Annotated in this window: 54 protein-coding genes and 1 pseudogene (2 of these 55 cut by a window edge); 42 read left to right on the plus strand and 13 right to left on the minus strand. The window is 63.8% G+C overall.

What is annotated here, in order from left to right:
• From FQ746_RS11965 to FQ746_RS12030, 14 genes and pseudogenes are all read left to right on the plus strand, one after another.
• Positions 1-174: the final stretch of an LLM class flavin-dependent oxidoreductase gene (locus tag FQ746_RS11965; protein WP_144109557.1), read on the plus strand. The gene continues 1,020 nt to the left of window position 1, outside the view; the window shows 174 of its 1,194 coding nt (coding positions 1,021-1,194); its start codon lies off the left edge, out of view; the stop codon is at positions 172-174.
• A complete protein-coding gene (locus tag FQ746_RS11970; RefSeq protein ID WP_144109558.1) occupies positions 171-1,469 on the plus strand; it encodes an LLM class flavin-dependent oxidoreductase in 1,299 nt (432 codons plus the stop codon). Before FQ746_RS11965 ends, FQ746_RS11970 begins: the two co-directional genes overlap by 4 nt.
• 20 nt (positions 1,470-1,489) lie before the next feature.
• Positions 1,490-2,206, plus strand: coding sequence for an enoyl-CoA hydratase/isomerase family protein (locus tag FQ746_RS11975; RefSeq protein WP_260853992.1), 717 nt, complete (start codon positions 1,490-1,492; stop codon positions 2,204-2,206).
• A 41-nt stretch (positions 2,207-2,247) separates the two neighbouring features.
• Positions 2,248-3,453 (plus strand): ABC transporter substrate-binding protein, encoded by a 1,206-nt coding sequence (locus FQ746_RS11980; protein WP_144109559.1) that lies wholly within the window; start codon positions 2,248-2,250, stop codon positions 3,451-3,453.
• Positions 3,454-3,460: 7 nt separating this feature from the next.
• Entirely contained in the window at positions 3,461-4,336 is an 876-nt protein-coding gene (locus FQ746_RS11985) for a branched-chain amino acid ABC transporter permease (protein ID WP_144109560.1), read from the plus strand.
• A 3-nt stretch (positions 4,337-4,339) separates the two neighbouring features.
• Positions 4,340-5,368 carry a branched-chain amino acid ABC transporter permease gene (locus tag FQ746_RS11990; protein WP_144109561.1) on the plus strand — a complete coding sequence of 343 codons (1,029 nt, stop codon included), beginning with the start codon at positions 4,340-4,342 and terminating at the stop codon, positions 5,366-5,368.
• The gene (locus tag FQ746_RS11995; protein ID WP_144109562.1) at positions 5,365-6,147 is read left to right on the plus strand and encodes an ATP-binding cassette domain-containing protein; all 783 of its coding nucleotides are present in this window, start codon (positions 5,365-5,367) and stop codon (positions 6,145-6,147) included. Before FQ746_RS11990 ends, FQ746_RS11995 begins: the two co-directional genes overlap by 4 nt.
• On the plus strand, positions 6,134-6,985 hold the full coding sequence (locus FQ746_RS12000) for an ABC transporter ATP-binding protein (protein ID WP_144109563.1): 852 nt from the start codon (positions 6,134-6,136) through the stop codon (positions 6,983-6,985). The genes FQ746_RS11995 and FQ746_RS12000 overlap by 14 nt, the downstream gene beginning before the upstream one ends.
• Positions 6,986-6,987: 2 nt before the next feature.
• Positions 6,988-8,061, plus strand: a complete 1,074-nt coding sequence (locus FQ746_RS12005; RefSeq protein WP_144109564.1) for a porin — start codon at positions 6,988-6,990, stop codon at positions 8,059-8,061.
• A 68-nt stretch (positions 8,062-8,129) separates the two neighbouring features.
• The gene (locus FQ746_RS12010) at positions 8,130-8,768 is read left to right on the plus strand and encodes a peroxiredoxin (protein ID WP_144109565.1); all 639 of its coding nucleotides are present in this window, start codon (positions 8,130-8,132) and stop codon (positions 8,766-8,768) included.
• A gap of 157 nt (positions 8,769-8,925) precedes the next feature.
• Positions 8,926-9,132: pseudogene (locus FQ746_RS12015) on the plus strand (nucleotidyltransferase family protein); the annotation flags it as partial.
• Positions 9,133-9,542: 410 nt separating this feature from the next.
• Positions 9,543-10,454, plus strand: coding sequence for a glycosyltransferase family 9 protein (locus FQ746_RS12020; RefSeq protein ID WP_144109567.1), 912 nt, complete (start codon positions 9,543-9,545; stop codon positions 10,452-10,454).
• Positions 10,451-11,443 (plus strand): glycosyltransferase family 9 protein, encoded by a 993-nt coding sequence (locus FQ746_RS12025; RefSeq protein WP_260853993.1) that lies wholly within the window; start codon positions 10,451-10,453, stop codon positions 11,441-11,443. Before FQ746_RS12020 ends, FQ746_RS12025 begins: the two co-directional genes overlap by 4 nt.
• Positions 11,444-11,489: 46 nt before the next feature.
• Positions 11,490-12,785, plus strand: coding sequence for a hypothetical protein (locus FQ746_RS12030; RefSeq protein ID WP_144109568.1), 1,296 nt, complete (start codon positions 11,490-11,492; stop codon positions 12,783-12,785).
• 24 nt (positions 12,786-12,809) lie between these two features.
• On the opposite strand, the gene FQ746_RS12035 is transcribed toward FQ746_RS12030, so the two are convergent.
• Positions 12,810-13,568 (minus strand): CerR family C-terminal domain-containing protein, encoded by a 759-nt coding sequence (locus tag FQ746_RS12035; RefSeq protein WP_144109569.1) that lies wholly within the window; start codon positions 13,566-13,568, stop codon positions 12,810-12,812.
• 96 nt (positions 13,569-13,664) lie between these two features.
• Here FQ746_RS12035 and FQ746_RS12040 point away from each other — a divergent pair, with 96 nt between their 5' ends.
• The 4 genes from FQ746_RS12040 (at position 13,665) to FQ746_RS12055 (ending at position 19,368) form a co-directional block, all read left to right on the plus strand.
• Positions 13,665-14,807, plus strand: coding sequence for an HlyD family secretion protein (locus FQ746_RS12040; protein WP_144109570.1), 1,143 nt, complete (start codon positions 13,665-13,667; stop codon positions 14,805-14,807).
• On the plus strand, positions 14,800-16,395 hold the full coding sequence (locus FQ746_RS12045) for an MDR family MFS transporter (RefSeq protein ID WP_144109571.1): 1,596 nt from the start codon (positions 14,800-14,802) through the stop codon (positions 16,393-16,395). The genes FQ746_RS12040 and FQ746_RS12045 overlap by 8 nt, the downstream gene beginning before the upstream one ends.
• A 17-nt stretch (positions 16,396-16,412) precedes the next feature.
• Positions 16,413-17,915 (plus strand): efflux transporter outer membrane subunit, encoded by a 1,503-nt coding sequence (locus tag FQ746_RS12050; RefSeq protein WP_144109572.1) that lies wholly within the window; start codon positions 16,413-16,415, stop codon positions 17,913-17,915.
• Positions 17,916-18,222: 307 nt separating this feature from the next.
• Positions 18,223-19,368, plus strand: a complete 1,146-nt coding sequence (locus FQ746_RS12055) for a porin (protein WP_144109573.1) — start codon at positions 18,223-18,225, stop codon at positions 19,366-19,368.
• A 74-nt stretch (positions 19,369-19,442) separates the two neighbouring features.
• Here the strand turns inward: FQ746_RS12055 and FQ746_RS12060 are convergent, their stop codons facing one another.
• Together FQ746_RS12060 and FQ746_RS12065 are read right to left on the minus strand one after the other, a co-directional pair.
• Positions 19,443-19,685 carry a DUF4148 domain-containing protein gene (locus FQ746_RS12060; RefSeq protein WP_144109574.1) on the minus strand — a complete coding sequence of 81 codons (243 nt, stop codon included), beginning with the start codon at positions 19,683-19,685 and terminating at the stop codon, positions 19,443-19,445.
• Between the two features lie 111 nt (positions 19,686-19,796).
• Complete coding sequence (locus FQ746_RS12065) at positions 19,797-20,627, minus strand: SDR family oxidoreductase (protein ID WP_144109575.1); 831 nt, start codon at positions 20,625-20,627, stop codon at positions 19,797-19,799.
• Positions 20,628-20,785: 158 nt separating this feature from the next.
• On the opposite strand from FQ746_RS12065, the gene FQ746_RS12070 reads away from it, so the two are divergent.
• From FQ746_RS12070 to FQ746_RS12085, 4 genes are all read left to right on the plus strand, one after another.
• Positions 20,786-21,313 (plus strand): sigma-70 family RNA polymerase sigma factor, encoded by a 528-nt coding sequence (locus FQ746_RS12070; protein ID WP_144109576.1) that lies wholly within the window; start codon positions 20,786-20,788, stop codon positions 21,311-21,313.
• 22 nt (positions 21,314-21,335) lie between these two features.
• On the plus strand, positions 21,336-22,361 hold the full coding sequence (locus tag FQ746_RS12075) for a FecR domain-containing protein (protein WP_144109577.1): 1,026 nt from the start codon (positions 21,336-21,338) through the stop codon (positions 22,359-22,361).
• Between the two features lie 110 nt (positions 22,362-22,471).
• The gene (locus FQ746_RS12080; RefSeq protein WP_144109578.1) at positions 22,472-24,955 is read left to right on the plus strand and encodes a TonB-dependent siderophore receptor; all 2,484 of its coding nucleotides are present in this window, start codon (positions 22,472-22,474) and stop codon (positions 24,953-24,955) included.
• Positions 24,956-25,062: 107 nt separating this feature from the next.
• Positions 25,063-25,608 (plus strand): glutathione peroxidase, encoded by a 546-nt coding sequence (locus tag FQ746_RS12085; RefSeq protein ID WP_144109579.1) that lies wholly within the window; start codon positions 25,063-25,065, stop codon positions 25,606-25,608.
• Between the two features lie 102 nt (positions 25,609-25,710).
• Here the strand turns inward: FQ746_RS12085 and FQ746_RS12090 are convergent, their stop codons facing one another.
• Positions 25,711-26,487: a MetQ/NlpA family ABC transporter substrate-binding protein gene (locus FQ746_RS12090; protein WP_260854005.1), complete on the minus strand. Its 777-nt coding sequence runs from the start codon at positions 26,485-26,487 to the stop codon at positions 25,711-25,713.
• A 272-nt stretch (positions 26,488-26,759) separates the two neighbouring features.
• On the opposite strand from FQ746_RS12090, the gene FQ746_RS12095 reads away from it, so the two are divergent.
• From FQ746_RS12095 to FQ746_RS12105, 3 genes are read left to right on the plus strand one after another with little or no spacing between them, the layout of a single operon-like run.
• Entirely contained in the window at positions 26,760-28,013 is a 1,254-nt protein-coding gene (locus FQ746_RS12095; RefSeq protein ID WP_144109580.1) for an SfnB family sulfur acquisition oxidoreductase, read from the plus strand.
• 19 nt (positions 28,014-28,032) lie between these two features.
• On the plus strand, positions 28,033-29,247 hold the full coding sequence (locus FQ746_RS12100) for an SfnB family sulfur acquisition oxidoreductase (protein WP_144109581.1): 1,215 nt from the start codon (positions 28,033-28,035) through the stop codon (positions 29,245-29,247).
• A 28-nt stretch (positions 29,248-29,275) separates the two neighbouring features.
• Positions 29,276-30,649 (plus strand): LLM class flavin-dependent oxidoreductase, encoded by a 1,374-nt coding sequence (locus FQ746_RS12105; RefSeq protein WP_144109582.1) that lies wholly within the window; start codon positions 29,276-29,278, stop codon positions 30,647-30,649.
• A 30-nt stretch (positions 30,650-30,679) separates the two neighbouring features.
• Here the strand turns inward: FQ746_RS12105 and FQ746_RS12110 are convergent, their stop codons facing one another.
• Positions 30,680-31,321 carry a glutathione S-transferase family protein gene (locus tag FQ746_RS12110; protein WP_144109583.1) on the minus strand — a complete coding sequence of 214 codons (642 nt, stop codon included), beginning with the start codon at positions 31,319-31,321 and terminating at the stop codon, positions 30,680-30,682.
• A 125-nt stretch (positions 31,322-31,446) separates the two neighbouring features.
• The gene (gene katG, locus FQ746_RS12115; RefSeq protein ID WP_144109584.1) at positions 31,447-33,699 is read right to left on the minus strand and encodes a catalase/peroxidase HPI; all 2,253 of its coding nucleotides are present in this window, start codon (positions 33,697-33,699) and stop codon (positions 31,447-31,449) included.
• Between the two features lie 300 nt (positions 33,700-33,999).
• Between katG and FQ746_RS12120 the strand changes: the two genes are divergently transcribed.
• Both FQ746_RS12120 and FQ746_RS12125 read left to right on the plus strand, forming a co-directional pair.
• Positions 34,000-34,230: a hypothetical protein gene (locus FQ746_RS12120; protein ID WP_144109585.1), complete on the plus strand. Its 231-nt coding sequence runs from the start codon at positions 34,000-34,002 to the stop codon at positions 34,228-34,230.
• 5 nt (positions 34,231-34,235) lie between these two features.
• The gene (locus tag FQ746_RS12125; RefSeq protein WP_144109586.1) at positions 34,236-34,922 is read left to right on the plus strand and encodes an OmpA family protein; all 687 of its coding nucleotides are present in this window, start codon (positions 34,236-34,238) and stop codon (positions 34,920-34,922) included.
• A 53-nt stretch (positions 34,923-34,975) separates the two neighbouring features.
• Here the strand turns inward: FQ746_RS12125 and FQ746_RS12130 are convergent, their stop codons facing one another.
• The 3 genes from FQ746_RS12130 to glpD form a co-directional block, all read right to left on the minus strand.
• Positions 34,976-35,290, minus strand: coding sequence for a DUF4148 domain-containing protein (locus tag FQ746_RS12130; RefSeq protein ID WP_144109587.1), 315 nt, complete (start codon positions 35,288-35,290; stop codon positions 34,976-34,978).
• 140 nt (positions 35,291-35,430) lie between these two features.
• Positions 35,431-36,114 (minus strand): MgtC/SapB family protein, encoded by a 684-nt coding sequence (locus FQ746_RS12135; RefSeq protein WP_144109588.1) that lies wholly within the window; start codon positions 36,112-36,114, stop codon positions 35,431-35,433.
• A 75-nt stretch (positions 36,115-36,189) separates the two neighbouring features.
• Positions 36,190-37,725 carry a glycerol-3-phosphate dehydrogenase gene (gene glpD / locus FQ746_RS12140; protein WP_144109589.1) on the minus strand — a complete coding sequence of 512 codons (1,536 nt, stop codon included), beginning with the start codon at positions 37,723-37,725 and terminating at the stop codon, positions 36,190-36,192.
• A 276-nt stretch (positions 37,726-38,001) separates the two neighbouring features.
• On the opposite strand from glpD, the gene FQ746_RS12145 reads away from it, so the two are divergent.
• The 4 genes from FQ746_RS12145 (at position 38,002) to FQ746_RS12160 (ending at position 41,740) form a co-directional block, all read left to right on the plus strand.
• Positions 38,002-39,165 carry a sugar-binding transcriptional regulator gene (locus tag FQ746_RS12145; protein ID WP_222105866.1) on the plus strand — a complete coding sequence of 388 codons (1,164 nt, stop codon included), beginning with the start codon at positions 38,002-38,004 and terminating at the stop codon, positions 39,163-39,165.
• Between the two features lie 35 nt (positions 39,166-39,200).
• Complete coding sequence (locus FQ746_RS12150) at positions 39,201-40,046, plus strand: endonuclease/exonuclease/phosphatase family protein (RefSeq protein WP_144109590.1); 846 nt, start codon at positions 39,201-39,203, stop codon at positions 40,044-40,046.
• Between the two features lie 5 nt (positions 40,047-40,051).
• Positions 40,052-40,846 (plus strand): HAD-IIB family hydrolase, encoded by a 795-nt coding sequence (locus FQ746_RS12155; RefSeq protein WP_144109591.1) that lies wholly within the window; start codon positions 40,052-40,054, stop codon positions 40,844-40,846.
• 66 nt (positions 40,847-40,912) lie between these two features.
• A complete protein-coding gene (locus FQ746_RS12160; RefSeq protein ID WP_144109592.1) occupies positions 40,913-41,740 on the plus strand; it encodes a phosphodiesterase in 828 nt (275 codons plus the stop codon).
• Positions 41,741-41,828: 88 nt separating this feature from the next.
• Here the strand turns inward: FQ746_RS12160 and FQ746_RS12165 are convergent, their stop codons facing one another.
• Positions 41,829-43,202: an MFS transporter gene (locus FQ746_RS12165; protein WP_144109593.1), complete on the minus strand. Its 1,374-nt coding sequence runs from the start codon at positions 43,200-43,202 to the stop codon at positions 41,829-41,831.
• Between the two features lie 349 nt (positions 43,203-43,551).
• Entirely contained in the window at positions 43,552-44,292 is a 741-nt protein-coding gene (locus FQ746_RS12170) for a helix-turn-helix domain-containing protein (RefSeq protein ID WP_144109594.1), read from the minus strand.
• Between the two features lie 192 nt (positions 44,293-44,484).
• Between FQ746_RS12170 and FQ746_RS12175 the strand changes: the two genes are divergently transcribed.
• From FQ746_RS12175 to FQ746_RS12205, 7 genes are all read left to right on the plus strand, one after another.
• On the plus strand, positions 44,485-45,519 hold the full coding sequence (locus FQ746_RS12175; RefSeq protein ID WP_222105867.1) for a transporter substrate-binding domain-containing protein: 1,035 nt from the start codon (positions 44,485-44,487) through the stop codon (positions 45,517-45,519).
• 105 nt (positions 45,520-45,624) lie between these two features.
• The gene (locus FQ746_RS12180; RefSeq protein WP_260853995.1) at positions 45,625-46,419 is read left to right on the plus strand and encodes an amino acid ABC transporter ATP-binding protein; all 795 of its coding nucleotides are present in this window, start codon (positions 45,625-45,627) and stop codon (positions 46,417-46,419) included.
• 1 nt (position 46,420) lies between these two features.
• A complete protein-coding gene (locus FQ746_RS12185) occupies positions 46,421-47,107 on the plus strand; it encodes an amino acid ABC transporter permease (protein WP_144109596.1) in 687 nt (228 codons plus the stop codon).
• The gene (locus FQ746_RS12190) at positions 47,104-47,757 is read left to right on the plus strand and encodes an amino acid ABC transporter permease (protein ID WP_144109597.1); all 654 of its coding nucleotides are present in this window, start codon (positions 47,104-47,106) and stop codon (positions 47,755-47,757) included. Before FQ746_RS12185 ends, FQ746_RS12190 begins: the two co-directional genes overlap by 4 nt.
• Before the next feature lie 54 nt (positions 47,758-47,811).
• The gene (locus FQ746_RS12195; protein ID WP_144109598.1) at positions 47,812-48,192 is read left to right on the plus strand and encodes a RidA family protein; all 381 of its coding nucleotides are present in this window, start codon (positions 47,812-47,814) and stop codon (positions 48,190-48,192) included.
• A complete protein-coding gene (locus FQ746_RS12200) occupies positions 48,192-49,448 on the plus strand; it encodes an FAD-dependent oxidoreductase (RefSeq protein ID WP_144109599.1) in 1,257 nt (418 codons plus the stop codon). Before FQ746_RS12195 ends, FQ746_RS12200 begins: the two co-directional genes overlap by 1 nt.
• 44 nt (positions 49,449-49,492) lie before the next feature.
• A complete protein-coding gene (locus tag FQ746_RS12205; RefSeq protein WP_144109600.1) occupies positions 49,493-50,743 on the plus strand; it encodes an NAD(P)/FAD-dependent oxidoreductase in 1,251 nt (416 codons plus the stop codon).
• Positions 50,744-50,749: 6 nt separating this feature from the next.
• Here FQ746_RS12205 and FQ746_RS12210 read toward each other — a convergent pair whose 3' ends face one another.
• Together FQ746_RS12210 and FQ746_RS12215 are read right to left on the minus strand one after the other, a co-directional pair.
• Positions 50,750-51,787: an aldo/keto reductase gene (locus FQ746_RS12210; RefSeq protein WP_144109601.1), complete on the minus strand. Its 1,038-nt coding sequence runs from the start codon at positions 51,785-51,787 to the stop codon at positions 50,750-50,752.
• A 146-nt stretch (positions 51,788-51,933) separates the two neighbouring features.
• A complete protein-coding gene (locus FQ746_RS12215; protein WP_144109602.1) occupies positions 51,934-52,752 on the minus strand; it encodes an IclR family transcriptional regulator in 819 nt (272 codons plus the stop codon).
• 202 nt (positions 52,753-52,954) lie between these two features.
• Between FQ746_RS12215 and FQ746_RS12220 the strand changes: the two genes are divergently transcribed.
• The 4 genes in view from FQ746_RS12220 to FQ746_RS12235 are tightly spaced (each overlapping or abutting the next) and all read left to right on the plus strand, a layout consistent with a single transcriptional unit that may run on beyond the window.
• Positions 52,955-54,571 (plus strand): ABC transporter substrate-binding protein, encoded by a 1,617-nt coding sequence (locus FQ746_RS12220; protein WP_144109603.1) that lies wholly within the window; start codon positions 52,955-52,957, stop codon positions 54,569-54,571.
• A complete protein-coding gene (locus FQ746_RS12225) occupies positions 54,564-55,589 on the plus strand; it encodes an ABC transporter permease (protein WP_144109604.1) in 1,026 nt (341 codons plus the stop codon). The genes FQ746_RS12220 and FQ746_RS12225 overlap by 8 nt, the downstream gene beginning before the upstream one ends.
• Positions 55,586-56,455 carry an ABC transporter permease gene (locus tag FQ746_RS12230; protein ID WP_144109605.1) on the plus strand — a complete coding sequence of 290 codons (870 nt, stop codon included), beginning with the start codon at positions 55,586-55,588 and terminating at the stop codon, positions 56,453-56,455. Before FQ746_RS12225 ends, FQ746_RS12230 begins: the two co-directional genes overlap by 4 nt.
• Positions 56,452-56,795, plus strand: the beginning of a protein-coding gene (locus tag FQ746_RS12235; RefSeq protein WP_144109606.1) for an ABC transporter ATP-binding protein. 679 nt of this gene lie beyond the right edge of the window; the window shows 344 of its 1,023 coding nt (coding positions 1-344); its start codon is at positions 56,452-56,454; its stop codon lies beyond the right edge, outside the window. The genes FQ746_RS12230 and FQ746_RS12235 overlap by 4 nt, the downstream gene beginning before the upstream one ends.

Here is a 56,795-nt window from a genome sequence, read left to right on the forward strand (position 1 = left end):
ATCCAGATCGTGGGCGACCCGAACGACGTGGCCGACGCGTTGCAGCGTCTGCACGAAGCGGGCTTCGACGGCGTACAGATCGGTTTCTACGACTACGCGCCGGAACTCGAATTCTTCGCGCAGCACGTGCTGCCGCTGCTCGAAGCGCGCGGCTTGCGCCAGGCCGTCGAATGAGTCGCGAGGGCGGTCACGGCCTGATCCTGAACGCCGTCGTGCTGGGCGTCGGCATGCACCCGGCCGCCTGGCGGCTGCGTGACGACGCGGCATTTTCGTCGCTCGGTCTGCCGTTTTATCAGGAACTGGGCCGCGTGGCGGAGGCGGGCTGTCTGCACGCGCTGTTTCTGGCCGATACGCTCGCGGTCGGCGAGGAAAACTTCGAGCGGCCGAATCTCGGCGCGATGGATCCGCTGATGGCGTTGGCGGCCATCGCGGGCGTCACGTCGCATCTCGGGCTCGTGGCGACCGCGTCGACCACGTACAACGATCCGTTCAATCTCGCGCGTCGTGTGGCGTCGCTCGATCACCTGAGCGGCGGACGGGCCGGCTGGAATGTCGTGACGACCTTCGTGCCCGCGGTCGCGGCGAACTTCGGCAATACGCCGCTGCCGCCGCCCGAGCAGCGCTATGCCCGCGCCGAAGAATTCGTCGACGTGGTCCGCGCGCTGTGGAATAGCTGGTCGCCGCAGGCGCTGATCGGCGACAAGCTGAACGGCGTGTACGTGGATGGCGCCAAAGTGCGCGCGATCGATCATCGCGGCGAGCATTTCGATGTGCGCGGACCCGCCACGCTGCCGCCGTCGCCGCAAGGCGAACCGGTGCTGTTCCAGGCGGGCGCTTCCGAAGCCGGCCGCGCGCTCGCCGCGCGTACCGCCGACGTGGTGTTCACCGCGCAGAACACGCTGGCGGGCGCGCAGGCGTTTCGCGCCGATATCCGGGCGCGCGCGCAGCGCTTCGGGCGAGACCCCGACAGCATCAAGGTGCTGCCGGGTCTGCTGCCGATTCTCGGCGGCACCGAAGCGGAAGCACGAGCGCGCAAGCGCGCGCTCGACGAGCTGGGCGGCGACGCCGAGCTTAAAAAGCTGGCGCTGCGAGTCGGCGTACCGGTGAGCGAACTGCATCTGGACGAACCGTTGCCGATCGAACTGATTCGCGCGAACGGCAACTTCAAGGGTGCGGAAGGCTTTCGCAACGCGGCCGTGGAACTCGGCGTGCGCGAAAACCTCACCGTGCGCGAGATTCTGTATCGCAACGGCGGCGGCCATCTGCAAGTGGTCGGCACGCCGGAACAGGTCGCGGAAAAAATCGCGCACTGGCATGGCGAAGCGGCGTGCGACGGTTTCAATCTGATGATCGACGTGCTGCCCCAGGGTCTCGGCGATTTCACCCGCAACGTAGTGCCGCTGCTGCAACGCAGGGGTCTGTTTCGCAGCGAGCCGAACGGCACGACGCTGCGCTCCAATCTTGGTTGAAGACGTCCCCAAGGACGTCAATGAAGAGGTCAACGATGTTGCTTTACACGAAAACCGACGACATAGCGCGCATTACCTTCGACAGTCCCGCGACGTCGAATGCGATCACCTTTCGCATGATGAACGACTACATCGCCGCGCTCACTGCCGCTCGCGAAAGCCGCGCGCGTTTTCTGCTGATCGACGCGAACGGTGCGGACTTCACGCTCGGCCGCGATCAGAAGGAAAAAGTGCCGGACATCACGCGCGAGCAGAACCTCACGCTGATCCTGAAAGCCAACGCCGCGTTGCGCGCGTTCGACGGCGTCAGCATTGCGCTGATTCAGGGTCGCGCGCTCGGCTTCGGGACGGGAATCTCGCTGCATAGCACGATCTCGATCGGCGCCGACGACGCGGTGCTCGGCTTCGACGAGATCAACCACGGCCTCGCGCCGCTGGTCGTGGCCGCCTACGCGCCGTACTACATCGCGCCGCGCATTGCGCAGGAACTCGTCATTACCGGGCGGCCGGTGCCCGCCGGGGAAGCCCGCGCGATCGGCCTGCTGAGCCGCGTGGTGCCGCGTGCCGAACTTCAGCAGGCTGGGCTCGCGACCATCGAAAGCCTGAGCGGGCATCTGCCTTCCGCGTTGCGTCTGCTGCGCGACTACCACGAAAGCGAGGCGCGCTATCCCGACGACGCAGTGCTGGCCAATGCCGTGCAACGGCTCGCGCGCTGGATCGAGCAGGGCAAGCCCTGATCGTTCGCGGCCGCTTTTATTCCTCAAAGACAAAACTGAACATGCAGCTTAAACATCGCTTTGCAACGGCGCTCACGGGGTTGACGCTGATTGCCGCCAGTCTCGGTGCGCCGCTCGCGTACGCCGCGGACGCACCGTACAAACTCGGCTATCTGGTCGACGCATCCGGTCCGCAGGCCACCACCATCAAGCCGACTTACGACGCGTTCCAGTTGTACGTCGCACGGCTGAACAAAGCCGGCGGTATCAACGGACGTCAGGTGCAGATCGTCACCCGCGATATTCAGAGCGACACGCAGCGCTCGCTGACCGCGCTCGAACAGTTGAAGGGCGAGGGCGTGTCGGGCGTGCTCGGCCTCGGTGCTACGAATACTCACGCGGCCGTCTACGCGGCCGCGCAAAAGCTCGGCTTGCCGGTGCTCGCGGCGAACCCGATCAACATTCCGCTGGTGCTGCCGCCGGTCAAACCGTATGCGTTCGGACTCGGCCAGGAATTGAGTCTCGCCGGCATCGTCGGCGGGCATTTTGCGCATCAGTTGAAGCCGCAAGGCAAGACGGTCGCGTGCGTGGCCTTCGAAGTGCCGGGCTCGATCCTGAGCTGCAACAAGATCCTCGCGCAGGCCAAGGCCGAAGGCTACGAGCGCGGCGAACTGTTCACGGTGCCGATCGGCCAGCGCGATTTTCGCGCGGTAGTCGACAAGCTGGTCGCGCTCAACCCCGACGTCATCACCGATTGCGTCGGCCGCGAGCACGTCGCGGCGCTGCTGCCGGTGCTGACGCGCTCCGCGTATCGCGGCGTGTTCCTGTCGATGGACACCGGCATCGGCGACACCACGCTGATCAACGCCGTGCCCGCCGATTCGAAGGTCCAGGTGTACAGCTTCACGCGCTTCGTCACGGCCGGCGACGGCACCGGCGCGCAACTCGATGCGCTGCGCGGCGCGCTGAAAGAAGCGCACCTCGCCGACGACGACGCGAGCCACGCGGGCGGCTGGGCGCTCGGCCTCGTCGTCACCGATGCGCTGCGCCAGTGCGCGGGCGCCTGCACGCCGGACGCGTTTCGCGCGGCGCTGGAAAAAGTCGATATCGATGCCGGCGGTTTGACCGGCACGCGTCTGACGCTGTCGGCGACCGATCACTACGGGCCGTCGGCTTACCGGCTGTACCGGCTGGACCCGGCGGCACATCGCTTCACGACCGTCGGCGGCTGGCAGCGTATCGCCAGCAACGGTCGACTGACGCAGTAAGCCTGTCATGAACCTGTTGTCCATTTCCCTCGACATGCTCAGCAGCGCGGTCACGTACGCGATGTTCGCGCTCGCGGTGGTGCTCGCGTATCGCACGAGCCGCGTGCTGATGTTCTGCGTCGGCGAGATCGGCATGACGAGCGCCTACGTGCTGCGCGACGTCTGGCAATGGAGCGGCGGCGGTGCCGCCGGTTTCATGCTGGCCGCGGTCGTCGCGCTCGGCGTGGCCGCGCTGGCCGGCTGGGTGCTGTATGCGTTGCTGCGACGCTTGTCCGCGACGGGCGATCACTTCGTCGGCACCGTCGTGACGATTGCCGCGAGCATTTTCTTCGACGGGCTGATGTCGGCGGTATGGGGTGGACAAACGGTGCAACTGCCGTTTCCGCACGGCGCCGTGCTGGTGGGCGGCGCGTCGCTGTCGCTGCTGAGTCTCGCCATCGTGCTGATCGGCGGCGCTCTGCTCGCGGCGCTGTTGCTGGTGTTCTACCGCTCGCGCGCTGGCATCGAACTGCAAGCCGTGGCAGGCAACTGGCAACTCGCCGTGTTGATGGGCATTCCCGCCGCGCGCCGCCTGTCCACCGTGTGGATCGTCGCGTCGATGTTGAGCGCGGTGGGCGGCATCTGTTCCGGGGCGATCTCGGCGGTGTCGAGCAGCGGCGCGGCGGTCGGCTTCTCGGGCATCGTCGCGGCCATCATGGGCGGCTTGACGAGCCCGCTCGGCGCACTGGCCGGCGCGCTGGTGATGGCGGTCGGCGAGAACCTGACGAGCCTCTATTTCGACGCCCGCTACAGCGTCGCGGTGCCGGTGCTGCTGCTGGTGCTGTTGCTCGCGTTGCGGCCGGCCGGGTTGAGCGGGCGCATCGAGCGCATTTCGAGGACCTGAACCATGACGAGTCTGTCTTCTTCCGCGGCGGCTGCGGCACGCCCGCGCTCGCCGCGTCGTGGCGCGTCGTGGCGCGTGCTGGGCAGTATCGCGGTGCTGCTGATCGCTTTCGCCGCACCGTTCGGTTTCGGCGACTACGGTTTGTATGTCGCCGCCAGCGCGGGTCTGATGGCGCTCGGCGCGATGGCGCTGACGGTGCTGTCCGGCTCGGCCGGTTTGCCGTCGCTCGGCACCGCCGCGTTTCTGGCGATCGGCGCCTTCTCGTCCGGCATTCTGGCGACGCAACTCGGTCTCGGCATCGTGCCGGCGATCGTCACCGCGCTCGTGCTCGGTTTCGCGGCGGGCGCGGGCATCGCATTGCTGACGCTGCGCGTGTCGGGGCTGTATCTGGCGGTCGGCACGCTCGCCTTGCAACACATCGTGCAGATCGTCGCGACCGATCTCGATCTGAAGCTCACGTATGCGAGCGGCTTCATGCTCGACGCGCCACGTATTGTCGGGCTGGTCATCGATTCGCCGACGCGCTGGTGGGCGCTGAGTGCACTGTCGATGGCGCTGGTCTACGGACTGTTCACCTGGCTGCAGCGCGGTCATACCGGACGCGAATGGGCGCTGCTGCGCGCCGAGCCGACCGCCGCGGGCGCACTCGGCATTTCGCCGGTGCGTGCGCGTCTGACCGTGTTCGCGCTGACCTCCGCGGTCATCGCTGCGGCGGGCGCCGTGGACGGCTACCGGCTCGGCAACGTGCAGGCGACCGGCTACACGCTGCATCTCGCCGTGACGTATCTGACCGTCGTCGCGCTAGGCGGAGCCGGGCGACTGATCGGCGCGATCGTCGCGTCGTTCATCGTCATCATGCTGCCCGATGCGATTGCCGCCGCGTTGCGCGCGCTCGGCATCGATGCGACCTCGCATCTGGCCGGGATCGACAACATGCTGCTCGGCGCGATTCTGGTGTTTGCGTTACTCGGTGGACCCGCGTGGCTGAAGAAGTCGCTGGGCAAGCGCCGCAGCACGAGGAGCGAAGCATGAGCGCACGACCGTTACTTGAAGTGCGCGCGCTTTCCATCGCCTATGGCGCGGACCGCGCCGTGAACGACGTCGGCTTCGCGCTGCAACGTGGCCAGTGCCTCGCGCTTGCAGGCAGCAACGGCGCGGGCAAGACGTCGGTGCTGGGCGCGCTCGCCGGCCTCAGCGTCCGGGGGCAGCGGCTCGCGGGCGAGATCGCGCTCGATGGCGCCACGCTGCGCTTCGGCGATATGGTCGCGCGCATTGCCGGTGGCGTGCGTCTCGTGCCCGATCGCGAGAAAGTCTTCGGCCTGCTGACCGTCGCGGAAAACCTCAAGCTCGGCGGCTCACGCGCCCGCAACGGCGACATTGGTCTGGACGACGTGCTCGGCTGGTTTCCGCGCCTCGGCGAACGGCGGGCGTCGCTGGCGGGCAATCTGTCCGGCGGCGAACAGCAGATGCTCGGCATCGGCATGGCTTTGCTCGCGTCGCCGCAATTGCTGCTACTCGACGAACCGACTTTGGGTCTCGCGGTGCCGGTGATCGAAGACCTGTGCGAGCGGCTCGCGCGATTGCGTCACGAAACCGGGCTGACCATGATCGTCGCGGAATCGGATTCGCAATGGCTCGCGGCGCTCGCGAACAGCGGGGCGGTGCTCGATCGCGGCCGTCTGCTGCGACGTTTCGATCACCTGACGCCGGCCGATCTCGGCGCGATTCACGATCTGATGCTGGGTCTGGGTGGCGTCGACGCGGCGAGCAATAGCGCGACGAGCGCGGAGGTGACACATGCCGCGTCCTGACGTTTTGCAGCCGTCGCGGACCGCGAATGTGTCCGCCGCCGCGCTCGGTCTGACTAACGTGAACCTCTCCTTCGGCGGCTTGCGGGTCTTGCGCGACGTATCGCTGACCTTGCAGACCGGCGAAGTCCTCGCACTGATCGGACCGAACGGCGCGGGCAAGTCCGCGTTGCTGAACTGCATCGGCGGTATTTATCGACCGTCGGCCGGCAGCGAGATCGTTCTGGCGGGCCAGCGCATCGATGGGCTCGCACCGCATCGCATTGCGCGGCTGGGCATCGGGCGCACGTTTCAGGGACTCAAACTGATTCGCGAGCGCAGTGTGCTCGACAACATTCTGCTCGGCTGGACGCCGCAGTTTTCGTTCGGCGCGCTCGGCAGCCTGGCGTTTGCGCTGCATACGCGCCGCGAAGAACGCGAAGCGCGCGCCCACGCGCACGACATGGCCGAGTTATGCGGGCTGACCGGTGTGCTCGACGTGCCGGTCGCCGAATTGCCGCTCGGCGTATTGCGCCGCGTCGACCTGGCGCGCGCGCTGTTGCGCGAGCCCCAGGTGCTGCTGCTCGACGAACCCGCCTCCGGCCTCAGCCACGACGAGCGGCCGCTGATCGGCGACATGGTGCGTATCGCGCGAGGCCGTCAGGGACTCTCGGTGCTGTGGATCGAACACGACCTCGATCTGGTGCTCTCGCAGGCACAACGCGCCGTGGTGCTGCACCACGGCACCGTCGTCGCCACCGACGACCCTTCGGACGCCGCCGGCCGCGCGCGATTGCTGCATGCGTACCGGAAGGGCGCAGTCAATCAACCCAACTCTCACAGTTCCAACCCAGTTTTCTGATCATGAAAAAAACCACACTGATTTTCGGGGCGTTGACCATGTTGTCGGCGGGTGCGTATGCACAAAGCAATGTCACGCTGTACGGCAGCATCGACGAAGGCGTGACGTATACGAGCAATATCAAGGGGCACGGTACGGCAAGTGTCGGCCCGGTCGCGGTGCCCGACTTCTTTGGCTTTCGCGGCTCGGAAGATCTCGGCGGCCAGTGGAAAGCCATCTTCGCGTTGCAGGAAGGCTTCCTCTCCAACACCGGCGCGAGCACCATCGCCGGCGAAGCGTTCAGCCATTTCGCGTTCGTCGGTCTGGGCGGCCCGTACGGCACGCTGACGCTCGGCCGGCAACTCGACCTGACGACCGACACCTTGCGGCTGGATTCGGACGGCGGCGTGCAGTACACGTTTTATCTGTTCCATCCGGCCAATCTGGACAACATCGGCATTCGCGGCGATTCGATCAATAACTCGGTCAAGTACAGCACGCCGGTCTTCGGCGGCCTGAAGGCGACCGTGCTGTACGGTCTCGCCGATACGACCACGCAACCCGGCCGGGTGCTGAGCGCCGACGTCGTGTATACGAACGGCCCGCTGCATGCGACCGCCGTGTATAGCAGCTGGCGCAATCACACCATCGACATCGGATCGCAGCTCGGCTACGGCAGCTTCCTCGGCCAGTCGCTGGCGGGCAAGACGTTCAATGCGAAGAAGCAGGATATCGGCGGACTGTCGGCGACCTATGCGATCAGCCCGCAGGTGAGCGTGCACGGCGTGCTTACCCAGGTGAACCTGAGCTCGGTCACGGAGTCGGGGCGCATGCGCAATGTCGAAGGCGGGCTGGACTGGCACACGACGCCGGCGAATACGGTGACCTTCGGCGGCTATGGCTCGTGGCTCACGGGCACGCGTTACGCGGCGCTCGGCGTGGGCGACGTGTACGCACTCTCGACGCGCACGATGGTCTACGCGCAAGCCACCTATCAACACGCGGACGGCAACGGTCACGCGGCGCTCGCGCTGCTGTCGCCGTCGGGCAGTCAGAACCAGATGGCGCTGCGCATCGGCGTACATCACTTCTTCTGATCCGCGGCTGCAACGTATATCAACGAGGCGACCCAGTCGCCGCTCATCTCCCGGAAGGAACGACACTCATGACACTCAGACTCGGCGATATCGCCCCCGACTTCGAACAGGATTCGAGCACCGGTACGATCCGTTTTCACGACTGGCTCGGCACGAGCTGGGGCGTGCTGTTTTCGCACCCGGCGGATTTCACGCCGGTGTGCACGACCGAACTCGGCCTGACCGCGAAGCTCGCGGGCGAGTTCGAGAAACGCAACGTGAAAACCATCGCGCTATCGGTGGACGGTGCGCAATCGCACAAGGAATGGATCAAGGACATCAACGAAACGCAAGCCGCGAACGTCGGCTTCCCGATTCTCGCGGACGGCGACCGCAAGGTCTCGACGCTGTACGACATGATTCACCCGAACGCCAGCGAGACGCTGACGGTGCGCTCGCTATTCGTGATCGATCCCAACAAGAAGGTACGTCTGATCATCACGTATCCGGCCAGCACGGGACGCAACTTCGACGAAGTCCTGCGCGTGATCGATTCGCTGCAACTCACGGATCATCATTCGGTGGCGACGCCGGGCAACTGGAAGCAGGGCGACGACGTGGTGATCGTGCCGTCGTTGAAGGACGAAGAAGTGATCCGGCAGAAATTCCCGAAGGGGTATAAGGCGTTGCGTCCGTATCTGCGTTTGACGCCGCAGCCGAACAAGTAACGCACGTGGCGGCGTGAGCCGCTAAATGAGGGGCGGCTTGCTGCGTCGATGTGCGTGGCAGGCCGTTTTTTTTGAGAGGCGAGAATTTCTTGGTCTTGTCGGTTGCGGAAATTGGAAACTGTTGTGGCGCGAGCAAACTTCAACCGATATTTGAACATTCGGCTCGGTGCTTCATGGAACCGATCTGGGCGGCAGCGACCTGGATCTGCTGGTCGATGCATTGCCCGGTGCGACGTTGTTCGATTTAGGAGGATTGCAGGATGAGTTGGAGACGCTGCTCGGCGTTCAAGTCGATTTGCTGACACCAACGGACTTGCCGCCGAAGTTCCGGGCCGAAGTGCTTGCAGAGGCGCGGCCGGTATAAAGTTGCGCCGGTTCGTGATGAACCCGTACAGAACCCGGCAAGCAGAGGAAGGCGAGCGACACCCCAGACCCACAAAGAAGAGCGCACCCACATCAGGACGTCGGACTCCAGCGCATCCGGCTGGCAGTTCTACGGGTCACTCGAAGGTGGGTGCGAGCCGCCATTATTCCGCGCCAAAAATCCGCGCATAGAAAAAAATAAAAACGCCAAACCGCGCGGCAACGCCCCCCGTCGGGCCTTCACGGGAAAAATGCCCGGCTTCCGCTATCGCGCATGTAAGTCTGGGTAATTGTCGATGTAACGAAAAAAACGAGCCGGGCTCCTAGACTGCGCGTTGTTCAGAGACGCGCTTCGCGCCCTGAACGGGTAAGCGCCTTGCCATTGCAAAGGCGTGTCTACAGGACCCTGTCATGACGCAGCTCGTGCAGCCGGCATCGCATGTCGCGTTGATTCTCTCGCCCGCGCTCGGCGATTCCCTGTTGACGATGACGATCGCGCGCAACCTGCGCCGCGACGGCATCGACGTAACGGTGTACGGGCATCATGCCGCGCGCCTGCGTGACTGGTTCCCCGGCGTCGATATCCACGACGACCTCGGCAATCCCGGCGACGCCGCGCTGGCCGCCCGCCTCGCGCGCTTCGACCTGGTCATCCAGATGCATGGCGACCGGCCGTTCGCGGGCCTCCAACGCCTGCACCCGCGCGTGATTCTGCTCGACGCCGTGCACCGCGGACGCTCGCCGGAGTCGATGGCGACCAGAATGGCGCGCTTCTGCCGCGACGAACTGGCGCTGTCGAGCGCCGACAAAAGCAACGGCATGAGCGCGCCCGCCGGGCTCGTGCATCGCCGGCACCCGCAACGCGTGGCCATTCATCCCACCGCCAGCACGGTCGACAAATGCTGGCTGGCATCGCGCTACATTCGCCTCGCCATGAAGTTGCGCGAGCGCGGCTTCGATCCGCAATTCGTGGTCGCGCCGGAAGAGCGGGGCGCGTGGCTGCACGTCGAACGTCAGGGCCTGACCTTACCCGACCTCGGCTCGCTGGATAACGTCGCCGCGTGGCTGTACGAGTCCGGCTGGTTCATCGGCAACGACTCGGGCATCGGCCATCTCGCCTCCAGCCTGCAGATTCCCACGCTGTCGCTCTTCATGCGCCGCGGTCTTGCGCATACGTGGCGACCGGGCTGGGGCCGCGGGCAGGTGCTGATCGGCAGCACCTATCTGCCGACCGGTCATCTGAAAGAACGCTACTGGAAGTACATGCTCTCCGTGCGCAAAGTCACGCACGCGTTCGAACAACTGTGCGCCGATCTCGCGTGAGCGCGCGGCCAGACGAAGGGCGGGTCGAACCGCGCGTCGAACCGCTAGTCGATGTGACGCAACGACGCGTGGCGATCGTGATGTCGAACGCGATCGGCGATACGCTGGTGCTGATGGTGATCGTGCGTAACCTGCTGCGCAACGGCGTGGACGTGACGGTGTTCGGCCGGCCGGCTTACGCGCTGCGCCGCTGGTTCCCCGACGTGACGATTCATCCGATGCCCGAGCAACTGTTCGATCGCGCCTGGCTCGCGCCGTTCGACGTGGTGCTGCAAATGCACGTGGAGCAGCCCGTGCCGATGCTGAGGACGTTGCACCACCGGGTCTTCGATATGGACAGCGTGATCTTCGGCGATCGCGCCGGCTGTATGGCCGAACGCTTCGCCGATTTCTGCCGGCAGGAACTCGCGCTCGCGAACGTCGGCATGGAAACCGGCATGACACCGCCGCCGCTGCTCAGGCATCGGCGACACGGCATGCGCGTTGCCATTCATCCCGAAGCCAGCACGGAGGACAAACGCTGGCTGCCGCGGCGCTTCGTCACGCTGGCGCAACGACTGCAACGCCGCGGCTACGATGTTCACTTCGTGATCGCGCCGCACGAGCGCGAACGCTGGAAAGAACTCGAGCACTGGGGCATACCTGCGCCGGTATTCGCCGATCCTCACGAGCTGGCCTGCTGGCTTTATGAATCCGGCTGGTTTATCGGTAACGATTCGGGCGTCGGTCATCTGGCGTCCTGTCTCGGCGTGCCCACGCTTTCCCTGTTCCGGCGCCGCCGCGTGTCGGAGCGCTGGCGGCCGGGTTGGGGCGCGGGTGCAGTCGTTTTGCCGTGGCAATGGGTGCCGGGCGCATCGTTCAAGGAAAAATTCTGGCGGCAGACGCTGACCTGTGCGCGTGTCGAGTCGGCATTCCATCGGCTCGTGCGCGAACAGCAGAGTGCAACCGGTCAGGCTGCGCATCTGGCGGGCGTGACCCAGTCGTCATGAAGCACGTCATCAAGCACGCAATGAACTCTTCGCCTCACGAAATCCAATGACATCGAAACCGAACGCGGTGTTTCTCCACACCGGTTACCGAACCGCGGGCACCTGGCTGTGGTCGCGCTTTCGCGATCTCCCCGGCGTGACCGCTTATTACGAACCGTTGCATGAAATGCTCGCGACACTCGACCGGGCCACGCTCGAAAAAAGCACCGCCGATAGCTGGCGCTCGGGTCACCCGCAACTCGACACGCCGTATTTCGCGGAATACGCCGGCCTGCTCGATCCCGAGCGTTGCGGTGTGCCGGGTTTCGACGAGCGTTTCGCCATCGATCGCTTTACGGCGGACGCGCCCGTGGAAGCAGAGCGGATCGAAGCGTATCTGCAAGGTCTGATCGACGCCGCACATGCACGCGGTACGGTGCCCGTTTTCAAATTCTGCCGTTCGCTGGGCCGTTTGCCGTGGTTTCGCGCGACGTTTGCGGATGCTGCGCATATCGTGGTCGAGAAAAATCCGATTTCGCAATGGCAGTCGTGCTGGGAGCTGTTTGCTTTGCATGGCAACGCGCATTTCGTCGCGGTGCCGTTGGCGGTGCTCGCGTCGAATCTCGGCGAGCCCATCGTGACGCGCGTGCTGAATGCGCTAAAAGTCGATTTGCCATTCTTGCCGGGCTCGCCTGAAACGCAGACGCTCGCCGCCTCTCTTGCGTTCTATAAACAGCAGGTCGGGCAGATGCCGCCGGCCGACGTGTATCGTGCGTTCCTCGCGCATTGGCTGCTGACCTTGCAGCACGCTGGCACCCATGCGCAGGCGATTTTCGATTGCGATCTGGCGGTACGCTCGCCCGCCTATGCACACAGTGCGGAGCGCTGGATCGAGAGCCTCACTGGACTCACACCGACGTTGAGCAACGCGCGCCGCAGCGACTCGCAGCAGCGCGACTGCGGCTTCGATAGCGTTCAGGGATTGAGAATTCATCTCGCAGCGATGCAGTTGTGCAAACAACTGGTGCTAAGCGGCGATGCGCACGAGGACAGCTACACAGTGTGGGCCAACAAGATTGCGCAAGCGACGCAAATCATGGCGTTCGGTGCCGACGTGAACTGGCCGCAGCAGCATGCGGATTCGCAGCGCTCGGTGCGCATGGTCGAACTCGCGCTGGTGGACGGCGTGGATATCGACGCCGCGTTAGCGAGCGAACTAGCGGCCACCAGACACGCGTTGGCGACCAGCCGGCGGCAACTCGCGCAACTGCAACGCTCGTTGTGGTTTCGGGTCACGCGGCCCGTGCGGCGATGGTTCGGCGACAGCGTCGGCGCGAAGCGACAAACGGTGGTTCGCAACTAGGCCGACCCATCTCGCAAGCGAAGCTCAGGACTTTTTAACCGGCGCGACGCGACGGGTTTTCTTCGCGGGCGCGAGAAGCGCATCGCGTTCCGCGGCCCAGCGTTCGAGCAGCAAACGGGTCTGCGCCCGCACCGTCGATTTGATCAGCTCCGCGTTTTTCGCGTTCATGCTCTCCCAGCCGAGCAGCGTCAACGTGGTGCGATGCGCGATATGAAACACCAGCAATTGTCCGTGCAGGCTGAATGCGCGAATGACGGTAACGGGGTCGTTGCCCGGCTGGCCGGAAATCTTGCCGACGAGCGCCGCGCTTGCCAGGTTCAACGGATCCCGAAGCCGGCTATTGATGATCTGTGACGCGCTTTCGGGCTCGTAGCCGGCCTGCTCGCGCGCAAAAAACAGGCGGCGGTTCGGCTTGTTGACCTTGGCGAACGCGCCATCGGCGAGCGCTTCCTGAATGGACATGAACGCGTCGATCAACGTCGCCGTGTCGGCGTCCCCGGCCAGCACCCGCTGGGCATGCGTAACGGGCGGCCCGAACCGTTGCCACGCTTCGTCGACCATCGCCTCGATGCAGGCGCGATAGACCCCTTCCTTGTTCTCGAAGTAATACTGCAACGCGGGTGCATTGACGCCTGCGCGCGTGGCGATGTCGCGCGTGGACGCGCCGTCGAAGCCATGTTCGCCGAACAGGTCGGCTGCCGCCTCGATGATCCGGTGGCGAGTTTCCTCGCCACGTGCATAGCCGCTCTCCGTCGAATGGCGCGGCCTCTTTGCGGTGTTCATGCCTTTCTCTCTCCTAACGCCCGCAGAAATATATCACTTGACACAAATTTTCCAACTGGAATAATTCTGCCACCTGGAAACAATTGGACCGACACGATGTCAGCGACAGCAGACTCATCTTCCCGCCCGGCAGCCGCTGGCCACGCTCCGGCGTCCACCCGCCGACGGCCGAGCCGCCGTACCGTGCTCATCGCACTCGGCGTGGTCGCGCTGATCGTCGGCGGTATCTGGCTGGTGCGCTGGTGGACCGTGGGCCGCTTCATCGAGAGTACCGACGACGCTTACCTGCAAGCCGACAGCGTCACGGTCGCCCCCAAAATCGCCGGTTATATCACCGACGTGTACGTCGCCGATAATCAGGTCGTCAAGCCGGGCGATCCGCTGGTCCGGCTCGATACGCGTCAATACCAGGTCGCACTCGACCAGTCCGACGCCACCATCGACGCACGCAAGGCCGACATCGCACGCGCCGAAGCGGAAATCAGACAGCAGCAATCGAGTATTGCGCAGGCGCAAGCGCAGCAGCAGGTCGCCCGGGTGAACGCACAACACGCGACGGACGAAGTACATCGCTACGCGCCGCTCGTCGCCACCGGCGCCGAGAGCAGCGAGCGTCTCGCCGAACTGACCAGCACGCGCGACCAGGCGAGCGCCACGCTCGCCGCGAATGGTGCGGCCGTCGAAGCCGCGCGCTCGCAGATCGGCTCGCTGACCGCGCAACTCACGCAGGCCCGCGCCCAACTCGAAGCCGCCGTGGCGAGCGCGCAGCAATCGCACCTCGATCTCGATAACACGATCGTGCGCAGCGTGCTCGGCGGCAGGGTGGGCGACCGCACCGTTCGCGTCGGTCAGTACGTTCAGCCCGGCACCCGCATGCTGACCGTGGTGCCGGTGCAAAGTACCTATCTGCAGGCCAATTTCAAGGAAACCCAGGTCGGCCGCATGCGGGTCGGCCAGCCGGTCGAGATGCACGTGGACGCGTTGCCGGGTCATACGCTGCACGGTGTGATCGACAGCTTCGCGCCGGGCACGGGCTCGCAGTTCGCGTTGTTGCCGCCGGAAAACGCAACCGGCAACTTCACCAAGATCGTTCAGCGGGTGCCGGTGCGAATCCGCATCGATACCGGCGCGGAAACGCGTAGCGTGCTGCTGCCGGGTCTGTCCGTGAATGTCGACGTCGACACGCGTTCCGCCCGCGATCGCGACCAGCGCATCGACGCCGAGAACCATCGTGGCTGAGCCGAGCGCAACATCACCGGCCGGCCCGCCGGCCGAAGAGCGCGCGAGCGTCGGCGACTGGATCGCCGTGGCCGCGGGCGCGCTAGGCGCGTTGATGGCCACGCTCGACATCTCCATCACGAACTCCGCATTGCCGCAGATTCAAGGCGAAATCGGCGCGACCGGCACCGAGGGCACGTGGATTTCCACCGGCTACCTGATGTCGGAAATCGTGATGATTCCGCTGGCCGCATGGCTCACCCGCGTGTTCGGCCTGCGTAACTTCCTGCTCGCCAACTCGGCGCTGTTCATCGCATTCTCGATGATGTGCGGCTGGTCGCACACGTTGCCGATGATGATCGCCGGCCGCATCGGCCAGGGCTTCACTGGCGGCGCGCTGATCCCGACGGCGCAGACCATCATCCGCACCCGGCTGCCGCTCTCGCAGATGGCGGTCGGCATGACCATGTTCGGTCTGATCGTGTTGCTCGGGCCGTTGCTAGGCCCGGTGGTCGGCGGCTGGCTGGCGGAGAACATCAGCTGGAGCTGGTGCTTCTTCATGAACCTGCCCATCTGTCTCGCGTTGATGACGCTGCTGATCGTCGGTCTGCCCGCGGACCGCACGCACTGGGAAGCGTTTTTCAAGGCCGACTGGCTCGGCATCGTCGGCCTCGCCATCGGACTGAGTTCGCTCACGGTGGTGCTGGAAGAAGGGCAGCGCGAACGCTGGTTCGAATCGTCGATGATCGTGACGCTCACCTGCGTCTCGGTGTTCGGCATGATCCTGATCGGGCTGTCGCAACTCACCGCGAAAAAGCCCATCGTGCGTCTGGGCCTGATGCGCAACCCGAGCTACGCGAGTGTGATCGTGATCGTCTCGGCGGTCGGTGCCGCGTTGTACGGCGTGTCGTATCTGCTGCCGCAGTTTCTCGGCGTGGTGGCGGGTTATAACGCCGAGCAGTCCGGCGCCATCATGTTGCTGTCCGGCTTGCCCGCGTTTCTCATCATGCCGGTGCTGCCGAAACTGCTGGGCAAATTCGATTTCCGCGTACTGGTCATTACCGGGCTGGCGCTCTACGCCATCAGTTGCATGATCGACATCGACCTGACCGCGCAAAGCGTCGGGCACGACTTCATCTGGTCGCAACTCATACGCGGCACCGCGCAGATGCTCGCGATGATGCCGCTCAATCAGGCGTCGATGGCGGCGGTGTCGCGCGAGGATTCCGGCGATGCCGCCGGGCTCTACAACATGGCGCGCAATCTCGGCGGCTCGATTGGACTGGCGATCATCGGCACCATCATCGACCGGCGCACGACCTTCCATACGGCAATGATCCGCGAATCGGTCAGCGCCAATTCGCTGATCGGCAACGACAGTCTTGCGGGCAATGCGGCCGGCTGGTTCGCCCGCACCGGCGACATGGCTTACTCGCAGATGCGCGCGCTTGGCCAGTTGAGCGCGCAGATCAGCCAGCAGGCCGTCGTGATGACTTACTCGGAGACCTTCTACCTGCTGGGTATCGCGCTGATCGTCTGCATTCCGCTCGCGCTGATGCTCAAAACGCCGCGCCGGGGCGCGCCGCCGCCTTCGTCGGCGGGACACTAACGTAATCTGATCTCGACATGACGTTCATTCGCCCTACGTGTTTTGCCCTCGCCGCCGTCGCGTTGCTGTCCGCTCTCGCGGGCTGCACGGTCGGTCCGGATTATCGCGGTGCCCCGGCTGTCGCCGACGTCGCGCCGAGCGGCCAGGCATTCGTCCGCACACCCGCTTCCGGCACGCTTGCGACGCATGCACCCAACCAGTGGTGGCTCGCTTTCAACGACCCGCAACTGAACGAACTGATCGACGCGGCGTTCGCGCACAACCCGGACGTGCACGTGGCGCAGGCTCGCTTGCGGGAATCGCGCGCGCAGTTGCAGCAGCAGAATGCCGCCGAATTGCCGAAGGTGTCGGCCGATGTCGCCGCGCTGCGCATGCGGCGACCGGACACCAGCGCGCTGAGTGCGCTGACTTCGGGAGGCGCGTCTTCCGACGGGTCGGGCAGCGCGGCCAGCGGGAGTCAGACTTCGCTGGGCGGCGGGCCGCTGCAGCTTTACACCGCGGGCTTCGACGCGACCTGGGAAATCGATCTGTTCGGCGGCACACGACGCGCAATCGAAGCGGCCGCTGGGAATGCGCAAGCGGTCGACGCGGATCTCGCCGACACCCAGGTGTCGCTCGCGGCCGAGGTCGCCCAAACCTACATCGCTTTACGCGACCAGCAGGCGCGGCTCCTGCTCGCGCAACGGCAGGCCGAGACCGAGCAGACCATGCTGACGCTCACGCAGCAACGCCGCGCCCGCGGCACGGCGGCGGATGTCGATGTCGAGCGCCTGACCACGCAAGTGGAAAACACCCGCGCGACGCTTATTCCGCTCGACGCGCAACTGACCGATTCGCTCGACAGCCTGGCCGTGCTGACGGGCCGTGCGCCCGGCGCATTGGACCAGCAACTCGCCAGCACGCAGCCATTGCCGAGCCTGCCCGAAACCGTGGCGATCGGCGATGCGTCCACCATGTTGCAGCAACGCCCGGATATCCGTGCAGCGGAACGGCGTCTCGCATCGAGCAATGCGCAGATTGGCCAGCACATTGCGGATTTCTTCCCGAAGGTCACGCTGCTCGGCGATATCGGTTTCAGCGCGACCGACCCGGGCCATCTGGTGCGCAACAGCAATTTCAGCTGGATTGCCGCGCCTTATCTGCAATGGAACATTCTCGACTTCGGGCGCACGCTCGGTAGCGTTCATGCCGCCGAGGCCTCGCGCGACGAAGCCGAAGCCCGTTATACGAAGGCCGTGCTCGCCGCGCTACAGGACGCGAATTCGTCGCTGTCGCGCTATGGGCATCAGCGCGCACACGTGGTCACGTTGCAGAAGGTGGAGCACTCCGCCAGCCACTCGGCCACGTCGATGCGGCAGCGTTATGCCGCTGGCGTATCGAGTCTGATCGATCTGCTCGACACGCAACGCGAAGAGTTCACCGCGCAGCAGAACGTGGTGGCAGGGCAGGCCGAGTTGCTCAAAGACTTCGTCTCGTTGCAGAAGAGCCTGGGGTTGGGATGGCAGGCGCCGCAAGCCTAGACGTTGCGCAAAACGCGCCGATGCATGTGGTCTGCGCGCGACACCTGTTCATGAAAGTTTATTCATCTCGCTGTCCGAACGAGGCCTATAACGGCCTCGCCGCAAGCGCTCGCCGCCCTCGACGGAGCACGGCGCGCGGCTCTTGCGGTTCCTGAAAGACTGAGTTTCGCTTCACTGGGTTCCCGGTGGAAAGTGGCTACTTAAACTCCGCTTCGCGCTCACGCTGAATCTTCAACGTGGCTCGACGGGGAGCGTGCAAACAACGGCCACTTTATTTTCAGAAACCATCGGACAGGTGAACAGATCCATGAAGAAGACTTACCTCTGCACTGCGCTCGCCACGCTTTTTCTGTGCAATGTCGCCCACGCTCAAAGCAGTGTCACGCTTTACGGTTTGATCGATGAAGGCGTGAACTTCACGACCAATACGGCGGGGCATCGCGGTTACCAGATGGTCAGTGGCGACACGGTGGGAAGCCGTTGGGGCATCAAGGGCGCCGAAGACCTGGGCGGCGGTCTGAAAGCCGTGTTCCAGTTGGAAAACGGGTTCAACACGAATACCGGCGCGCTGGGTCAAGGCGGTCTGATGTTCGGCCGCCAGGCTTTCGTCGGCCTGTCGTCGGCGCAATACGGCACGGTGACGTTCGGCCGTCAGTACGATCCGACCGTCGACATGTGGAGCGGCTTCACCGCGGCCGGCAACTGGGAAGGCGATCTGGGCGCACACCCGTTCGACAACGACAACGCCGACTGGGATTACCGTATCAACAACTCGGTGAAGTACGTGTCGCCGACGCTGCGCGGATTCACGGGTGAAGCGATGTACGGTTTCAGCAACCAGGCGGGCGGCTTCGCGCAGAACCGCATGTATAGCCTCGCCGGTAACTACCAGATGGGCCCGTTCTCGGCTGCCGTCGCCTACATGAAGACCAATGCGGGCGGCACCAGCACGAGCGGTGCGCTCAGCGACGGCACCAGCGTGTTCAACGCGCAGTCGCAACAGAATATCGATGCCGGTGTGTCCTATAAGTTCTCGGACAAGGCCATGCTCGAGTTCGCGTATTCGCATATCGACGTGTACAACCCGACCGGCAATCTGTACTTCAACGATCAGCCGACTGCGGGCACTCAAAACTCGTGGAAGTTCGATAACTTCGAAATCAACGGACAGTACTATTTCCGTCACGACTTCTGGCTCGGCGCCGCTTACACCTTCACGCAGGCGCACGTGGCGACGACCTCGGGGCATTCGGATCCGAAGTGGAACCAGGTTTCGTTGATGCTCGACTACGATTTGAGCGCAAGGACGTCGGTGTACGTGCAGGGCGCCTACCAGCACGTAAGCGGCGGCAATGGCACCGATTTCGATTACGCGGACATCGTCGGCTCGTCGGGCGCGTCGTCTTCGGGTAACCAGATGGTCTACCGTCTCGCGATGACGCATCGGTTCTAGGCAGTCGGCCCAGCAGCAAAACTAAAAAACCACAGCCCGCGAAAACGGGCTGTGGTTTTGTCGTTAGCCAGATATCAGTGATGCGCGTACACCGTGCGGTTCAGATAAGCAATCTGGCCGTCCTTCTGCGCTTCGATGAGTTCGTGATAAACCTGCGCCCGGGTTTTCTGCATGACGGGCTGAACGTAAGACGTGATCTGGACATTGTCCGGCGCGACCGGCGACGGGGCCGGGGCCGGGCTTCCGACCGTGGTTTGCGCAAATGCCGAACCGCTGACGACCATACATACCAAGACGGCGAGCGATACCTTTCTCATGACTTCTCCTTCATCTTCGGAACAGTAGATGACGAAGAATAATGAGTGGGGCGTATCAGGGCGCTCGCATCGGAATGAAGAGTTTTTTAAGGCTCGCTTCGTCCCGCGTCGTCAGATTACCAGTCCGCCCGAGACCTCGATTCGCTGCGCGTTGACCCAGCGATTGTCGTCCGATAGAAGCGCCGCGATCATCGGGCCGATATCGTCGGGAACGCCGGCGCGTCCCAAGGCGGTGAGTTCGGCGATATGGCGGTTCACCTCGGGATTGTCGCGCACAATACCGCCGCTGAAATCCGTCGCTACCGCGCCCGGCGCAACGACGTTCACGGTAATGCCGCGCGGTCCGAGTTCTTTCGCCATATATTTGGTCAACACTTCGACCGCACCTTTCATCGACCCATACGCCGCGCCGCCGGGACCGATGATGCGGGTTCGACCCGTCGAAATATTGACGATGCGGCCGCCGTCGCGAATCAGCGGCAAGAGTTTCTGGCTCAGAAAGAACGCGCCTTTGAAGTGCACGCGGTAGAGGTTGTCCAGTTCTTCCTCGGTGGCCTTGTCGAACGGCATGTTGCGGTGATTGTTGCCGGCGTTGTTCACCAGAAAATCGAAGTGCGTCGCACCGAGGCTCGTCAGCGCCGACCGCACTTGCGTGACGAACGCGTCGAATGCGCCGACCTCGCCGGTATCGAGTTGCACGGCGACGGCGCGCGCGCCGGCTTCCTGCACGGCGGCCACGACCGCATCGGCGTCTTCGCGATGACTGTGATAAGTGAAGAGGGAATCGACGCCACGCGCGGCCAGATTCAACACGGTGTTACGGCCGATGCCGCGACTCCCGCCGGTGACGATGGCGATCTTGCGAGCGGATTGGGATGGCTGGACGGTCAAGGTGGAACTCCTGTGAAGGTCAATGTCGACCGTCAGATTAGCCGCCGCCATGGTCGTGGGTGAATGCCGGGACCTGGCGAATTCCTGCCTATTCGTGTTTGTTCGCTCATCGAGTCGCAGTCCCACCCGCTATTTGATCTGTATTGCATTGGCGGCCCGTCGCCCTTATTATTGCGAGTGATTATCATTTGCATCCTAAGCGTGTTCGTGTGCCGACCTCATCTCCCGCTCATCTGGACTCTGTTTCCACGCTTTACTGCGACCACCAACCGTGGTTGCGGGGCTGGTTGCGCAAAAAATTAGGTTGCGCGGAGAAGGCGGCGGATCTGGCGCAGGACACGTTCGTGCGCGTGCTGGCGGGTCAGGCGGGGGACGAGAGGATCGTCGAGCCGCGCGCATTTCTCACCACCATCGCGCAGCGCGTGCTGTCGAACCACTGGCGACGTGAAAAGCTGGAGCAGGCTTATCTGGACGCGCTGATGCTGGTGCCCGAACAATGGGAACTGTCGCTCGAAGCGCGCGCGATCCTGCTGGAAACGCTGCTGGAACTCGACCGCCTGCTCGACGGACTTGCCGGCCCGGTACGGCGCGCGTTCCTGTTGACCCAACTCGACGGCCTGACGCACGCGCAGGTCGCCGTCGAACTCGGTATCTCGGTACCGACGGTCAAGCGCTACGTGGTGAAAGCGCTCCAGCAATGTTATTTCGCCGATCTCCGGCTCGCCGATCGCGCGTGAACTGACCGTCGACCCACGCCCCATGTCTTCTTCCTCCTGGTACGAGTCCACCCGCGAAGCCTCCGCGATACCGGCGCAGGTCGCTCAGCGCGCGGTCGAATGGCTCGTCGAATTGCAGGAACCGGAGATCAGCGCAGAGCGGGTCGAAACATGGCGCCGCTGGCGCGCCGAGCATCCCGATCACGAACGCGCGTGGCGGCGCATCGAAACCGTCAATGGCATGTTGAACCGGACCGCGTCGCCCGCGCGCTCAATACTGGCGCGCGCCACGCTGGCGCCGCCGCGGTCGCCCGCCCGGCGCCGCGCCGTGAAGACGCTGAGCGTGCTGATCTACACCGGCGGCCTGGCATGGGCTGCCGAAGAGCATCTGCCATGGCGCAAGTGGAGCGCCGACGTTCGCACGGGCGTGGGCGAACAGCGGTTGCTTGCGCTCGGCGACGGCACGCAGATCGTGCTGAATACGGATAGCGCAATCGACGTCCGCTTCAACGGTACGCAGCGTCGCTTAAGAGTCGTCAGCGGCGAGATTCTCGTCACCACCGCGCGTGATCCGCACTCGCCGGCGCGAGCGTTCGCCGTCGAAACGCCGCAAGGTCTGGCGACGCCGCTCGGCACGCGTTTCACCGTCGGTCTGCAGGATGGCGCGACGAGCGTCGGCGTGTTCCAGGGCGCGGTACGACTCGAACCGGGCGCGATGACAGAACCGGCACTGGTTCTGCAGGCGGGGCAACAGGGGAGCTTCAGCCCGTTCGGCGTGCAGGGCACGGCGGCGCTGGATCGCGACAGTGCTGCGTGGAGCGAGGGCTTCATCGTGGCGAAAAACCGGCGGCTCGGCGACTTCCTGCAGGAGTTGAACCGCTATACCGACGCCAGCATCAGTTGCGACCCGAGCGTCGCCGCAACGCTCGTGTCGGGGTCGTACTCGCTGGGCGATATCGGCGTGGCGCTGGAGACGCTTGCGCTCGCGTTGCACCTCCACATAAAGCGTCAGCGTCGTTTCTGGGGTGACGAAGCAATCCGCCTGATGCCGCCGGGCAGCAATGCGTAGTCGACGCAAGCGATCAAAAATTATTTGCCGCCGACTTGAGCCGTTTTGGCTTTTCGCGGGACATGGAAAGTAGGAAGGCACATTTTTCATGATCAGCGAAGGGGCACAACATGCGTATCGAACGCGCGTCGGGGAAGGGAGTACAGCAGCGATTCAGGCTGGCAAGGATGGCCGGAGCGATCCGGCATGCGACGGCCGGGATGGCAGTCGGAGTGTCGGTGCTGATGGCGCCGCCTATCGTGCAGGCGCAGACGGGTTCGCTGCGCCACTACGATATCGCCGCGGGTTCGCTGGAAGACGCATTGAACCACTTCGGCGTGCGGGCCGGCATCACGTTGTCGTTTCCGGGTGAACTGGCCGCGGGCCAGCACAGCAACGGTCTGCAAGGCGACTACAGCATCGCTGACGGTCTGAACAGACTGCTCGCCGGCACGGGGCTGCACCCGAAGCCGCAACCGAACGGCAGCTATCTGCTGGAGAAATCCGCGGACACGGCGCCGTCTCCGGCACCTTCAGCGCAGGCGCAGGTGCTGCCCGCCGTGGTCGTCACCACCGGGCGCGATGCAATCGTCCAGGCCAACAATCCACCGACCACGATCGCCTCCAAAATTCCGCTCGAGCAACGGGAAATACCGCAGTCGGTGACCGTGGTGACCCAGAAGCAGATCGAGGAACAGAACCTTCGCACGCTGGACGATGCGATGCAGTCGGTGCCCGGCGTCACGGTCAATCTGATCAACCCGAATGACACCGCTTACTATTCGCGCGGCTTCCCGATTTCGACTTTTCAGCTCGACGGCGTGCCGACCGTGATTCCTTCGTCGGGCGGCGGCACCATCGCGGATGACCTCGCGATGTACGAAAGCGTCGAAGTGCTGCGCGGACCAGCGGGTCTTTTCAACGGACTGGGCGGCGATGGCGGCGTCATCAACCTGGTGCGCAAGCATGCGCCTGCCGCGTTCCAGGCATCGGCCGAAGTGTCAGCCGGCAACTACGCGAACCGGATCGAGCAGGTCGATATCGGCGGACCGCTGAATGCCGCCGGCACGCTGAAAGGGCGACTCGTCGCGATGCAGCACGATCAGGGGCTATTGCAGGACGGCGCGTGGCAACGCGACCAGCAGGTCTACGGTACGCTCGAAGCGGACCTGACGCCGAACACGATCGCGCGCGTCGGCGCGAGCTACACGAAAACCTTCGGCCACGTGATGTACGGCATACCCGCCTATTCGACGGGTTACGGCATCGTCGACGTGCCGCGCTCCGCCTACATCGGTGCCGATTGGGACAAGCTGGAAAACGAGAAGACCAATGCGTTCGCCGAGCTGGAGCAGAAACTCGGCGGCGGCTGGAAAGCCAAGCTGGCGTTCAATTACACGCATATCTACACGCATTATCTGAACGGCATTCCGGGCAGCTATGTCGACCCCGAGACGGATATCGGCGACCTGTACAGCTACAACTATAAGGACAGCAATACGCAGGAAGCGGTGGACCTGTATGCGAGCGGTCCGTTCAAACTGTTCGGGCGCACGCATCAGCTGACGGTCGGAGCGAACTACATGCACCAGACCGACCGCTCGACGCAGTACTTCGTCAATCCCGCAACCGGTTTCGACGTGTGGGGCGACGTCTACACCAGCATCTACGACACGGCGGCCTATTCGAACGATTTCACCAACGGTCAGCAAAACGATTTCCGTTCGACGACGAACCAGTACGGCGTGTATGGCGACGCGCGCTTCAGCCTCGCCGATCCGTTGACGCTGATCGTCGGCGGCCGCGTGACCTGGTGGAACACGCAGCTCACACCCAATGCGAATCCCGACTACAACTACTTCGGCGAGAACGCGCAGGACGACCGCGTCGGGCCGAAGTTCACGCCGTTCGTCGGGCTCGTGTACGACATCGACGATAGGTACTCCGCGTACGCGAGCTACACGTCGATCTACAAACCGCAGACCGATACGTACACGTACGACGGCAAGATCATCAAGCCGGTTACCGGCGAACAGTATGAAGTCGGGCTGAAAGGCGCGCAGTTCGGCGGCCGGCTGAATACATCGATTGCGCTGTTCCAGATCACCGAAGAGAACCGCGCATTCAGCGATCCCGCTCATCAGGGTTTCTATCTCGCGCAAGGGCGCGCGCGAAGCCGCGGCGTCGAATTTCAGGCGAGCGGCCAAGTTTTGCCGAACTGGACGGTGGGCGGCGGCTATACCTACACGATGGCCGAGGCGCTCGACACTAGCGAGACCTTCGGTTCCCCGATCTCGATGACGACGCCCAGGCATCTGTTCAAGCTGTGGACGAACTACCGTTTGCCCGGCACGCTGAACAAGTGGAGCATCGGCGGGTCCATGTACGTGACCAGTGCAACCTCGTACACGATCGACGATACCGGCAGTATGGTCGCGCCCGGCTACGCCACCTTCAATGCGAACGTCGGCTACCAGGCGACGAAAAGTCTCTCGGCGTTGCTGAGCGTCACCAATCTGACGGATCGGACCTACGTCAGGACGGCCTCGGGTGCCGGCGGGTATTACTACGGCAATCCGCTGGAAGTGATGCTCACCTTGCGATACAAAATGTAAGCCCCCTCAGCGCGGCACGATAGCGATGCTTGTGCCGATTTATTGGTAGCGCAGCGGCGTCAATGAACCGAGAATGGCATGACCTCCACTCCGTTCAAAGGAAAGTCATGAGCCAGAATCTTTACGACATCCCCGTTCAGTCCATCGACGGCGCCGCGCTCAAACTCGACGCGTTCAAAGGCAAAGTGCTGCTGATCGTCAACGTCGCGTCCAAATGCGGTCTCACGCCGCAATACGAAGCACTGGAAGGGCTGTACAAAAGCAAACGCGAGCAGGGCCTCGAAATTCTGGGTTTCCCCGCGAATAACTTCAAAGGCCAGGAGCCGGGCAGCGACGAGGAGATCAAGAGCTTTTGCAGCACCACGTACGACGTCGACTTCCCGCTGTTTTCGAAAATCTCCGTGGTGGGCGCCGACCAGCATCCGCTTTATCACACGCTGACGAGCACGCAGCCCGCCGCCACCGGCGACGGCCCGTTCCGCGAACGGCTGAAAGGCTATGGCATCGAGCCGAATGCCGCGCCTGACGTGCTGTGGAATTTCGAAAAGTTTCTCGTCAGCAAGGACGGCAAGGTGGTGAACCGCTTCGCGCCCGACGTGACCGCGGACGATCCGCGTCTGGTCGAAGCGATCGACGCCGAACTGGCGCGCTGAGCCGCAATCCGCAATTCGCGATTCGCGACTCGCGACTCGACGTAAGCATGAGCACGAGCGCTACCGGTCGCAGCATTCACTCGCCGCGACCAGTAGCACGCATCAGAAGGCCGGGATGATCGCGCCGTGGTACCGGTCCAGAATGAAGCGCCGCACTTCATCCGACTGGTACGCCTTCACCAGTTGCTGTACCCAGGGCTGATTCGCGTCCTGTTCGCGTACCGCGATCAGGCACGCGTACACGCCGTCGCCACCCTCGACAAGAATGGTGTCGTGCGCGGGATTCAAGCCGGCCTTGATCGCGTAATCGGCGTTGATGGTGGTCGCGTCGAAGTCATCGAGCGTGCGCGGCAATTGCGCCGCATCGATCTCGGTGAACTTGAAATGCTTCGGGTTGGCGGTAATGTCGCGCGGCGTCGCGTTGATGCCCGTTACCGGGTCGATGCCCGAGCGCAACGTGATAGCGCCGGACTTCTGCAGGAGCAGCAGCACGCGGCTTTCGTTAGCCGGATCGTTGGGGATGCCGATCGAGGCTCCCGCCGGCAGATCGGTAAATTTCTTGTACTTCTTCGAATACACGCCAATCGGCCCGATCCACGTGCGGCCGATACCCACCAGCTTATAGCCGCGCGCCCGCACCTGAGCGGCCAGAAACGGCCGGTGCTGGTAGCTGTTCGCGTCGAGATCGCCCGCGTCGAGCGCGGCATCCGGCTGAATGTAGTCGCTGAACGGCACGATCTTGATATGCAGGCCGTAGTCGCGCTCGGCCACTTTCGCCACTTCCGTGAAAATCTCTTCGTGCGGGCCGGTCGTCACGCCGACCTTGAGCGTTTTCACGTCGGCATGCGCGCCGGCCGTGGACAAGGCGAGAACCGCCAACGCGGGAAACGCAAAGCGCACGATCAGGCGGCGCAGGGAGAACGGTGATGACGGCACGGCAGAATCCTTTCGAGAAAAAGCGCCAGGTAAAGTGCGCGTAATCTAGCGCGCCCGACTGCGGCCGCAAACCAATCAATTGGACTATGCAAAGTGCAAAGCAATGGGGCGCTGTCTGCGCGCTGACGACGCTGCAGCAGATAAGCAAATGAAAAATGAATGGTTCAACGGCGCGCGCGAAGGTCTTAACCTCGAACCATTCCGCTAGAGGTTGCATGAACGACATTTCCCATACCGGTGTGCCGCACGGGCAGCCGGCAAACCCAGGCGACAGCAGCGCCCGCCGCGAAGCCCACGTCATCGGCAGCGATGCCGAAGCGCTGGCCGCGGCCGATCGACTCGCGCTGCAACTATCCGGGGGCGCGGCTGCGCGCGACCAGCAGCGGCGTTTGCCGCACGAAGAGCTGGCGCTGTTCAGCGCGAGCGGACTGGGCGGCATTACCGTGCCGCGCGAATACGGTGGCGCCGACGTCTCGTTCGTCACGCTGGCAGAGGTCTTCGCGATTCTTTCCGAGGCCGACCCTTCCGTTGGACAAATCCCGCAGAACCATTTTGGCTTTCTGAACGTCATCCGCACGCTGGGCTCCGAGTCGCAGAAGCGCCGCTACTTTGCCGGCGTGCTGGCCGGCAAGCGCCTCGGCAACGCCGGACCCGAGCGCGGCTCGCGCAATACCACCGACATCCAGACGCGTCTTACCCGCGTCGACGGGCAACTGCGCGTCAGCGGGCGGAAGTTCTATTCGACCGGCGCGCTATTCGCCGACTGGGTGCCGACCAAACTGCTCGATGACGAAGGGCGGATGGTCGCCGCGATCATCGAGCGCGATACGCCGGGCCTGACCGTGATCGACGACTGGTCCGGTTTTGGCCAGCGCACCACGGCGAGCGGTTCGGTGCTGTTCAACGACGTCGTGGTCGACCCGGATTCCGTGTTGCCCTTGTGGCAATCGGCGGGCGAGCCTTCGCTCATCGGCCCGGTTTCGCAGATCATCCAGGCCGCGATCGATGCGGGCATTGCCCGCGCGGCGGTGCGCGAGACGGTGCGCTTCGTCAGGGAGCAGGCGCGCCCGTGGATCGATGCCAAGGTCGACAACGCCGGCGACGATCCGTACGTGATTCGCGATACCGGCCAGTTGTATATCGAACTGCATGCGGCGGACGCCGTGCTGGAGCGCGCGGCCCGCGCGCTCGACCGGATTCGCGCGAGCGGCGTGACGGCGCAGACACAAGCCGAAGCGTCGATTGCCGTCGCCAAAGCCAAGGTGCTGACCACCGAAGCCGCGCTGAACAGCGCGGAAAAACTGTTCGAGCTGTCCGGCTCGCGCGCGGTGCTCAGCGCAAGCAATCTCGATCGCCACTGGCGCAACGCGCGCGTGCATACGCTGCACGACCCGGTGCGCTGGAAGTACTTTGCCATCGGCAACTATCTGCTCAATGGCGTGCTGCCGCAGCGGCACGCGTGGATCTGACGCGAGCGAGACCTTCACCATGACTATCGGTACGCAGCACAAAGGCGGCCACGTGGCCGCCGTCATCCGTTCGGACGAGGAAGCGCTCGAGATTGCGCGGGCGCTCGCAGCCGAGTTCGCCCGCGAAGCCGCGCAGCGCGACGCCGAATCGCGCGCGCCGCACGAAGAGCTGGCGCGTTTCTCGCAGTCCGGTTTGTGGGGCATCACTGTGCCGCGCGAATACGGCGGCGCCGGTGTGGCCAGCACGACGCTCACCGAAGTCGTCGCGCTGATTTCAGCGGCCGACGGCTCGCTCGGACAGATTCCGCAGAACCACTACTACACGGTCGAAGCGATTCGCGTGCAGGCCAGCGACGCGCAGAAGCAGCATCTGTTTGCGCGGGTGCTGGCGGGCGAGCGCTTCGGCAACGCGCTGTCCGAACGGCGCACGCGCACGGCGTCCGAGCGCGCGATGCATCTCGCGCCGCACGGCGACGGCACGTTTCGCGTGAGCGGCGAGAAGTTCTATGCGACGGGCGCGCTGTACGCGCAATCGATTCCGACTGCGTTGACGGGTGAAGACGGCCGCGCCTATCTCGCGATCATTCCGCGTGACGCGCCTGGCGTGCAGGTGATCGACGACTGGTCGGGCTTCGGCCAGCGCGGAACGGCGAGCGGCACCGTGAAGTTCGACCAGGTGAGCGTGACGGCCGATCAGGTCATCCTGCTCGCCGATCCCAACGACCCGCGCACCACGATCAAACCGTATGGACAGTTGATTCACGCCGCCATCGATCTGGGCCTCGCGCGCGGCGCGCTCGACACCACGCAGACGTTCGTTGCGACCCAGTCGCGGCCGTGGATCGAGGCGAACGTGGACCGGGCCGCCGACGACCCGTTGACGATCAACGAATTCGGCCGTCTCGCCGTGCGCCTGGAAGCCGCCGATGCGTTGCTCGAACGCGCAGCATGGCGGGTCGATGCCGCGCGCGTCGACCCGCAGCCGGGCAAGGTGGGCGAGGCCGCCATCGCCGTGGCCGAAGCGCGCGCGTTGACGACGGAGATTGCGCTGGCGGCCTCGACCAAACTGATCGAACTCGGCGGCACGCGTGCCGCGATGGGCGAACTCAACCTCGATCGATACTGGCGCAACGCACGCGTGCATACGCTGCACGATCCGGTGCGCTGGAAGATCGCGGCGGTCGGCGACTATTATCTGAACGACCGCCTGCCCGCACAGAGCGGCACTACCTGAACCGCTTCTCAAGCTACCGGCTACCGTCATGACAAAGCAGATCCTGCTCAACGCCTTCAACATGAATTGCGTGGGCCATATCAATCACGGCTTGTGGACGCATCCGCGCGATCGCTCGGTGGACTACAAGAAACTGTCCTACTGGACCGACCTCGCGAAACTGCTGGAACGGGGTCTGTTCGACGGCCTGTTCATCGCGGATATCGTCGGCGTGTACGACGTCTATCAGCAATCCGTCGAGTTGCCGTTGAAAGAGTCGATCCAGTTGCCGGTCAACGATCCGTTGCTGACCGTGCCGGCGATGGCGGCGGTTACGAAGCATCTCGGCTTCGGCGTGACGGTCAATCTGACTTACGACTTGCCGTATCTGCTCGCGCGGCGTTTTTCGACGCTCGATCATCTGACGGATGGACGGATCGGCTGGAACATCGTCACGGGTTATCTGGAAAGCGCGGCACGGGCGATGGGACTCAAGGAGCAGATCGCGCACGCCGAGCGCTACGATCGCGCGGACGAGTTTCTGGAAGTGGTCTACAAGCTGTGGGAAGGCAGTTGGGAAGCGGGCGCCGTGCGCGCGGACCGGCAGGCTCGCATTTACGCGGACCCGCGGCGCGTGCATCCGGTCGAGCACCACGGCAAGTACTACGACGTCGAGGGGTATCACCTGTCCGAGCCGTCGCCGCAACGCACGCCGGTGCTGTTTCAGGCGGGTTCGTCGGGACGCGGGCAGCAGTTCGCGGCGCGCCATGCCGAGTGCGTGTTCGTCTCGCAGCAGAAGCCGGCCGCGCTGCGGCAACTGGTCGCCGATGTGCGCGCGGCCGTCGCTGCGGAAGGCCGCGACCCGCAGGACATCAAGTTCTTCATGGGCTTGTCTGTCGTCGTTGCGCCCACCGAGGCGCAGGCGCGCGAGAAATACGCCGAATACGTCCGCTATGCGAGTCCCGAAGCCGGGCTCGCGCATTACGCGAGTTCGAGCGGCATCGACTTTTCGAAGTACGGTCTGGACGAGCCGATTCGCCCCGCGAACAACAACGCGATCCAGTCGGTGCTGGCCAATCTCACCGCGCCGGGCAAGCAACGCACGGTCGCGCAGATTCTGCGCGAGGAGTTGCAGATGGGCGGACGTTATCCGGCCATCGTCGGCACGCCGGAACAGGTGGCCGACGAGCTGATCGGCTGGATCGAGCAGACCGATATCGATGGCTTCAACCTCGCGCGCACCGTCACACCCGAGTGTTATAGCGACTTCATCGATCTGGTGATTCCGGTGCTCCAGGAGCGGGGCGCGTACAAGACGGCTTATGCGGAAGGGACGCTGCGCGAGAAACTGTTCGGCGCGGGCCGCGCCACGTTGCCGGATGCGCATGCCGGCGCCGTGCTTGGACGGCGCGTGCCGGCATGAGTGCAAGCGTTCGGGTCGAACGGGAGCAGGTCAGCTCAACATGGGCGTCATATCCGGATCGCCCTTCGTCATTGCGCGGCGGTACGCGTCGCGCGCGCCGATTCGCTGCAGATACGCGAGGATGTTCGGATACGGCGTGAGGTCGAACGGCAGGAACAGACGCATGGTGGTCAACGAAAACACCGTGACGATGTCCGCTGCGCTGAACGCGTCGCCGGCGAGGAAGTCTTTCTCGCCCAGACGTTCTTCGACCAGATCGAGCACGAGTTCGCGGCGCGCATCGACGAACTGCACGGCCGGATTATCGGCCGGCGCGTTCAGACGCCGGACGATCATGCTGCGGCCCAGATTCGGCTGCAACGTGCCGTTGGCGAAGTGGAACCAGTACAGGTACTCGCCGAAATTGTCGGCCGACGTGGCCGGCACGAGATCGCCGCTGCCGTGCTTCGCCATCAGGTATTCCATGATCGCGGTGGACTCGGCCAGCACGAGATTGCCGTCGGTGATGATCGGCGCGGTGCCGAGCGGATGCAGCGCCTTGTATTCCGGCGGCCCAAGCCGCGTGACCGGATCGCGATCGTAGATTGTCAGTTCGTAGGGAATAGCGAGTTCTTCGCAAAGCCAGATGATGCGCTCAGACTGCGATTTGCCCAGATGATGGACGGTCAGCATGCCGACTCCTGGTGACGTGCAATAGCGGGGAGTTTCTTTCGAAAAGGATCAAGGTCCGGGCCAACCGCGCCCGGACCTCATGACGGCGTTTTAAAGTGGCTTAAAACGCTTTTTTACGCAGCTTCTCAAGCGAGATCGAAACGGTCGAGGTTCATCACCTTGACCCATGCAGCGACGAAGTCGCGCACGAATTTCGCCTGACCGTCTTCGCTCGCGTACACCTCGGCGAGCGCACGCAATTGCGCCTGCGCACCGAACACGAGATCGACACGGCTGCCGGTCCACTTCAGCTCGCCGCTCTTGCGATCGCGGCCTTCGTACGTGTCGCGCGACACCGGCTTCCATTCCGTACCCATGTCCAGCAGATGGCGGAAGAAGTCGTTGGTCAGCGTTTGCGGCTTGGTCGTGAAACCACCCGGGGTTTTATCGTCGGTAGCATTCAGCACGCGCAAGCCGCCGATCAGCACGGTGAGTTCCGGCGCGGTGAGCGTCAGCAGTTGCGCCTTGTCGATCAGCAGCGCCTCGGCCGGCACCTTCACGCCGCTCTTCACGTAGTTGCGGAAACCGTCGGCGAGCGGTTCGAGCGCGCCGACCGATTCCACATCGGTCTGTTCCTGCGACGCGTCCGCGCGGCCTGCCGCGAACGGCACGCTCACGGTCTGACCGGCGTTCTTCGCCGCCTGTTCGATCGCGGCACCGCCGGCCAGCACGATCAGATCGGCCAGCGACACCTGCTTGCCGCCGGCCTGCGCGCCGTTGAACTCGCTCTGAATGCCTTCGAGCACCTTCAACACCTTCGCGAGTTGCGCAGGCTGATTGACTTCCCAGTCTTTCTGCGGCGCGAGGCGAATGCGCGCACCGTTGGCGCCGCCGCGTTTGTCCGAACCACGGAACGTCGAAGCGGACGCCCAGGCGGTCGACACCAGTTCCGACACCGACAGGCCGGACGCGAGGATCTTCTGCTTGAGTGCAGCCACGTCCGCGTCGTCGACGAGCGGGTGATCGACGGCCGGAATCGGGTCTTGCCAGATCAGTTCTTCGGCCGGCACTTCCGGGCCGAGATAGCGCACACGCGGACCCATGTCACGGTGAGTCAGCTTGAACCAGGCGCGCGCGAACGCGTCGGCGAGCTGGTCCGGGTTCTCGAGGAAGCGGCGGGAAATCTTCTCGTAAGCGGGATCGAAGCGCAGCGCGAGGTCGGTGGTGAGCATCGTCGGGCGCAGCTTCTTCGACGGATCGTGCGCATGCGGAATCGATTCGTCCGCACCTTTGGCAACCCATTGATGCGCGCCGGCCGGGCTCTTCGTCAGTTCCCATTCGAACTTGAACAGGTTTTCGAAGAAACCATTGCCCCATTGCGTCGGCGTGCTGGTCCACGTGACTTCCAGACCGCTGGTGATGGTGTCGCCACCCTTGCCGCTGCCGAAGCTGTTCTTCCAGCCCAGACCCTGGTTCTCCAGTCCGGCGGCTTCCGGTTCGGGACCGACGTTGTCGGCGGGACCGGCACCGTGAGTCTTGCCGAAGGTGTGACCGCCTGCGATCAGCGCGACGGTTTCCTCGTCGTTCATCGCCATGCGCCCGAAGGTTTCGCGGATGTCGTACGCTGCGGCGAGCGGATCGGGGTTGCCGTCCGGACCTTCCGGGTTCACGTAGATCAGCCCCATTTGCACGGCGCCCAGCGGATTTTCGAGCGTGCGGCCGGCGTCGGTGCGGCTCTGTTCTTCGCCGTGCTTTTCGGCATCGGCGACCAGCACGCCGCCGTCGCTGTTGTCGCCCGCGGCGCCCTTGCCGTAACGGACGTCGCCGCCCAGCCAGGTCTTTTCGTTACCCCAGTAGACGTCCTGGTCCGGTTCCCATGTGTCCGCACGGCCGCCGGCGAAGCCGAAGGTCTTGAAGCCCATGGTTTCGAGCGCGACGTTGCCGGTGAGAATCAGCAGGTCGGCCCATGAGATCTTCTGACCGTACTTCTGTTTGATCGGCCATAGCAGGCGGCGCGCCTTGTCGAGACTGACGTTGTCAGGCCAGCTATTGAGCGGCGCGAAACGCTGTTGACCGCGACCGGCGCCACCGCGTCCGTCGGCAATACGATAGGTGCCGGCACTGTGCCAGGCCATGCGGATGAACAGCGGTCCGTAGTGACCGAAGTCGGCGGGCCACCAGTCCTGCGAATCGGTCATCAGCGCCGCGAGGTCTTTCTTCACGGCGGCGAGATCGAGCGTTTTGAATGCTTCTGCGTAGTTGAAGTTGCTGTCCAGCGGGTCCGACTTGCTGGAGTGTTGGCCGAGCAGGTCGAGCCGGAGTTGCTTCGGCCACCAGTCACGGTTCGTCGTGCCGCCACCGGCGGCATGATTGAAGGGGCACTTTGCTTCGGTTGACATGCGCTATCTCCTTGAGAGGACTGACTCGCCATTCGACCGGTTTGCGGCGTCGGCGCTCGAATTCTTTTGCGGGCAATCCGGCAGGCACTGCCGCAAGATCGCCAGGCGAGTTGTTGTAGGGGACCACTGCGGATTGCCCGTCGTATCGGATGAGTCAACGCGGCCTTCGTGGCGCGCAACAACAGGATGACGTGGGCGAGTTTTCCGCAAACCAAAATATACGTGAGAGTGACCTACAACAGAATTGTCATTGCCCAATTGGCTTGATAGCACACGCCTATGACAAGCCCATGCGGAGTCATGTTGCAACGCGATTGCGTGATTGCTTTGTTACGGCGGATTGCGGTCGAAGAAATCAACCAGGTCGGCAAGCGTAAAGGCGACCTTGGTTCTCGACCTTGGGCGGTCATCGACCCGCACGAGGATGGAGAGAACTTTGCTTACATTCGGCAAAGGCTTGTCATTTTCCATTTGGCTAAGCTGGTCGCCAGTGTGACGAGCCATATCCAGCCGCATTCAAAGGGAGACTAAAAAGCATGAGCTACTCAGCGTATCGTCGACGTGTTCTTCTGATTTCCGCCAGCGCTGCCGTGACTCTAGGCGCGTTGACTCTAGCGGGTACGGCATCGGCGCAGGTCGTCGTGCTCGCGCCACCGGCGGGTGTCTATCAACCTGCACCGCCGCCCCCGCCGCCGGGCGGTGCATGGCGACCCGGCTACTGGGGTTGGGCGCACGGCCGATATGTGTGGGTACCGGCACGTGAGATCGCGGTCGCGCCAGCGCAGGCCGTGGTCGAGGAATCCCCGCCCGAGCAGGCGCCGGTGCAACAGGTCATGCGTATTTCGGCCGATGCGTTGTTTCCGTTCGATCGGGGCGACGTGGCCGATATGCGACCGGAAGGTCGCGCGGATATCCACGAGATTGCGACGCGCTTGCAGAACACGCGCTTCGAGCGCATCGAAGTGCGCGGATACACCGACCCGTTGGGATCGCAGAGCTATAACCTGGAATTGTCGAGGCGCCGCGCCGATGCCGTGAAGGCGCAACTGGTAGCCGAAGGGATTCCCGGCGACAGGATCGATGCCGTTGGGCTAGGGGAGCAGGACCCGATCGCTCATTGCGATAACAACCAGGGGCAGCAGAGTCTGGTGAGTTGTTTGCAGCCGGATCGCCGGGTCGAGATCGTCACGCACGCGCGCGTGGAACAACGCGGGACCTATTGATGGGTGATTGTCATTGCGCCGCGGTGGTCCGCGGCGCAATGACGTGGCGAAGCTTAGTGACCTTTGTAAAGCGAAGCGGAGTTGGCAGGCATAGTCAGCACAGGCGCGCCCGATGCCGATGAACCGGCAGCCACGCCACCATAACCTTCCGTGCCGCCGTTTTGCGCGGCAACCCGGGCTTCCGCAGCCTGAAGCTTGTTCGGATAGTCGGTCGCATTACCCTGGTTCGGCCGGTAGCCGACGTGTTCCAGTTGAACCACTTGCGCGCGCACTTCGGCACGCGTCACGCCCTGATTCGATTGCGCAAAAGCAGCGAGCGGAGCGGTAAGGGCAGTGGCAACAATGACCGCTTGAAGAAGTGTTTTCATGGTAAATACCTCCAGATTAGAGTGAGATGGCGGCGAATCGTGGTGTTCGCGAGCCAGTGACTCAAGTCTAGTTAAGTATCTCCTTAAAATTAAGCGGCATATTGGAAAGGGTTTGTTTCCGATATCGCATCACCGGGATTTCACTCGCCTGGTTCGTCGATACACTGACGCACGCCTTCAATCCGTAAAACCCGCGCGCGGATCGCGTCGAACTCGTTGCGTGACATGCGCGCGAGGCCGATCGAGACTTCGTCGGCATCGGTCCGGTCTTCCGGTTGCTGGACGACGAACCGCTTGATGCGTCCGCTCGATCCGCCCAGCGAATGCTCGAGGGCTTTGACCGTGACGGTCCCTCGATCGGCGATCAGGCGTAGCTCGCGCCGTTCGCGCAGCTTGAAGAAGCGTCGCTCGATCGGCTTGACACCCGCGAGGATGAGCAGAATGATCGCGGTCGCCGCAATCGAGGCCGTGTACAAGCCGCCGCCTACCGCGAGTCCGATTCCGGCGACCGTCCACAAGCTTGCCGCGGTGGTCAGCCCGCGAATCATTTCACCGCGCAACAGAATCGAACCCGCACCCAGAAAGCCTATTCCCGATACGACCTGCGCAGCGATTCGCGAAGGATCGAGCGAGATACCGGGCATGCCGATCACGTCGGCAAAACCGTACGCCGACGTCAGCATGATGAGCGACGAGCCGACCGCGACCAGCATATGGGTGCGCAAACCCGCCGCCCACGACAATCGCTCGCGTTCGCCGCCGATGATGCCGCCTAATACGGCGGCCATGGCCAGACGGCTCACGGTTTCGACGTCGCTGATCATAGTTTTTCCTGCCTGTCTCGCTGATTATTGAAGTTCGGTGATGGCGCTCTTGCCGCCACGCTTATGTAGCCACCTTTATGCCGCCACGCTCATCCCGGCTCGCTGCGCGCCGCGCACGCGCGAAGCACGATAAGCCTGAATCCATGCCTCGATGCGCACCTGTTCCGCCGGACTCGTCTTCATACCGAGCTTGGTGCGGCGCCACAACACGTCGTCCGCGCAGGTGGCCCATTCCACGTCGACCAGATAACGCAACTCCGCTTCGTACACACCTTGTGCAAGCGGCTCGCCGAGCGCTTCCATCGAGTGAATACCGTCGAGCAATGCATCGGCGCGCGTGCCATACGTGCGCGCGTAACGTTGCACGAGCATGGTCGGCAGATAGCGGTGACGCGCGCCGAAGGCAAGCGTGAAGCCGGTCATGTCGCCGTTGGGAATGTCGCCGCCGGGCAAGGTCTCGCGCTGCGTCCAGTCCGCCGTGGACAGACCGAGCGGTGCCGCGAGCTGACCGGCCGCCTGTTCCGCGAGCTTGCGATACGTGGTGATCTTGCCGCCGAACACCGACAGCAGCGGCGCGCCTTCGGTATCGAGTTCGAGCTGGTAATCGCGGGTGGCCGACGCGGCGTCGCCGGCGCCGTCTTCGATCAACGGACGCACGCCCGCATACGACCACACCACGTCGGCCGGACGCACGGGCTTGCGGAAGTAGCGGTTGACCGCATCGCACAGGTAATCGACTTCTTCCGGCGCGATGCGCACGTCGGCGGGCGAGCCTTCGTAGTCCACGTCGGTCGTGCCGATCAGCGTGTAATCGCGCTGCCATGGAATCGCGAACACGATGCGACGGTCGTGATTCTGGAAGATATACGCGTGATCGTGATCGAACAGCTTGCGCGTGACGATATGGCTGCCTTTCACGAGACGCATTGGCCGCGCGTGCGATGCGCTGCCGGTCGCGAGCGCATTGACCCACGGGCCGGCCGCATTGACGAGTGCGCGCGCGCTCACGCGGTATTCATGGCCATCGATATCTTTCAACGTCGCGCGCCAGCTGGTCGCGTCGCGCTGTGCCGCGACGAAACGCGTTCGCGTGGCGATGCACGCGCCGTGCTGCTGCGCACCGAGCGCATTGGACACGACGAGCCGCGCGTCGTCGACGGACGCATCCGAGTAGACGAAGCCGCGCTTGAGCGATTCGATGAGCGGCGTGCCGGCGAAGTGCGTGCGCAGATCGATCGAACGCGACCCTTCGAGCACCGCGCGACGGCTCAGATGATCGTAGAGAAAGAGGCCGGCGCGAATCATCCAGGCCGGGCGCAATGCCGGCACATGCGGCATGACGAAACGCAGCGGCGCGATCAGATGCGGCGCGACCGACAGCAGCACTTCGCGCTCCTGCAAAGCCTTCCGCACGAGGCCGAACTCATGGTATTCGAGGTAACGCAAGCCGCCGTGAATCAGCTTGGTGCTCGCCGACGACGTGTGCTGCGCCAGATCGTCCCGTTCCACCAGCAGCACGCGCGCGCCGCGGCCCGCGAGATCGCGGGCAATGCCCGTTCCGTTGATGCCGCCGCCCACCACCAGCACGTCGTAATCGGCTTGTGCGCCCATGTTTTTCTCCCCGTATTGCGCGGCCCGAACTGCGCCGACATTGCAATGCCGGCCGCCAAAACCAACGTTATAAGCTTTTCTGCACGGTATTGCAACGCTATTGATCGTTTGTGCAAGCATGCGAAATGGCTGGATCGCAAGTGGGGTGGGGCGCTCCGCGAAATCGTCGTTTTGCACGGATGATCGACCGTGTTGCAAAGTCGTGCAATCGGGTTTATAAAGACGCCTTCGGAACGTGTTGTAATGGCGGTCCCATGGCTTTCCGATTGGTCCCGTATGCCCAGCCCCGTTTTCAAGGATGAAGCGAGTCAGTTCGCCGCGGCGGTCAAGGTCGCGAAGATGTACTACTACCAGAGCATGACCACCGAAGCGATCGCACAGGATATGAACCTGTCGCGCTCGAAGGTGTCGCGGCTCTTGAGCATCGCGCATGCGAACGGTCTGGTCGAGATCCGCATCAACGATCCGAGCGACCGGCCGAAGAGCATCGAACTGGAACTCGAACAACGCTTCGGCCTCGCCGCCGCGAAGGTCGTGCCGGTGCCCGAAGCCGCCGGCGAGGGCGAGTGGTTGCGGCGGGTCGCGATGTTCACGGCGAGCTATCTGAACACGGTGATCGATTCGAACATGGTGGTGGGCATTGCGTGGGGCACGACGATCTCGGCGGTTTCCGATCATCTGATTCCGAAGTCCACGGCCAATGTCGACGTCGTCCAGTTGAACGGCGCGGGCAATGCGCAGGGCGTGACCAACACGTTCAGCAGCAACCTCGTCATGCGCTTCGCCAACAGCTACGACGCGCGGCCTCATCCGTTTCACGTGCCGGCTTTTTTCGATTACCCGGAAACCAAGGTCGCGCTATGGCGCGAGCGCAGCGTGCGGCAGATTCTCGACCTGCAGAGCGACGTGGACGTGATGCTGTGTAGCGTGGGCGTGATGTCGCCGCATATGACCAGCTATGTGTATAGCGGCGCGTTTCTCGAGCGCAGCGATTTCGAATCGTTGCGCAAGGAGCGGGTGGTCGGCGATATGGCCACCGTGTTTTTCCGCGCGGACGGCACGTATCGCGACATCGAGTTGAACCGGCGGACCAGTGGACCCGACCTCGATCTGTTCCAGCGCGCGAAGCATTCCATCTGCGTGGTGTCGGGGCTGCAGAAAGTGGAAGGCTTGCGCGGTGCGTTGCGCGGCGGGTTCGTCAAGGAACTGATCATCGACGAGCCGACCGCGCGGCAATTGCTGGCGACGACGGCAGCCGGGGCCGACGTGGATTCGAAAGCCGTCGAACCGGATGCCATACAGGACGAGACGGACCACGCGTTGTCCGGGCAAGAAAAACGTATCGCAGCAAGACCGGCAAAGAGCGCCGCTCCCGCGCCAACCGATCCGCGCGCCAAGGCGCACACCAGCCGCAAACGAAAGACCGCAACATCCTCATGACATCGCCCGAGGGCGCACGGAGTCCCGCTTCACCCATGAAACTGATTACCTGGAACATACAGACTTGCCGCGGCTGCGATGGCAGGATCGACCCGAAGCGGATTGTCGAACATGCGCGGGCATTAGCCGATTTCGACGTGCTGTGTTTGCAGGAAGTCAGTGACGGCTTCGCGCCGCTCGACGCGGGAGAAAATCAGTTCGCGCAACTCGCCGCGCTCCTGCCGGGCTTCACCGCGATTGCCGCGCCCGCCGTCGATCTGCTCGCGCCCAACGGCGGCCGCGCGCGCTTCGGCAATCTGTTGCTGAGCCGCTTGCCGGTCGCCCATGCATTGCGCCACGCGCTGCCGCAACCGTTCGACGACGCGCCGCGCAGCATGCCGCGTTCGATGCTCGAGACGACGCTCCTGACCGGCGCCGGCCCCTTGCGTGTAATGACGACGCATCTGGAATACTTCTCGACGACGCAGCGCGCAGCGCAGATCGACGCCATCCGGCGCGCACACGCGAATGCCTGCGATCAGGCGCGCCGCCCCATCACCACGATCCCGCCCACCAATCCGTATGGCGGCACGCCCCACACCGCATCGGCGATTCTGACCGGCGACTTCAACTTCGCCCCGGCCGACCCGTTGCACGCGGCCGTGCAGGCGCGTGACGACGCGCCGTGCGTGCCCGCTTTCGTCGATGCGTGGCAGCACCGTTATCCCGGCGTCGTCCAGCCCGATACCGTCGGCATCTACGACCGCGAGCAATGGCCGTACGCGTTCGCCTGCGACTTCATGTTCGTGACCAAAGACCTGTTGCCGCGGGTCGAACGGCTCGAAGTCGACACGGCGACCCAGGCCTCCGATCATCAGCCGATGTTGCTCGTTCTTTCGTAATCGCCATGCTCGCTCTCGATCACTTTCGCGACTGCTCGTCGATCCACACGGTGTTTACCGATATCGACGATACCCTGACCACCGACGGCGTCCTGCTTGCCGACACCTATCACGCCATGGAGCGGCTGCACGCGGCGGGTGTGCGCGTCGTGCCGGTGACCGGCCGGCCCGCCGGCTGGTGCGATCACATTGCGCGCATGTGGCCGATCGACGGCGTGATCGGCGAAAACGGCGCGTTTTACTACTGGTACGATCGCGCGTCGGGCAAGCTGCGCGAGCGGCATGTGTTCGACCACGACACGCGGCGCGGCAATGCGGGCAAGCTCGACGCGGTACGCGCGCGCATTCTCGACGCGGTGCCCGAATGCGCGGTGGCCTCCGACCAGTTCTGCCGTCTGTACGACCTTGCGATCGATTTTTGCGAGGACGTGCCGCCGCTAGCCGACGACAAGGTCACGCAGATCGCCGGCATCATGCGCGAGGCGGGCATGACCGCGAAAGTCAGCTCGATACACGTGAACGGCTGGTTCGGTGCTTACGACAAGCTCACGATGACGCAGCGCTTCGCCGCGGAAGTGTGGGGCGACGACCTTGATGCGTTGCGCGCGCACAGCGTTTTCGCCGGCGATTCACCGAACGACGAGCCGATGTTCGGTTACTTTCCGCATTCGGTGGGCGTCGCCAACGTGCGTCAGTTCGTCGACAGGATGGACACGCCGCCGGCCTACGTGACCCACGGCGCAGGCGGCCACGGTTTCGCCGAGCTCGCCGATCATCTGCTCGCGCATCGCCAGTCGTAAAATAGGCAACCGCCTGTATCAGCAAGTTCGCAGCACATTCGCCGCACGTCACCCGCAGGAATCATCATGCTCATCGCGCAAATCAGCGATCTTCACATCAAACGCCAGGGCAAGCTCGCCTATGGCCTCGTCGATACGGCGGCCTGTCTGCGCCGCTGCGTCAAACAGCTCAATGCGCTGGACCCGCGCCCGGATGCCGTGCTGATTACCGGCGACCTCGTCGATTTCGGCGATGCCGAGGAGTACACGTTCCTGCGCGGCCTGCTGGAGCCGCTCGCGGTGCCGTACTACCTGTGCATCGGCAATCACGACGGACGCGACGCGCTGCGCGAGGTGTTCTCCGATCACGCGTATCTGCATCAGCATCCGCGCTTCGTGCAGTACGTGCTCGATCTCGCGCCGCTGCGCGCGATCGTGATGGATACGCAGGACCCGCCGCATGGTGGCGGCCGCCTGTGCGACGAGCGGCTCGACTGGCTCGAGAAGACGCTGGCCGACGGAGCGGGCAGGCCGACGGTGGTCGCGATGCATCATCCGCCGTTCGTGTGCGGCATCGAGCATATGGACGTGCAGAACCTCGCCGAACCCGACGCGACGAAACTCGCAGCCATCGTCGCGCGTCATCCGGAAGTGGAGCGGGTGCTGTGCGGTCACGTACATCGCGCGATCCAGACGCGCTTTGCCGGGACCATTGCGAGCATTTGCCCGTCGCCGGCGCATCAGGTGGCGCTGGATCTGCGTCCGCGCGGGCCGTCGCGATTCATCATGGAGCCGCCGGCGTTCCAGTTGCATCGTTATACGGAGCAGGATGGCCTGGTCACGCATACCGCGTATGTGGGCGACTTCGGCGGCACTCATCCTTTCTTCGACGACAATCATGCGTTGATCGACTGAGTGCCATCCGGGTACTAGCCGAACGGCAAAAAAAAACGGGACGCCATAAAAGGCGTCCCGTTTTTATTCGCATGCAGCGAGCTGAAGCCTAGCGACGCGCCATCTCCGCGCCTGTGGCTTGCGATACGCGTCCTGCCGCATCGCTATCGGCACCGCTCACGTTCAACTGTTCGAGCGTCATGTTGCGCGTCTCCGGCGCGAGCCAGGCCGAGATCAGCAAGCCGGCGAACGCGATACCGAAGAAGAACCACAGCGCGACGCTCGCGCCCCACCATGCGACGAAGTTCGGGAACACCAGCACACCCATGATCGAACCGATACGGCTCACCGAGGTGGCGAGGCCCGAAGCGCCCGCGCGAACATTGGTCGGGAACAGTTCGGTCGGGTACACGAAGTTCAGAATGCCGCCGCCCGAATTCGCAAACAGCACCGCGCAGCTAAACAGCACGACGAGGAACGCGAAGGTCGGCTTCGTGTTGAGCGCGAGCACCAGCAAGGCTACCGACAGACCCGCGAACGACGTGATCAGCAACGGCCGGCGTCCCCAGCGATCCACCAGATTCATGCCGATGATCGCGCCGACCATGCCGAGAATCGCAATCGCCCCCGAGCCGACGATGGTCAGCACGCGCGAGCCGTGCGAGAACGGCGAGATGATGGTGGGCGCGTACATCGAGATGCCGTAATAGGCCGTCGCGTAGCAGAACCAGAAACCGAGCACGAAGATCGTGCGGCGAAGCATCGGTTTGGAAAACAGCACGGCGAGATTGCCGTCCGAGCGGGTCTCGCGCGCGAGCACGATCTTTTCGCCGGTCACTGCCAGCATCACGGCTTCGGCTTCGGCATGGCGGCCCTTCGATTGCAGCCAGCGCGGCGACTCCGGCAAGGTCATGCGGAAGAAGAACACGATGAGCGCGAACACCGCGCCGATGCCGAGCATGTAGCGCCACGCGTTCTCGCCTAACGGCAGACATGCGAGGCCGACCACGTATGCCGCCACGGCGCCGACGAACCACATGGCGGCAAGGAAGGTGCCGTGTTGCCCTCGCTTATGTCGCGAACTGAATTCGGCGACGAGCGTCGCGGAGATCGGATAGTCCGCGCCGATGCCCACACCGAGCAGAAAGCGGAACAGGATGAGTTGCCAGGCGCTTTGCGACACTGCCGTGAGCGCCGCGAACAGCACGAAAGCAAGCAGGTCGACCACATACATGGCTTTGCGCCCGAAGCGGTCGGTCAGACGGCCGAGCCAGGCGGCGCCGATAAACGAGCCGATGATGGCCGACGACACCACCATGCTTTGCGTGCCCGCGCCGAGATGCCATTGCTTGATGACCGCGGGCAGTGCGACTGCCACGATGGTCAGGTCGAAGCCATCGAGGAAGGTTCCCCCCGCCGAAAGCAGCGTGACCTTGCGCTGGAATCGTCTGACCCGGTCGGAATCGAGATGGTCGAAGCTCATGCTTGAAGTCCCCTATTGTGCTTAATGTGTCCGCGCTGGAAAAGCGCCGCGCCGGAACCATGGTTCCATCGCGGCCAGATCGCGGATTGTGCGCTGCCTGTTCTTTCAGAATGATGGCAAAACGGCGCAATTTCTTTCAAGACGACTTTATAGTGGTTTTTGCACGTCGTTGCAATCGGTATGATCATCTGTGCAACGATTTCAGGCAGGCACTTCTGTGCAGGCACTTCTGTGCAGGCACTTTGGTGCGGAGGCAAGACGTTCACGAGCAAAAAGAAAAGGCCAGCGGACGAAGGCGTGCGCTGAACCAAGCTGCCCCACGCTGACTTAGGCCGGTCGCCGCGTTGAATCAAGGCCGTGCGACGATCGACAGATAACGCGCCGGCATGCTCACGCCATAGCACGCGTGCGGCGTGCCCGCATCGAAGTAGACGCTGTCGCCTTTCTCCAGCGTGAGCGGCGCATAGTCCCGCATCATGAAGATCAACGACCCCTCGGTGACGAAAATGAACTCCTGGCCATCGTGCGCCGAGAGGACATGCTTGCCCGTGTCCGCAATCGCTTCGATCAGCGTGGGTTCCATCGACTTGGTCACCAGATCCGCGCCAAGCCATTCGAAAATGCCGGTCGACGTCGGATGCTTCACGCCGTGACCCGCGCGGCTCACCGCCCGGCACCCTTGCGCGAACGACTTTTCATTACCGCCGACCATATCCGGCCAGCGGATCTCCAACGCCTTCGCGAGTCTCGATAGCACCGAATAGGTCGGCGAAATCCGGCCGTTCTCGATGCGCGAGATGGTCGAAATCGACACCGACGACAAGGCCGAGAGCGCCGTGAGCGTCATGCCGCGCGCGTGCCGGTGATACGCAATGGTCTCGCCGGGACTGGTTTCAGCGACGGCGTCCGCGTCGCTCGCCGACGCTACCGGGGTGACCGGCGGCACTGGCGTAGCAGGCTCGCCCGCCATGGCCGGCTTGCGCTTGCGCGCCCCCCCAGCACTGGCGCCGACTACCTCGGCCACGGGCGCACTCACGTGAGTCTGTTTCTTCCGATGCCGCGTTTTTTGCGGCGGATTCTCTGTTTGCATGTGTCTCCTGACTCGTGGAATGCAAAGAGGACGAACTGTTCAGGTCGCCATGATGACATGGGCCGCCGGCCTCCGTGCGCGCTTTGCGTAATTTTGCATCTTTGCAAAATTTTTTTCTTGACCCCCGGATTTTAGCTCAATAGGATCATTTTCATGGTTTTGCATAAATGCAAAACGGCAGCGTAGTTACCCATGAGTTCTCCGGTTTCACCGTCCAATCCACTCAATGAAGGGCTGACCATGTTCGACGATTCTGCTGATCCTGTTATTCGCGCTATCGACGCCGCCAACGTGTCGCGCCGGGGTTTTCTCAAGACGGCGGGCTACGGTGTGGTCGCCGGACTCGGCGCGGGCATGCTCAGCCGCCCGGCGCTGGCCGCGGCTTCGCTTGCGCCCATCAAGACGGTGCGGCCCGGCTATCTGACGGCGGCGTGTCTGGGCGACATGCCGATCGCCTCGGTGCGCGACGGCAAGCTGATCGGCACGGACTTCGACATGCTTCAACTGATCGCCGAGCGTTTGCAGTTGAAGATCGACGTACAGCAGATGACATTTTCGGCGGTGATCGAAGCGGTGAAATCGGGGCGCGTCGACTGGTTCGGCGGCAACTTCGCGTGGACGCCGATCCGCGCAAAGCTGCTGTTGCTGACCGATCCGGTGTTCTATACCGGCGCCTACGTGATCATGCGCAAGAACCAGACGCAGAAGACCACGCTCGCGATCGCGGACCTGAGCGGCCACACCATCGGCACCGCCACCGGCTACTCGACGGTGCCCGACATGAAGAAGGTGCCGGGCATTACCGAGGTGAAACTGTACGACGGCATCGACTCGTGTCTGCGCGACGTGGTGGCCGGCCGGCTCGACTTCGCCGTGCTCGATGCGCCGACCGTCGACTACATGATCCAGCAGAACCCGACGTGGGGACTCAAGCAGATCCCGATCACGTTCGATGCGGCTTACCCGAGCCTGACCGGCAAGTTCGCATCCATCTGGGGGGTGAGCCCGGACAAGAAAGATCTGTTCGACGGCATCAACGAAGGCGTGCGCTGGTTGTGGCGCACCAACCAGATCAAGCCGATTCTCGACAAGTACGGCATTTCGAATCCCGACTACCTGGCGCCGCTGCCGACCGATCCGCGCATCGGCGTCGACCGCGATGCGAAGGGCGCGCTGATCGGCCCGTTTGCCCACTCGCCGCGGGATTTCAGTCAGGCCTTCGCCTGAGGCGCAATCATGGGGCACCGAGATATGTCCAGCACACCGAGCAACGCTTCATTTAACGCTTCATTTAACGCTCCTGTCACCGGCTCATTCACCGGCTCATTCACCGTGTCATCCACCGCGTCTCCTGTCGAATCGAGCCAACTCGTGCGCATCGAGGGACTGCACAAGTCCTTCGGCTCGCACCACGTGCTGAAGGGCATCGACCTCGATGTGATGCCGGGGCAGAAAGTTGCGCTGATCGGTCCGAGCGGCTCGGGAAAAACCACGCTGCTCCGCTGCGTCAACTTTCTCGAGACGCCCAGTGCGGGACATATCTTCGTCGACGGTACCGCGATCGGCGAGCGCCGCCGCGGAACGTCGTGGCTGCCGATGTCCGGCCGGGAACTGGCCGGTATGCGCGCCAATATCGGCATGGTGTTCCAGCGCTTCAACCTGTTCCCGCATCTGAGCGTGCTCGAGAACGTGTTGCTCGGCCCGCGCAAGGTGCAACGGCGCAGCGGTCCTGAACTGATCGAAGAAGGGCGCGCGCTGCTCGCCAAAGTCGGCATGGACGCGAAACGCGACGCCTTTCCCGACCAGCTCTCGGGCGGCCAGCAGCAGCGCGTGGCGATTGCCCGCGCGCTGGCCATGAAGCCGCGCCTGATGCTGTTCGACGAAGCGACCTCGGCGCTCGATCCCGAACTCGTCGGCGAAGTGCTCGGCGTCATGCGCAAGCTCGCGGAAGAGGGCATGACGATGATCATCGTGACGCACGAAATGCGCTTCGCCGAAAGCGTCTCGGACAAAGTCGTATTCATGGCCGACGGACTCGTGGTCGAAGAAGGCCCGCCGCGGCAGATCTTTCACGAAGCTCAGGCCGAGCGCACCCGCTCGTTCCTGCGCGCGGTGCTGGAGCATTGATATGACGCTTCTCGCCAGTTGGGCGCACAGCCTGCACTACCTGCCGTACTTCGTGCGCGTGCTGTGCATCGCCGCTGTCACCACGGTGCTGCTGACCGCCGCCGCATTCTGTGTCGCGTTCGTGCTGGGTTTTGCACTCGCGCTGATGCGCCTGTCGCGCAACGTGCTGCTCAGGTCGGTCGCGAACGTCTATCTGGAACTGTTTCGCAACGTGCCGTTGCTCACGCAACTGTTCGTCCTGTACTTCGGGCTCGACCGGCTCGGTATCGCCTTGCCGGCTTTCGTCGCGGCGACGCTCGGTTTCGGCCTGAACGGCGCGGCGATTCTCTCCGAAGTGTTCCGCTCGTCGATCAACGGCGTCGACCGCGGACAGCGCGAAGCGGCGCTCGCGATCGGCATGACGTGGCCGCTCGCGCTCACCACCGTCGTGCTGCCGCAAGCGATGCGGCTGGCGCTGCCGGCGCTCGCGAACTTCGCCATCGGTCTGCTGAAAGACACCTCGCTCGCGTCCGCCGTCGCGGTGCCGGAACTGGTGTTCCGCGCGAGGATGCTGGTCAGCGAGACCTATCAGACCAACCTGATCTATCTGATCGTGGCGGTCATCTATCTGCTGCTGAGCCTGGTGCTCGCGCGGGTATCGGCGGCGACCGAACGCGGACTTCGTCAACGGGGAGCGGCGCTGTCATGAGCTACGCCGAACTGTGGTCTTCGATACACGGCGAACTGTTGCAGGCTGCGTGGGCGACGTTGCGTCTCGCGTTCGGGGCGATTGCCATCGGCGTCGTGCTCGGCATGGTGCTAGCCATCGTCAGGATGAATGGCAAAGGCGTCGCGGCCCGCATCGCGCGCATCTATATCGAAGTGTTTCGCGGTACGCCCGCGCTCGTGCAACTGTTTCTGGTGTATTTCGGATTTGTCGCGATCGGCGTCCGCTTCGATTCGTATCAGGCCGCGGTGCTCGGACTGGGCATGAATGCCGCCGCGTATTTCGCCGAGATTTTCCGCTCCGGTATCGAAGCCGTGCCGCGCGGACAAAGCGAAGCGGCGTGGAGCATCGGCATGACCGGCGGCGCGACGATGCGCTGGGTCGTGCTGCCGCAGGCCATCCGTCTGGTGCTCGCGCCGTCGGGCAACGTCGCGATCTCGCTGCTCAAGGACACCTCGGTCGCCTCGCTGATCGCCGCGCCCGATCTCATGCTGCGTGCGCAGGATCTGAGCTCGCAGTACTTCATGCCGTTCGAAATCTACGTCACCGTTGGGGCGTTCTATTTCGTGCTGTGTTACCCGCTGTCGCAACTGATGCGTCACATCGAGCGACGTCGTCCCTCGCAGGGATGACCCCGGGCGGTTGTTCGTTCTGATCGATAACCCGATATAAACCAAGGAGTAGATATGCGTAAGGTCATTCAAACCGGTTTGCCCGATGGGACCGCACCGGTCGAGTGGGCAACCGTCTCGAACGGGACCCTGTACACCGCCAGCATTCCGATTCGCGCCGACGGCACGATCGAAGACGGCGACATCGCCACGCAAGCCGAACTCACCTTCAACAACCTCAAGCAGATCGTCGAATCCGCCGGCGCGACGATGGACGACGTCACGCAAGTGCAGGTGTTCCTGACGGACAAGAGCTATTTCGAAGGGATGAACGAAGTGTATCGACGCTTCTTCACCAAGCCGTACCCGAATCGCGCGACCATCATCGCCGATCTGATGGTGCCGGGCGGCAAGATCGAAATCCTGGCGCATGCCGATGTGAGCGGTGCTGCCTGATGAAGCATGTCATCGTCATCGGTGCGGGCATCATCGGGACGACGACCGCGCTCGCGCTTGCGGGCGCGGGTTGCCGGGTGACGGTCATCGATAGCCAGCTCGAGGCCGGTCAGGAAACCAGCTTCGCGAACGGCGGCCTGCTGGCCGCCAATAGCGCGCTGCCGTGGTCGTCGCCGGGCACACCGACGCAACTGTTCAAATGGCTCGGCCGCGAGGACGCGCCGCTGTTGCTGAGACCGCGCGCGATTCCGGGCCTCGGCATGTGGGGCGTGCGCTTTCTCGCCAACTGTCGTGCCGACAAGTACTACCGGAGCGCTGCCACGCTGACCGCGTTCGGTCAGCAGAGCCTTGCTTCGATGGAACGGTTGCTGGGCCGGAACACGGTCGCTTCCGGCATCCAGCGCGGCGGATTGCTCGAACTGATTCGCGGCAAGGACGCGCAACGTCGTGCGGAAACGTTCGCGCAGATGCTGGAGCGCATGGGCGCGAAAGTGAAGCGGCTCGATGCCGCGCAGAGCGTGGCGCTGGAGCCCACGCTGGCGCCGATTGCCGACACCATCGGCACCGCGCTGCTGCTGGAATCGGATGCGTGGGGCGATGCGCACGCGTTCAGCGTCGCGACGGCCGCGGCCGCGCAACGCGAGGGCGTGTCGTTTCGCTGGGGCTGCAAGGTCAGCGGGCTGGAGATGGCCAACGGCGCGATTCGCGGTGTGCGGCTGCACGACGGGACGCTCGCTGCGGATTGCGTCGTGGTGTGTGCCGGCGCCATGTCGCCGTCGCTGGTTGCACCGTTCGGCGTGCGCCTGCCGATGGCGCCTGTCAAAGGTTATTCGCTGACCATCGCCGCCGACGATATCGGATTTCTGCCGCAGCGGCCGATCGTCGACGACTACGAACACATCGGCGTCGCGCCGCTCGGCGACAAACTGCGCGTAGCCGGTACCGTCGAATTCGACGGCTTCGACAAGACTCTGAGGGCAGGGCGTGTCGACAATCTCAAACGCGCGCTGAACCGGCTTTTCCCGCAGATACGCTTGCCCGCGGAACTCAACCCCTGGTGCGGTCTGCGACCGATGGCGGCGGACGGCTTGCCGATCATCTCGCCGACTGCCGTGCCCCGATTGTTCGTCAATACGGCGCACGGTGCGCTCGGCTGGACGCTTGCCTGCGGTTCCGCCGATCTCGTCACGTCGATGGTGACCGGCCAGTCCGACGGCCGCGATACGCCGTTCAGTCTGACGCGAAGTTTCTGGTAGGTAGGCGCGTCGTTCATGCAATCCACCGCTAGCAAAGGCAAGTAATGGTCGTCAACCAGCAGCGCGAGATCGTCGTCATCGGCGCGGGGGCAGTGGGCGTGGCATGCGCGCTCTGGTTGAGACGTCGGGGCCACGACGTGTTGCTGGTGGACCGCGGCGAGATTGGCGGCGCGACGTCGTTTGGCAATGCCGCGACGATTGCGGACCACGCGTGCACGCCGGTCGCGCAGCCGAAAATCTGGAGCGATATGCCCGGTTTGCTGTTCGGCGTCGATTCACCGCTGTCGGTTCGCTGGTCGCGCATCGGTCAGTTCGGTAGCTGGCTTGCCGCGTTCCTCGGGCAGTGCAATCAGCGGGCGTTTCTGGCGAATACCGCCGCGCTGGGCGGGTTGCTGCGCGAGGCGCACGACGGCTACGCACCGCTGCTCGAAGACAATCCGGCAGCGGCCAGGCTGATTCGCCGCAACGGTTGTCTCTATACGTACAGGACGCAGGCGTCGTTCGAGCGCGCCGCCGCGGACATCGAACTACGCCGCGAACTCGGTATCCGGCAGGACATGCTGAGCGCAGCGGAAGTCGCGCAACTCGAGCCCGCAATGGAGGGACGCGCCGCGCGCGGCGTGCTGTTTCCGTCGGCGACGCACCTCATCGATCCACAGGATTTCGTGAAGACGCTCGCGCTGCCTCTACTCGCGGAACAGCGTTATATCCGCATGGATATCGCGAAACTGTCGACCGACGCCAGCGGTATCTCGCTGCGCTCGAGCAACGGTGACGGGCTTCGCGCGGATCGCGTCGTGATTGCCGGCGGCGCGTGGTCGGCGAATCTCGCGGCGCAGATGGGCGATCGCATCCGCCTCGGCGCCGAGCGCGGCTATCACGTGGAGTTTCAACTGGAGGCGCCGCTGTTTTCGCGTCCGACCTGCGTCGTCGAGTCGGGGTTCTATATGACGCCGTTGCGCGATCTGCGTCTGCGTGCTGCGGGGACGGTGGAACTCAGCGGCTGGACCACGCCGCTGAACGGCGCGCGCACCGCGTTTATCGAGCGAAGCCTGCGCCGCAACATAGGCCTGAAGGCGCCCGTTTCGAGTAGCTGGCTCGGCATCCGGCCGACCATGCCGGACTACCTGCCGGTCATCGGACCGTCTTCCGCGGATAAACGGGTGATCTACGCCTTCGGCCACCAGCATCTCGGCATGACGCTGGCAGGTACGACCGGTGAACTGGTGGCGCGACTCGTTGCCGGGGAAACGCCGGACGTATTGCGCAGCGTATCCGTCCAGCGTTTCAGGTAAAAAAACTTACTTCTTCTGCGCGTCGTCGCTTGCGCCGTGACGGGGAATCCGCCCGAAGAACTGATGGCCCGGATCGTTGAAGCCGGGCGTCGACGGGTGTCCGCTCGCGACTAGCGAATCGACGAACGCTTCGTCTTCGGCGGAGAGCCGGTAGTCGAGTGCCGGCAGATAGTCGAGCCATTGCGCTTCGGTACGCGGGCCGCCGATCGTCGAGGTGACGTAGCGGCTGTTCAGCACCCACGCCAGCGCGAACTGGCCGGCGGACAAACCGCGCGCCTCGGCGTGCTCGCGCACGCGCCGCGCCAGTTCCAGCGATTCCGGCCGCCATTCGGTCTGTTGCAGACGCTTGTCGCTGCGGCCCGCACGCGTATCGGCAAGCGGCGCGGCACCCGGTTCGTATTTGCCCGTCAGCACGCCCCGTGCAAGCGGACTGTAGGAAATCACGCCCAGGCCATAGCGATGCGCGGCCGTCAGTTGCTCGGCTTCGACCTGACGGTTGAAGATGTTGTAGAGCGGTTGGCTCGCCACCGGCGCATCGAGTCCGAGCGCCTGTGCCGTGTGACTGAACTCGGCGATTTTCCAGGCGCGATGATTCGAGAGTCCGTAGTAACGCAGTTTGCCGGCCTGAATCAACTCGTTGAGCGCGCGCACCGTTTCTTCGACGGGCGTGTCGTGGTCTTCGCGATGGATGTAGAGCAGGTCGATGTAGTCGGTGTTCAGGCGCTTCAGGCTCGCCTCGAAGGCCCGCACGATATGTTTGCGCGAAGCGCCGCTCGAGTTGATGTCGGCGGCGTCGAGCGGGTTCGCCAGTTTGGTCGCGAGAACCCAGCGCTCGCGCTGCGCGGCGATGCTGCGGCCCACCACGCGCTCCGATTCGCCGTTCACGTAGACGTCGGCGGTATCGATCGAATTCACGCCCTGTTCGCGCGCCTGATCGATGATGCGCGCTGAAGTCGCTTCGTCGGTCGGACCGCCGAACATCATCGTGCCGAGTGTCAGTGTCGAGACCTTGATACCGCTGCGGCCGAGTTGTCTGTATTCCATGGCTGTCGTGTCCTTGAGAACAGGGGCAAAAGAAGCGCCAGTATGAAGCGAATGGCTGCGTCCGCGCAGTAGAGCACGCACAGCAGCGAATCCAAACCAAGCATTTCTGCTTATCTTCTGCGGGCGCACCGCCGCAGCGAGGCGGATCAGATCCCCAGAAACTGCGTCAACGCCCGGACCGCGTGCGACGTCGACGCTAATAGCTTGGACGCTTCGATCAGATCGTCGCGCATCGCGTCGTCCCCTTCGCGGAAAAACCGGCTCGGCCCGGTGAGCACGATCGCACCGAGCGCACGGCCGGAGGGCGCGGTCAGCCGGGTCCCCACCGCGCTGATGCCGGTGACGTTCTCGTTGCGATTGGTGGCCCAGCCACGCTCGCGCACCTCTTCGAGTTCCGCATAGAGCGCCGCGCGCTCCCTGATCGTGAACTCCGTGCGGGCCACATAGGGCTCGGCGCCGAGCAACAGATCGCGTTGCTCCGCGCTGCGGTCGCTCAACAGAATCTTGCCGGACACCGACGCGTGCAGCGGTGCGGAGACGTTCGTGTCGAAGTAGGGCGTGACGCTGTAGTTGCCCGACACGGAGTCGACCGTAGCCCGATGGTTGCCGAAGAACGCGATGAGCAGCACAGACGGTCCGTGACGCTCCTGTAACTCGCGCATGAGAGGCGCCGTGTCGCGCCGCAGGCGATTGAGCGGATGCTCGAGCGGCAGCGGACAGGCGGCGCGCGGCGTCGGGCAATACAGCGACCCTTCGCGATACACGTAGCCGGCCTGATCGAGCGATTGCAGCAGCCGGTGACAGGTACTGGCAGGCAGTCCGACACCATCCGCGATTTCCTGCAGGCTGAGCGGGCGCGCCGCCTCGTGCAATCGGGACAGCACGTTCAACCCTCGCGCCAGTGCACCGCTCTCCGTTTCGCGCCGTTCTTCGGCGACCCCTGCCTGACTACCGATAGCTGCCATATCTAGCGCGACGCGGCAGAAAAAACGGTGACCCGACGATCCGACGAATGCACCACGTACCCAAACGAACTGAATTGCATATCTGAATTGGTTGGTTGGGATGCCGGGATCGGCCCCATAGAATCAAAAAATGGAAACTTCATTCCGAATTATTGTACAGGCGGCATCGCTGTACGGAAAACCCCCAGCGCGGAATCCCTGAATGTCTACACGCAGAGAGTTTTTGATCGGTGCCGGCGCGGTGGTCGGCGGCAGCCTGCTCGACAATATCGCATTGGCCGCAACGGCGCCTGCCGCACGCACCACGCTGGTCGCGAATACCTTGCCCGAGCCGGCGGGTCTGGCGGCGGGGTCGACGCCGGCGAACCCGACCAACGTGGTGTCGAGCAACCTGTTCGACGGCCTGATTACGTACGACGAGCAATTCCGTCCGGTGCCGCAACTGGCGACTTCGTGGACCGAGTCGGCCGACAGACGGACGATCACCTTCAAACTGCGCAGCGACGTAAAGTGGCATGACGGTACGCCTTTTACGTCGGCGGACGTCCAGTATTCGATCATGGAAGTGTCGAAGAAGGTACATCCCATCGCGCGCCCGACCTTCGCGCAGATCACCGCCGTCGAGACGCCCGATGCGCACACCGCCGTGTTCCGGCTGGCGCAACCGTCGCCGGTCATCTGGTCGTACCTCGACACCTCTTCGGCTTTCATTTTCCCGAAGCACCTGTATGCCGGCACCGATCCGCTGACCAATCCGTACAACGCGAAACCGGTCGGCACGGGCGGCTTCATCTTCAAGGAATGGAGCCGGGGCAATTACATCCGCCTCGTCAAAAACCCCGACTACTGGGACAAGGGCAAGCCGCGCGTCGATGAACTGGTGTTCCGCATCATTCCCGATGCGAGCGCGCGCAGCATCGCATTGCAAAGCGGCAACGTGCAGTACGCGCCGCTCACGCCGGTCTCGCTCATCGAGGCGCGCCGCCTCGAGCAAAACCCGAATCTGGTGCTGGATTCGAAGGGCTGGCGCGCGAATGCGCCGATGTTCTTCATGGACTTCAATCTGCGCCAGAAGCGTTTCCAGGACGTCCGCGTGCGGCAGGCCATCGCTCATGCCATCAATCTGAAGCTGTTGGCCAAAACTGTGTTCTACGATTTCGCGACGCCGGCCACCGGCCCGGTGCCGAGTTATCAGACGCGCTTCTACACGGCCGATACGCCGCAGTATCCGTACGATCCGCACAAGGCCGAGGCGCTGCTCGACGCCGCGGGTCTTCCGCGCGGCGCGGACGGCGTGCGGCTTCGCTTCAATCATCTGAACCACACGTACGGTGAGGATTACCAGCGGGCGGGGCAGTTCATCCAGCAGCAACTCAAGCGCATCGGTGTGGAAGTAACGCTGGTCAACTACGATCTGCCGACCTATCTCCGCAAGGTTTTCACCGACCACGACTTCGACACGATGAGCGCGTTCTACGCCGCGTTCGCCGATCCGCAGATTGGCGTGATCCGCCGCTTCTGGTCGAAGAACATCATCAGCGGCGCCGCGTGGAGCAATGGCTCGGGTTACAGCTCGCCGGAGATGGATCAGGTCGTCGAGGCGATCCAGACCGAGCAGGACCCGGACAAACGCACGCAGGCCATTCATCGGTTGCAGGTCATTGCGCAGCGCGATCTGCCGTCCATTTCGCTCGCGGAACTAAAGTTCTTCCGCATTTATTCGCGCAATCTGCAGAACGTGAACACCACGCCGATCGGCGTCTACGCGTCGCTGAACGAAGTCTCGATCGGCGCCGCCAATGCGCCCGCTCATGGCTGAGCGCCGCCTGCGCGCCGGCTCGCTGTCAGCGGGCGAACCGCGGCGGCCTTGGCCTTATCCAGTGCGCCGGCTGTTGCAGGCCGTGCCGCTGGTGCTGGTCATCGCGGTGTTGAACTTCTTCTGGTTGCGACTCGCGCCAGGCGATCTGGCCGACGTGATGGCCGGTGAAGCGGGCGCCGCGACACCCGAATATCTCGCCGCGCTGCGGCATCAGTTCGGTACCGATCAACCGCTTGGGCTGCAGTTTCTGGCCTATCTCAACCGGCTCGCGCATCTCGATCTCGGCTGGTCGTTCCGCTACAACGAATCCGTGCTGAACCTGATTCTCGGACGCCTGCCGGCGACGGCGCTGCTGATGGTCGGCGCACTCGCGATCGCCTTGCTGTTCGGTTGCCTCGCGGGCACCGTTGCCGCGGTATCGCGGCGGCGCTGGATCGACATCGCGGTGTCCGTGCTGGCGACGCTCGGTTTCGCTACGCCACTGTTCTGGCTCGGCCTGATGCTGATGGTGCTGTTCTCCGCGCATCTGCACTGGCTGCCCGCGGGCGGTATCGGCACGCCGGGCGTGGTGTCGACCGGCTGGGCGCATGTACGCGATCTCGCCGCGCATATGGTGCTGCCGGTGTTCTGTCTGTCGGCCTATTACGTGGCCATCTACGCGCGGTTGATGCGCGCGTCCGTGCTCGAAGTGAGCGGCCTCGATTTCGTGCGGACCGCGCGGGCGAAGGGCGTGTCGCGACGCGCGACCATCGTTTCGCACATCGTGCCGAATGCGCTGTTGCCCATCGTGACGATGACCGCGCTGCAATTCGGCGCGCTGTTCAGCGGCTCGGTCGCCATCGAAACGGTATTCAGCTGGCCGGGCCTCGGGCAACTGGCGCTCGACGCCGTCTCGTCGCGCGACCTGAACCTGTTGCTGGGCATCCTGTTTTTCAGTTCGATCCTCGTGCTGCTCGTCAATCTGAGTGTCGATCTCGCTTATGGCTGGTTCGATCCGCGTATCGAGGTGGAACGATGAGCGACTTCGTCATGGCCAGGCCTTCGCTCCCCGCGCGACTTTGGCGGCTCGTCGTCGACGTGCCGAGCCTGAGTATCGGCATTCTCCTGCTGCTCGCAATCGTCGGGCTCGCGCTCGGTGCGCCGTATCTCACGCCGAACGATCCGCTCGATATGGTCGGCTCGCCGTTCACGTGGCCCGGCACCGACCCGGCGTTCCTGCTGGGCACCGACATGATGGGCCGCGACATGTTCAGCGGCATCGCCTACGGCGCGCGGGTATCGCTCGAAATCGGCGTGGCGGCCGGCTTGCTCGCCACGCTGTTCGGACTCGTGCTCGGCGCGGTGGCGGGCTTCTACGGCGGCCTCGTCGACAACGTGCTGATGCGCACCACCGAGTTGTTCCAGACCATGCCCGCGCTGCTGTTCACCATCGTGATGGTGGTGGTGCTGCATCCGGGCGTCGCGACCATCGTGCTGGGCGTGGCGCTGACCAGTTGGCCGCAGGTGGCGCGTCTGGTCAGAGCGGACGCGCTGCGGGTTAGCCGCGCGGAATACGTGCAGGCCGCGATCGTGGTGGGCATGAGCCGGCCGCGCATCGTGATGGTTCACGTGCTGCCGAACGTGGCGACCTCCGCGATCGTGATGCTGTCGATCCTCGCCGGCAATGCGATTCTGACCGAAGCGGTGCTGTCCTTTCTCGGTCTCGGCGATCCGAACGTGATGACGTGGGGCAGCATGATCGGTTCGGGCCGCGAAGCGCTGCAAACCGCGTGGTACATGACCGCGCTGCCGGGTTGTGCGGTGCTGGTAACGGTGCTGAGTCTGAACCTGATCGGCAATGGCCTGAACGACCTCGCCAATCCGCATCGCGGGAGGTCGCTATGAACTCCGTACCGCTGCTCGAAGTCGACAACCTGAACGTCGAGTTTGGCGGCAGGCGTGGCCGCGCTGTCGCGCCGGCCGTCACGCAACTGTCGTTCGAAATCCGCGCGGGCGAGACGCTGGCGCTCGTCGGAGAGTCCGGTTGCGGCAAGTCCACCATCGCGATGGCGCTGATGGGCCTGCTCGATGCACAGGGCGCGCGCGTCGACGCGGCCCGCCTGCGCCTGGGCGGCACCGATCTGCTTCGGCTGCCGGAAGCCGCATGGCGCGAATTGCGCGGCGGCAGCATCGGCATGATCTTTCAGGACCCGCTCGCGGCGCTCAATCCGGTCCGGACGGTTGG

The sequence above is a fragment of the Paraburkholderia sp. BCC1886 genome (genome assembly GCF_900996245.1).
Lineage (GTDB): Bacteria > Pseudomonadota > Gammaproteobacteria > Burkholderiales > Burkholderiaceae > Paraburkholderia.

Bases quoted from the DNA above. Each gene is read 5' to 3' on its own strand.
- FQ746_RS11970 (WP_144109558.1), top strand. From the start codon at position 171: ATGAGTCGCGAGGGCGGTCACGGCCTGATCCTGAACGCCGTCGTGCTG.
- FQ746_RS11975 (WP_260853992.1), top strand. From the start codon at position 1,490: ATGAAGAGGTCAACGATGTTGCTTTACACGAAAACCGACGACATAGCG.
- FQ746_RS11980 (WP_144109559.1), top strand. From the start codon at position 2,248: ATGCAGCTTAAACATCGCTTTGCAACGGCGCTCACGGGGTTGACGCTG.
- FQ746_RS11985 (WP_144109560.1), top strand. From the start codon at position 3,461: ATGAACCTGTTGTCCATTTCCCTCGACATGCTCAGCAGCGCGGTCACG.
- FQ746_RS11990 (WP_144109561.1), top strand. From the start codon at position 4,340: ATGACGAGTCTGTCTTCTTCCGCGGCGGCTGCGGCACGCCCGCGCTCG.
- FQ746_RS11995 (WP_144109562.1), top strand. From the start codon at position 5,365: ATGAGCGCACGACCGTTACTTGAAGTGCGCGCGCTTTCCATCGCCTAT.
- FQ746_RS12000 (WP_144109563.1), top strand. From the start codon at position 6,134: ATGCCGCGTCCTGACGTTTTGCAGCCGTCGCGGACCGCGAATGTGTCC.
- FQ746_RS12005 (WP_144109564.1), top strand. From the start codon at position 6,988: ATGAAAAAAACCACACTGATTTTCGGGGCGTTGACCATGTTGTCGGCG.
- FQ746_RS12010 (WP_144109565.1), top strand. From the start codon at position 8,130: ATGACACTCAGACTCGGCGATATCGCCCCCGACTTCGAACAGGATTCG.
- FQ746_RS12020 (WP_144109567.1), top strand. From the start codon at position 9,543: ATGACGCAGCTCGTGCAGCCGGCATCGCATGTCGCGTTGATTCTCTCG.
- FQ746_RS12030 (WP_144109568.1), top strand. From the start codon at position 11,490: ATGACATCGAAACCGAACGCGGTGTTTCTCCACACCGGTTACCGAACC.
- FQ746_RS12035 (WP_144109569.1), bottom strand. From the start codon at position 13,568: ATGAACACCGCAAAGAGGCCGCGCCATTCGACGGAGAGCGGCTATGCA.
- FQ746_RS12040 (WP_144109570.1), top strand. From the start codon at position 13,665: ATGTCAGCGACAGCAGACTCATCTTCCCGCCCGGCAGCCGCTGGCCAC.
- FQ746_RS12050 (WP_144109572.1), top strand. From the start codon at position 16,413: ATGACGTTCATTCGCCCTACGTGTTTTGCCCTCGCCGCCGTCGCGTTG.
- FQ746_RS12055 (WP_144109573.1), top strand. From the start codon at position 18,223: ATGAAGAAGACTTACCTCTGCACTGCGCTCGCCACGCTTTTTCTGTGC.
- FQ746_RS12060 (WP_144109574.1), bottom strand. From the start codon at position 19,685: ATGAGAAAGGTATCGCTCGCCGTCTTGGTATGTATGGTCGTCAGCGGT.
- FQ746_RS12065 (WP_144109575.1), bottom strand. From the start codon at position 20,627: ATGGCGGCGGCTAATCTGACGGTCGACATTGACCTTCACAGGAGTTCC.
- FQ746_RS12075 (WP_144109577.1), top strand. From the start codon at position 21,336: ATGTCTTCTTCCTCCTGGTACGAGTCCACCCGCGAAGCCTCCGCGATA.
- FQ746_RS12080 (WP_144109578.1), top strand. From the start codon at position 22,472: ATGCGTATCGAACGCGCGTCGGGGAAGGGAGTACAGCAGCGATTCAGG.
- FQ746_RS12085 (WP_144109579.1), top strand. From the start codon at position 25,063: ATGAGCCAGAATCTTTACGACATCCCCGTTCAGTCCATCGACGGCGCC.
- FQ746_RS12095 (WP_144109580.1), top strand. From the start codon at position 26,760: ATGAACGACATTTCCCATACCGGTGTGCCGCACGGGCAGCCGGCAAAC.
- FQ746_RS12100 (WP_144109581.1), top strand. From the start codon at position 28,033: ATGACTATCGGTACGCAGCACAAAGGCGGCCACGTGGCCGCCGTCATC.
- FQ746_RS12105 (WP_144109582.1), top strand. From the start codon at position 29,276: ATGACAAAGCAGATCCTGCTCAACGCCTTCAACATGAATTGCGTGGGC.
- FQ746_RS12110 (WP_144109583.1), bottom strand. From the start codon at position 31,321: ATGCTGACCGTCCATCATCTGGGCAAATCGCAGTCTGAGCGCATCATC.
- katG (WP_144109584.1), bottom strand. From the start codon at position 33,699: ATGTCAACCGAAGCAAAGTGCCCCTTCAATCATGCCGCCGGTGGCGGC.
- FQ746_RS12120 (WP_144109585.1), top strand. From the start codon at position 34,000: ATGTTGCAACGCGATTGCGTGATTGCTTTGTTACGGCGGATTGCGGTC.
- FQ746_RS12125 (WP_144109586.1), top strand. From the start codon at position 34,236: ATGAGCTACTCAGCGTATCGTCGACGTGTTCTTCTGATTTCCGCCAGC.
- FQ746_RS12130 (WP_144109587.1), bottom strand. From the start codon at position 35,290: ATGAAAACACTTCTTCAAGCGGTCATTGTTGCCACTGCCCTTACCGCT.
- FQ746_RS12135 (WP_144109588.1), bottom strand. From the start codon at position 36,114: ATGATCAGCGACGTCGAAACCGTGAGCCGTCTGGCCATGGCCGCCGTA.
- glpD (WP_144109589.1), bottom strand. From the start codon at position 37,725: ATGGGCGCACAAGCCGATTACGACGTGCTGGTGGTGGGCGGCGGCATC.
- FQ746_RS12145 (WP_222105866.1), top strand. From the start codon at position 38,002: ATGCCCAGCCCCGTTTTCAAGGATGAAGCGAGTCAGTTCGCCGCGGCG.
- FQ746_RS12150 (WP_144109590.1), top strand. From the start codon at position 39,201: ATGAAACTGATTACCTGGAACATACAGACTTGCCGCGGCTGCGATGGC.
- FQ746_RS12155 (WP_144109591.1), top strand. From the start codon at position 40,052: ATGCTCGCTCTCGATCACTTTCGCGACTGCTCGTCGATCCACACGGTG.
- FQ746_RS12160 (WP_144109592.1), top strand. From the start codon at position 40,913: ATGCTCATCGCGCAAATCAGCGATCTTCACATCAAACGCCAGGGCAAG.
- FQ746_RS12165 (WP_144109593.1), bottom strand. From the start codon at position 43,202: ATGAGCTTCGACCATCTCGATTCCGACCGGGTCAGACGATTCCAGCGC.
- FQ746_RS12170 (WP_144109594.1), bottom strand. From the start codon at position 44,292: ATGCAAACAGAGAATCCGCCGCAAAAAACGCGGCATCGGAAGAAACAG.
- FQ746_RS12175 (WP_222105867.1), top strand. From the start codon at position 44,485: ATGAGTTCTCCGGTTTCACCGTCCAATCCACTCAATGAAGGGCTGACC.
- FQ746_RS12185 (WP_144109596.1), top strand. From the start codon at position 46,421: ATGACGCTTCTCGCCAGTTGGGCGCACAGCCTGCACTACCTGCCGTAC.
- FQ746_RS12190 (WP_144109597.1), top strand. From the start codon at position 47,104: ATGAGCTACGCCGAACTGTGGTCTTCGATACACGGCGAACTGTTGCAG.
- FQ746_RS12195 (WP_144109598.1), top strand. From the start codon at position 47,812: ATGCGTAAGGTCATTCAAACCGGTTTGCCCGATGGGACCGCACCGGTC.
- FQ746_RS12200 (WP_144109599.1), top strand. From the start codon at position 48,192: ATGAAGCATGTCATCGTCATCGGTGCGGGCATCATCGGGACGACGACC.
- FQ746_RS12205 (WP_144109600.1), top strand. From the start codon at position 49,493: ATGGTCGTCAACCAGCAGCGCGAGATCGTCGTCATCGGCGCGGGGGCA.
- FQ746_RS12210 (WP_144109601.1), bottom strand. From the start codon at position 51,787: ATGGAATACAGACAACTCGGCCGCAGCGGTATCAAGGTCTCGACACTG.
- FQ746_RS12215 (WP_144109602.1), bottom strand. From the start codon at position 52,752: ATGGCAGCTATCGGTAGTCAGGCAGGGGTCGCCGAAGAACGGCGCGAA.
- FQ746_RS12220 (WP_144109603.1), top strand. From the start codon at position 52,955: ATGTCTACACGCAGAGAGTTTTTGATCGGTGCCGGCGCGGTGGTCGGC.
- FQ746_RS12225 (WP_144109604.1), top strand. From the start codon at position 54,564: ATGGCTGAGCGCCGCCTGCGCGCCGGCTCGCTGTCAGCGGGCGAACCG.
- FQ746_RS12230 (WP_144109605.1), top strand. From the start codon at position 55,586: ATGAGCGACTTCGTCATGGCCAGGCCTTCGCTCCCCGCGCGACTTTGG.